The sequence below is a fragment of the Mucilaginibacter kameinonensis genome, from assembly GCF_003675385.1.
Lineage (GTDB): Bacteria > Bacteroidota > Bacteroidia > Sphingobacteriales > Sphingobacteriaceae > Mucilaginibacter > Mucilaginibacter kameinonensis.
This window is the reverse complement of the sequence record NZ_RCWZ01000001.1, coordinates 459,778-517,448: the sequence shown is the minus strand read 5'-3', so window position 1 is coordinate 517,448 and position 57,671 is coordinate 459,778. Positions and strand designations below refer to the sequence as shown.

General features: G+C 42.2%; 57 protein-coding genes and 2 tRNA genes (1 of these 59 running past the window's edge). 27 read left to right on the top strand and 32 right to left on the bottom strand.

The features are described 5' to 3' along the window. A protein-coding gene (gene nadB, locus EAH55_RS02325) for an L-aspartate oxidase (RefSeq protein WP_121808326.1) crosses the window boundary here: on the top strand, positions 1-247 show its end. It extends 1,346 nt beyond the left edge of the window; the window shows 247 of its 1,593 coding nt (coding positions 1,347-1,593); its start codon lies beyond the left edge, outside the window; it ends in the stop codon at positions 245-247. Between the two features lie 137 nt (positions 248-384). On the opposite strand, the gene EAH55_RS02320 is transcribed toward nadB, so the two are convergent. Then, a tRNA-Gly gene (locus EAH55_RS02320) sits at positions 385-457 on the bottom strand. 84 nt (positions 458-541) lie between these two features. On the opposite strand from EAH55_RS02320, the gene EAH55_RS02315 reads away from it, so the two are divergent. Continuing rightward, positions 542-1,054: a gamma carbonic anhydrase family protein gene (locus EAH55_RS02315; protein WP_121808325.1), complete on the top strand. Its 513-nt coding sequence runs from the start codon at positions 542-544 to the stop codon at positions 1,052-1,054. On the opposite strand, the gene EAH55_RS02310 is transcribed toward EAH55_RS02315, so the two are convergent. The 5 genes from EAH55_RS02310 to EAH55_RS02290 form a co-directional block, all read right to left on the bottom strand. After that, complete coding sequence (locus EAH55_RS02310) at positions 1,044-2,684, bottom strand: Ig-like domain-containing protein (RefSeq protein ID WP_121808324.1); 1,641 nt, start codon at positions 2,682-2,684, stop codon at positions 1,044-1,046. The genes EAH55_RS02315 and EAH55_RS02310 overlap by 11 nt on opposite strands. A 115-nt stretch (positions 2,685-2,799) precedes the next feature. Further along, positions 2,800-4,662: a tRNA uridine-5-carboxymethylaminomethyl(34) synthesis enzyme MnmG gene (gene mnmG / locus EAH55_RS02305; protein ID WP_121808323.1), complete on the bottom strand. Its 1,863-nt coding sequence runs from the start codon at positions 4,660-4,662 to the stop codon at positions 2,800-2,802. 220 nt (positions 4,663-4,882) lie between these two features. After that, positions 4,883-5,128: a CBU_0592 family membrane protein gene (locus EAH55_RS02300; RefSeq protein WP_091210202.1), complete on the bottom strand. Its 246-nt coding sequence runs from the start codon at positions 5,126-5,128 to the stop codon at positions 4,883-4,885. Next, positions 5,128-6,993, bottom strand: a complete 1,866-nt coding sequence (locus tag EAH55_RS02295; RefSeq protein WP_121808322.1) for an ABC-F family ATP-binding cassette domain-containing protein — start codon at positions 6,991-6,993, stop codon at positions 5,128-5,130. The genes EAH55_RS02300 and EAH55_RS02295 overlap by 1 nt, the downstream gene beginning before the upstream one ends. After that, positions 6,990-7,646 carry an oxidoreductase gene (locus tag EAH55_RS02290; protein ID WP_121808321.1) on the bottom strand — a complete coding sequence of 219 codons (657 nt, stop codon included), beginning with the start codon at positions 7,644-7,646 and terminating at the stop codon, positions 6,990-6,992. The genes EAH55_RS02295 and EAH55_RS02290 overlap by 4 nt, the downstream gene beginning before the upstream one ends. Before the next feature lie 81 nt (positions 7,647-7,727). Here EAH55_RS02290 and EAH55_RS02285 point away from each other — a divergent pair, with 81 nt between their 5' ends. The 4 genes from EAH55_RS02285 (at position 7,728) to EAH55_RS02270 (ending at position 10,937) form a co-directional block, all read left to right on the top strand. Next, positions 7,728-8,438 (top strand): pirin family protein, encoded by a 711-nt coding sequence (locus EAH55_RS02285; protein ID WP_121808320.1) that lies wholly within the window; start codon positions 7,728-7,730, stop codon positions 8,436-8,438. 97 nt (positions 8,439-8,535) lie between these two features. Further along, positions 8,536-9,315 (top strand): MlaE family ABC transporter permease, encoded by a 780-nt coding sequence (locus tag EAH55_RS02280; RefSeq protein ID WP_112576073.1) that lies wholly within the window; start codon positions 8,536-8,538, stop codon positions 9,313-9,315. Positions 9,316-9,318: 3 nt separating this feature from the next. Further along, positions 9,319-10,110, top strand: coding sequence for an ABC transporter ATP-binding protein (locus EAH55_RS02275; protein WP_114939601.1), 792 nt, complete (start codon positions 9,319-9,321; stop codon positions 10,108-10,110). Then, entirely contained in the window at positions 10,107-10,937 is an 831-nt protein-coding gene (locus EAH55_RS02270) for an MlaD family protein (RefSeq protein ID WP_121808319.1), read from the top strand. The genes EAH55_RS02275 and EAH55_RS02270 overlap by 4 nt, the downstream gene beginning before the upstream one ends. Positions 10,938-11,130: 193 nt before the next feature. On the opposite strand, the gene EAH55_RS02265 is transcribed toward EAH55_RS02270, so the two are convergent. The 6 genes from EAH55_RS02265 to EAH55_RS02240 form a co-directional block, all read right to left on the bottom strand. Further along, complete coding sequence (locus tag EAH55_RS02265; protein ID WP_121808318.1) at positions 11,131-13,110, bottom strand: glycoside hydrolase family 97 protein; 1,980 nt, start codon at positions 13,108-13,110, stop codon at positions 11,131-11,133. Positions 13,111-13,473: 363 nt separating this feature from the next. Then, the gene (locus EAH55_RS02260; protein ID WP_121808317.1) at positions 13,474-14,367 is read right to left on the bottom strand and encodes a hypothetical protein; all 894 of its coding nucleotides are present in this window, start codon (positions 14,365-14,367) and stop codon (positions 13,474-13,476) included. Between the two features lie 65 nt (positions 14,368-14,432). Then, on the bottom strand, positions 14,433-15,665 hold the full coding sequence (locus EAH55_RS02255) for a family 16 glycosylhydrolase (protein ID WP_121808316.1): 1,233 nt from the start codon (positions 15,663-15,665) through the stop codon (positions 14,433-14,435). Between the two features lie 41 nt (positions 15,666-15,706). Next, positions 15,707-17,590: a glycoside hydrolase family 30 beta sandwich domain-containing protein gene (locus EAH55_RS02250; protein ID WP_121808315.1), complete on the bottom strand. Its 1,884-nt coding sequence runs from the start codon at positions 17,588-17,590 to the stop codon at positions 15,707-15,709. Positions 17,591-18,221: 631 nt separating this feature from the next. Next, positions 18,222-20,132, bottom strand: coding sequence for a 7TM diverse intracellular signaling domain-containing protein (locus tag EAH55_RS02245; RefSeq protein WP_121808314.1), 1,911 nt, complete (start codon positions 20,130-20,132; stop codon positions 18,222-18,224). A gap of 190 nt (positions 20,133-20,322) precedes the next feature. Further along, positions 20,323-21,807 (bottom strand): glycoside hydrolase family 30 protein, encoded by a 1,485-nt coding sequence (locus tag EAH55_RS02240; RefSeq protein WP_121808313.1) that lies wholly within the window; start codon positions 21,805-21,807, stop codon positions 20,323-20,325. 103 nt (positions 21,808-21,910) lie between these two features. Between EAH55_RS02240 and modA the strand changes: the two genes are divergently transcribed. From modA to EAH55_RS02225, 3 genes are read left to right on the top strand one after another with little or no spacing between them, the layout of a single operon-like run. Continuing rightward, positions 21,911-22,807: a molybdate ABC transporter substrate-binding protein gene (gene modA, locus EAH55_RS02235; RefSeq protein WP_244228079.1), complete on the top strand. Its 897-nt coding sequence runs from the start codon at positions 21,911-21,913 to the stop codon at positions 22,805-22,807. Positions 22,808-22,822: 15 nt separating this feature from the next. Then, entirely contained in the window at positions 22,823-23,494 is a 672-nt protein-coding gene (gene modB, locus EAH55_RS02230) for a molybdate ABC transporter permease subunit (RefSeq protein WP_121808312.1), read from the top strand. Then, a complete protein-coding gene (locus EAH55_RS02225; protein WP_121808311.1) occupies positions 23,491-24,117 on the top strand; it encodes a sulfate/molybdate ABC transporter ATP-binding protein in 627 nt (208 codons plus the stop codon). Before modB ends, EAH55_RS02225 begins: the two co-directional genes overlap by 4 nt. 187 nt (positions 24,118-24,304) lie before the next feature. Here EAH55_RS02225 and EAH55_RS02220 read toward each other — a convergent pair whose 3' ends face one another. From EAH55_RS02220 to EAH55_RS02210, 3 genes are all read right to left on the bottom strand, one after another. Then, the gene (locus EAH55_RS02220) at positions 24,305-24,937 is read right to left on the bottom strand and encodes a hypothetical protein (protein WP_121808310.1); all 633 of its coding nucleotides are present in this window, start codon (positions 24,935-24,937) and stop codon (positions 24,305-24,307) included. 120 nt (positions 24,938-25,057) lie between these two features. Next, entirely contained in the window at positions 25,058-25,336 is a 279-nt protein-coding gene (locus EAH55_RS02215) for a NifU family protein (protein ID WP_112568188.1), read from the bottom strand. A gap of 31 nt (positions 25,337-25,367) precedes the next feature. Then, positions 25,368-26,456 carry an Mrp/NBP35 family ATP-binding protein gene (locus EAH55_RS02210; RefSeq protein ID WP_121808309.1) on the bottom strand — a complete coding sequence of 363 codons (1,089 nt, stop codon included), beginning with the start codon at positions 26,454-26,456 and terminating at the stop codon, positions 25,368-25,370. Positions 26,457-26,571: 115 nt separating this feature from the next. Between EAH55_RS02210 and EAH55_RS02205 the strand changes: the two genes are divergently transcribed. Further along, on the top strand, positions 26,572-28,827 hold the full coding sequence (locus tag EAH55_RS02205) for a transglycosylase domain-containing protein (RefSeq protein ID WP_121808308.1): 2,256 nt from the start codon (positions 26,572-26,574) through the stop codon (positions 28,825-28,827). A 151-nt stretch (positions 28,828-28,978) separates the two neighbouring features. Then, positions 28,979-29,608: an NAD(P)H-dependent oxidoreductase gene (locus EAH55_RS02200; RefSeq protein WP_121808307.1), complete on the top strand. Its 630-nt coding sequence runs from the start codon at positions 28,979-28,981 to the stop codon at positions 29,606-29,608. 123 nt (positions 29,609-29,731) lie between these two features. Here the strand turns inward: EAH55_RS02200 and EAH55_RS02195 are convergent, their stop codons facing one another. Next, a complete protein-coding gene (locus EAH55_RS02195; RefSeq protein ID WP_121808306.1) occupies positions 29,732-30,742 on the bottom strand; it encodes a LacI family DNA-binding transcriptional regulator in 1,011 nt (336 codons plus the stop codon). Positions 30,743-30,938: 196 nt separating this feature from the next. On the opposite strand from EAH55_RS02195, the gene EAH55_RS02190 reads away from it, so the two are divergent. Both EAH55_RS02190 and EAH55_RS02185 read left to right on the top strand, forming a co-directional pair. Then, on the top strand, positions 30,939-31,304 hold the full coding sequence (locus EAH55_RS02190; RefSeq protein ID WP_162996724.1) for a response regulator: 366 nt from the start codon (positions 30,939-30,941) through the stop codon (positions 31,302-31,304). A gap of 95 nt (positions 31,305-31,399) precedes the next feature. After that, on the top strand, positions 31,400-31,654 hold the full coding sequence (locus EAH55_RS02185) for a hypothetical protein (protein WP_244228078.1): 255 nt from the start codon (positions 31,400-31,402) through the stop codon (positions 31,652-31,654). A 175-nt stretch (positions 31,655-31,829) separates the two neighbouring features. On the opposite strand, the gene EAH55_RS02180 is transcribed toward EAH55_RS02185, so the two are convergent. The 3 genes from EAH55_RS02180 to EAH55_RS02170 all read right to left on the bottom strand — a co-directional run bounded on the left by EAH55_RS02180 (position 31,830) and on the right by EAH55_RS02170 (position 34,307). After that, complete coding sequence (locus tag EAH55_RS02180) at positions 31,830-32,561, bottom strand: heavy-metal-associated domain-containing protein (protein ID WP_121808304.1); 732 nt, start codon at positions 32,559-32,561, stop codon at positions 31,830-31,832. 101 nt (positions 32,562-32,662) lie between these two features. Continuing rightward, positions 32,663-33,223 (bottom strand): AraC family transcriptional regulator, encoded by a 561-nt coding sequence (locus EAH55_RS02175; protein ID WP_121808303.1) that lies wholly within the window; start codon positions 33,221-33,223, stop codon positions 32,663-32,665. 13 nt (positions 33,224-33,236) lie between these two features. After that, on the bottom strand, positions 33,237-34,307 hold the full coding sequence (locus tag EAH55_RS02170) for a serine hydrolase domain-containing protein (protein ID WP_121808302.1): 1,071 nt from the start codon (positions 34,305-34,307) through the stop codon (positions 33,237-33,239). Positions 34,308-34,726: 419 nt separating this feature from the next. Here EAH55_RS02170 and EAH55_RS02165 point away from each other — a divergent pair, with 419 nt between their 5' ends. Together EAH55_RS02165 and EAH55_RS02160 are read left to right on the top strand one after the other, a co-directional pair. Then, positions 34,727-35,689, top strand: a complete 963-nt coding sequence (locus EAH55_RS02165) for a heme-binding domain-containing protein (RefSeq protein ID WP_121808301.1) — start codon at positions 34,727-34,729, stop codon at positions 35,687-35,689. Positions 35,690-35,693: 4 nt separating this feature from the next. Continuing rightward, positions 35,694-36,170, top strand: coding sequence for a cytochrome P460 family protein (locus tag EAH55_RS02160; RefSeq protein WP_162996723.1), 477 nt, complete (start codon positions 35,694-35,696; stop codon positions 36,168-36,170). Positions 36,171-36,287: 117 nt separating this feature from the next. On the opposite strand, the gene EAH55_RS02155 is transcribed toward EAH55_RS02160, so the two are convergent. Then, positions 36,288-37,781, bottom strand: coding sequence for a TonB-dependent receptor (locus EAH55_RS02155; RefSeq protein ID WP_112568212.1), 1,494 nt, complete (start codon positions 37,779-37,781; stop codon positions 36,288-36,290). A gap of 340 nt (positions 37,782-38,121) precedes the next feature. On the opposite strand from EAH55_RS02155, the gene EAH55_RS02150 reads away from it, so the two are divergent. The 6 genes from EAH55_RS02150 (at position 38,122) to EAH55_RS02125 (ending at position 40,989) form a co-directional block, all read left to right on the top strand. Next, positions 38,122-38,376: a hypothetical protein gene (locus EAH55_RS02150; RefSeq protein WP_146749974.1), complete on the top strand. Its 255-nt coding sequence runs from the start codon at positions 38,122-38,124 to the stop codon at positions 38,374-38,376. 101 nt (positions 38,377-38,477) lie between these two features. Continuing rightward, complete coding sequence (locus EAH55_RS02145) at positions 38,478-38,798, top strand: ArsR/SmtB family transcription factor (RefSeq protein ID WP_121808299.1); 321 nt, start codon at positions 38,478-38,480, stop codon at positions 38,796-38,798. Between the two features lies 1 nt (position 38,799). Then, complete coding sequence (locus EAH55_RS02140) at positions 38,800-39,267, top strand: SRPBCC family protein (RefSeq protein WP_112568218.1); 468 nt, start codon at positions 38,800-38,802, stop codon at positions 39,265-39,267. Positions 39,268-39,276: 9 nt separating this feature from the next. Then, the gene (locus EAH55_RS02135; protein WP_121808298.1) at positions 39,277-39,666 is read left to right on the top strand and encodes a DoxX family protein; all 390 of its coding nucleotides are present in this window, start codon (positions 39,277-39,279) and stop codon (positions 39,664-39,666) included. Positions 39,667-39,674: 8 nt separating this feature from the next. Next, a complete protein-coding gene (locus EAH55_RS02130; RefSeq protein ID WP_208644773.1) occupies positions 39,675-40,253 on the top strand; it encodes a YdeI/OmpD-associated family protein in 579 nt (192 codons plus the stop codon). Between the two features lie 184 nt (positions 40,254-40,437). Next, positions 40,438-40,989 (top strand): DUF4256 domain-containing protein, encoded by a 552-nt coding sequence (locus EAH55_RS02125; RefSeq protein ID WP_121808296.1) that lies wholly within the window; start codon positions 40,438-40,440, stop codon positions 40,987-40,989. Between the two features lie 2 nt (positions 40,990-40,991). On the opposite strand, the gene EAH55_RS02120 is transcribed toward EAH55_RS02125, so the two are convergent. Continuing rightward, on the bottom strand, positions 40,992-41,423 hold the full coding sequence (locus EAH55_RS02120) for a hypothetical protein (RefSeq protein WP_121808295.1): 432 nt from the start codon (positions 41,421-41,423) through the stop codon (positions 40,992-40,994). 165 nt (positions 41,424-41,588) lie between these two features. Here EAH55_RS02120 and EAH55_RS30790 point away from each other — a divergent pair, with 165 nt between their 5' ends. Continuing rightward, positions 41,589-42,188, top strand: a complete 600-nt coding sequence (locus EAH55_RS30790) for a hypothetical protein (RefSeq protein ID WP_162996722.1) — start codon at positions 41,589-41,591, stop codon at positions 42,186-42,188. Positions 42,189-42,209: 21 nt separating this feature from the next. On the opposite strand, the gene EAH55_RS02110 is transcribed toward EAH55_RS30790, so the two are convergent. The 5 genes from EAH55_RS02110 to EAH55_RS02085 form a co-directional block, all read right to left on the bottom strand. Continuing rightward, the gene (locus EAH55_RS02110) at positions 42,210-42,467 is read right to left on the bottom strand and encodes a DUF7660 family protein (RefSeq protein ID WP_121808294.1); all 258 of its coding nucleotides are present in this window, start codon (positions 42,465-42,467) and stop codon (positions 42,210-42,212) included. A 40-nt stretch (positions 42,468-42,507) separates the two neighbouring features. After that, on the bottom strand, positions 42,508-42,711 hold the full coding sequence (locus tag EAH55_RS02105; RefSeq protein WP_112568232.1) for a hypothetical protein: 204 nt from the start codon (positions 42,709-42,711) through the stop codon (positions 42,508-42,510). 593 nt (positions 42,712-43,304) lie between these two features. Continuing rightward, a complete protein-coding gene (locus EAH55_RS02095) occupies positions 43,305-43,805 on the bottom strand; it encodes a GNAT family N-acetyltransferase (protein WP_208644772.1) in 501 nt (166 codons plus the stop codon). 202 nt (positions 43,806-44,007) lie between these two features. Beyond that, positions 44,008-44,487, bottom strand: coding sequence for an OmpA family protein (locus EAH55_RS02090; protein WP_121808292.1), 480 nt, complete (start codon positions 44,485-44,487; stop codon positions 44,008-44,010). Between the two features lie 50 nt (positions 44,488-44,537). Continuing rightward, positions 44,538-45,944: a Wzz/FepE/Etk N-terminal domain-containing protein gene (locus EAH55_RS02085; RefSeq protein WP_162996721.1), complete on the bottom strand. Its 1,407-nt coding sequence runs from the start codon at positions 45,942-45,944 to the stop codon at positions 44,538-44,540. A gap of 625 nt (positions 45,945-46,569) precedes the next feature. Here EAH55_RS02085 and EAH55_RS02080 point away from each other — a divergent pair. Continuing rightward, entirely contained in the window at positions 46,570-47,607 is a 1,038-nt protein-coding gene (locus EAH55_RS02080) for a hypothetical protein (protein WP_162996720.1), read from the top strand. Positions 47,608-47,701: 94 nt separating this feature from the next. Here the strand turns inward: EAH55_RS02080 and EAH55_RS02075 are convergent, their stop codons facing one another. The 6 genes from EAH55_RS02075 to EAH55_RS02050 form a co-directional block, all read right to left on the bottom strand. Further along, positions 47,702-48,205 (bottom strand): hypothetical protein, encoded by a 504-nt coding sequence (locus tag EAH55_RS02075; RefSeq protein ID WP_121808289.1) that lies wholly within the window; start codon positions 48,203-48,205, stop codon positions 47,702-47,704. 1 nt (position 48,206) lies between these two features. Continuing rightward, positions 48,207-49,382, bottom strand: a complete 1,176-nt coding sequence (locus tag EAH55_RS02070) for a chromate transporter (protein WP_121808288.1) — start codon at positions 49,380-49,382, stop codon at positions 48,207-48,209. Further along, positions 49,382-50,371: a DUF1259 domain-containing protein gene (locus EAH55_RS02065; protein WP_121808287.1), complete on the bottom strand. Its 990-nt coding sequence runs from the start codon at positions 50,369-50,371 to the stop codon at positions 49,382-49,384. The genes EAH55_RS02070 and EAH55_RS02065 overlap by 1 nt, the downstream gene beginning before the upstream one ends. A 62-nt stretch (positions 50,372-50,433) precedes the next feature. Next, positions 50,434-51,294 (bottom strand): chromate resistance protein ChrB domain-containing protein, encoded by an 861-nt coding sequence (locus tag EAH55_RS02060; protein WP_121808286.1) that lies wholly within the window; start codon positions 51,292-51,294, stop codon positions 50,434-50,436. 186 nt (positions 51,295-51,480) lie between these two features. Next, positions 51,481-51,554, bottom strand: a tRNA-Pro gene (locus EAH55_RS02055). Positions 51,555-51,662: 108 nt separating this feature from the next. Continuing rightward, a complete protein-coding gene (locus tag EAH55_RS02050; RefSeq protein ID WP_121808285.1) occupies positions 51,663-52,376 on the bottom strand; it encodes a hypothetical protein in 714 nt (237 codons plus the stop codon). A 435-nt stretch (positions 52,377-52,811) separates the two neighbouring features. Between EAH55_RS02050 and EAH55_RS02045 the strand changes: the two genes are divergently transcribed. The 4 genes from EAH55_RS02045 to ybeY all read left to right on the top strand — a co-directional run bounded on the left by EAH55_RS02045 (position 52,812) and on the right by ybeY (position 57,635). After that, positions 52,812-53,240, top strand: coding sequence for a hypothetical protein (locus tag EAH55_RS02045; RefSeq protein WP_121808284.1), 429 nt, complete (start codon positions 52,812-52,814; stop codon positions 53,238-53,240). Between the two features lie 216 nt (positions 53,241-53,456). Then, positions 53,457-56,786, top strand: a complete 3,330-nt coding sequence (locus EAH55_RS02040) for a DUF4175 family protein (RefSeq protein ID WP_121808283.1) — start codon at positions 53,457-53,459, stop codon at positions 56,784-56,786. Between the two features lies 1 nt (position 56,787). Next, positions 56,788-57,210: an ATP-binding protein gene (locus tag EAH55_RS02035; RefSeq protein WP_112568252.1), complete on the top strand. Its 423-nt coding sequence runs from the start codon at positions 56,788-56,790 to the stop codon at positions 57,208-57,210. After that, entirely contained in the window at positions 57,210-57,635 is a 426-nt protein-coding gene (gene ybeY, locus EAH55_RS02030; RefSeq protein ID WP_121808282.1) for an rRNA maturation RNase YbeY, read from the top strand. The genes EAH55_RS02035 and ybeY overlap by 1 nt, the downstream gene beginning before the upstream one ends. The last annotated feature ends 36 nt before the right edge of the window (positions 57,636-57,671 follow it).

Sequence of the window (57,671 nt, the reverse complement as noted above, 5' to 3'; positions counted from 1 at the left end):
TGTGGGTATTGTTCGGTCTGATTTCAGGCTGGATAGGGCCTTGCGCAGGTTGAAATTATTATATGAAGAGACTGAAGATTTCTATAAAAAAACAAAGCTTTCTGTAAAACTTTGCGAGCTGCGCAATCTGATACAGGTTTCATTTATTGTAGTAAAATCGGCTATGCTACGTAAGGAGAGTAGGGGGTTACACTACACTACTGATTATCCTGAACATGCTGATAAGGTACAGGATACGGTGTTTTAAAATAGTATTATACACTACGTCATTGCGAGGTACGAAGCAATCCCCAATAAGCAGAGTAGCTAAGCAAGTTCCTCTGTATAGTTTGGGATTGCTTCGTACCTCGCAATGACGATTGTTTAAGGAAAATTTTGTGAGTGAGCGAAAAACGGGATTCGAACCCGCGGCCTTCAGTTTGGGAAACTGACGCTCTACCGACTGAGCTATTTTCGCTTATTTTATATTCAAACATAACTAAAATTTCGGATTTCGGAATTTAGATTTCGGATTTTTAAATTACTATTTAATAATTAATCTATGCCTGTTATTTTGCCTGTGAAGGATAAAAGCCCTGTTTGGGGTAATGATTGTTTTATTGCCGAAAACTGTACTATAGTAGGGGATGTGGTGATGGGTGATAATTGTTCGGTATGGTTTAATGCCGTGATCCGTGGCGATGTGCACTATATTAAAATTGGTAATAATACTAATATTCAGGATGGCGCGGTGATCCATGCTACCTATTTAAAAGCGCCAACCAACATAGGTAACAGTGTTTCTATTGGGCATAACGCGCTTGTACACGGCTGCACTTTGCACGACCATACTTTGATAGGTATGGCGGCAATTGTGATGGATCACGCGGTTGTAAACGAGTTTGTGATCATTGCTGCAGGCGCTGTGGTATTGGAAAATACCGTCTGCGAATCAGGGTATTTATATGCCGGTATTCCTGCAAAAAAAATAAAGCCCCTTACTGATGAGCAAAGGGCTATGTTGAAGCAACTGCCTCAAAATTATATCATGTACTCCGGTTGGTTTAAGGAGTAAGTTTTTCTTTTGGAATAGTGACTGTTTCTTCAGCTTCCCAGTTTGGCCGAAGGGTGATGAGTTTTTCGTTTAACCAGATATTTTCGGGTTGCCGTTTTAGCCGCACATTACCGCTATCCCATTTACCGTTTTTGTTTTCATCATAAATGATCCTGACGTAGTATTTGGCTGCCAAAATACCCTTATAAACCAGCGAGGTACTTTTAGTAATGGCATCACTTTGAATAAGCTTTTTGTCTTCGCTTAAAAGCTCAACGACATATGCTTTAGCTGTATCAGGAACGGTTAGCTTTACCGTAAGCTGGCTATAGTTGTCGAGCTTATTGATCTGGAATTTTTTGGATAAGCGTTTGTTCCTATCGCCATAAATATCGGTTAGAGCGCCATCGTTAATGATCAACTCGTATTTACTTGCTTCACGCCACCTGTATTTTATGTTAAGGAGTTTATAATTTCCGGTATCTTTTTGGATGGTATAATCGCTTGTGGCAACCGAATCCTCATTTAAAGTAATTTGCGATTGATCAAAGTTTTCAATTGGGATGCTTGCGGTAACAACCAGGTTGCTGCCGGGTTTTAGTTTGCTATCGTTACCAATATTGTAACTTGCCGTTAAAGTGCGTGTAAAGCTTTCGTTTTTACGCTTTAACTGGTAAATGGTATCTATCGCTTTGCTCTTATCAAATATGGCTACCCTTAACGAATCAAAGTTCATGTTGCGCAGATAAACAGATGCGGTATCCTTGGTACGGGAAAATGATACTTGCTTCCGGCTGTCTACATCAGAAGGGTAGAGGATCTTGAGGGCCGGCTGCGTTAAACCTTTATTGAAAACCAACAGTAATTTTCCGTCGGTATCAAAACGCTTTTCTGATACCCTGAATTTTTCGGGATCCTGCTTAAACAGGTTTAACTGAATGTTTGAAGTATCGGCTTTAAGATGAATCGGTTTTTTAAGGAAAGCTATCAACTCATCATCGCGGTTGAATATTTTATCCGGGCTTGCTTCTTTTAAGGCGTAAATACGGTAGTCGTCTTCGCGTAAATTATTCAAAGCAAAATTTCCTGATGAATCCGTAAGTGCGAAAATGGATGGCTTCTTTTTTCCGAAGAGTGTATCCTGTTTCACGGGGAAAATAAATACCAGTACGTCTTTCTCTTTTTCCTGGGTGAGTGTGTTGGTGACAGAACCGCTAATGCTCAACGAGTCGATATGACTGCCTGTCGAAAAAACGTAAGTAAAATTTTTCAGGATATTACTTTCGTTCACATCTTGTATGGCCTTTCCAAAATTGATAACGTAAGTTGTGTTTTTCAGAAGGGTGTCCTTAAACTCAATTTTTAATTTTCTTTTGTTGGATGAGTACTCGGGTTGCTTCTCCATAGCCGGGCTCATGCTGATCTCCTGGTAAGCGTTGGTGAGTTTGATAAACTCATCAAATTCCAGGTCGATTTGTTTGGCATTAAAATTCCTGGTTTTATTTCCGGGAATTGCCTTCACTAATTTGGGCGGAGTCTGGTCGCGCGGCCCTCCCTGCGGTGGTTGTTGGGCCGCGCATCCAAAAATGAATAAAACGATAAAAATCAGTAACGAATTTTTGTAAAAAATGGCCGATTTTGTATTTAACATGGTTTTTAGGCGATATAAGCGATTTTTATGTTTTTATAACAAGTACTATTAAAAATTAAAAATAATCGATTTTAAAGGATATTTTATAATTGATTAATTATCAGTTATTTACGTGTTATCTTGATACGTGAACCATTAAAACAGAGATATCGGATGGTGAAACGCCGGAAATGCGTGATGCCTGTCCTAAAGTGCGTGGTTTTATCCGCATCAATTTTTCACGGGCCTCTTTTGATAATGACACCAAAGTGTGGTAATCAAAATTTGGATTGATCTCACGGTCTTCCATTTTTTTCATCTTGTCTACAATCTCCATCTCTTTGATGAAATAACTCTCATATTTGATTTTTATTTCAGCCTGCTCAATAGTTTCTTTATCATAGGCCGAGAGTAGTTCTGCCAAAGGAGTGTCTGCTTTTTTAAGATCATCAAAAGTAACCTGTGGGCGGCTCAATAAATTAAATAGCTTATTACTTTGTGTAAGCGCGCTGGTGCCTAATTCTTCTAACAGGCCATTTACCGTTGAAGGATCGATTGACTTGCTTTTGGTATAAGCTACAATGTCGTCGGAGTTTTTTACTTTTTGGTTTACCTTTTCCAAACGTTCATCACTAATCAGGCCTAACTCATGACCCATAGGAGAGAGCCTGATATCAGCATTATCCTGGCGTAATAACAAGCGGTGCTCGGCTCTTGAAGTGAACATGCGGTAAGGCTCTTCAGTACCCTTGGTTACCAGGTCATCTATTAAAACACCAATGTATGATTCAGATCTTTTCAAAATCAACTCATGTTTATCATTGATTTTTTGGTGCGCGTTGATACCTGCAATGAAGCCTTGTGATGCTGCTTCTTCATAGCCGGTAGTACCGTTGATCTGCCCGGCAAAGTACAGGTTGCTGATTTGTTTAGTCTCCAGCGTTAAGCCTAATTGTGTAGGAGGGAAGAAATCGTACTCGATAGCGTAGCCTGGCCTGAACATTTTCGCATTTTCAAATCCCGGGATTTTAGTGAGTGCTTTGTATTGTACGTCTTCAGGTAAGGAGGTAGAGAAACCATTTACATAGATCTCAACTGTATTCAATCCTTCCGGTTCAACAAAAATTTGATGGCGGTCACGCTCAGCAAAGCGGTTGATCTTGTCTTCAATTGAAGGACAATAGCGCGGACCTAAACCTTTAATTCTACCGGTAAACATTGGCGATTTTTCGAAACCTTCTTTCAAAGTTTCGTGTACATCAGTGTTAGTATAGGTAATCCAGCAGCAGCGTTGCTCTTCTATAAAAGGTACATCGGTGAACGAAAATTTACCTCTCACAGGATCGCCCCATTGCTCTTCCATCAGGCTATAGTTTAAACTGCGGCCATCTACACGGGGTGGGGTACCGGTTTTCATACGGCCGGCTTCAAAGCCTAACTCCACCAATTGCTCGGTTAAACCAGTGGCTGCTTTTTCACCTGTACGACCTCCACCAAACTTTTTTTCGCCGATATGGATCACACCATTCAGGAAGGTTCCGTTGGTTAATACTACAGCATCCGCTTCAATTTCGATGCCTATAGAAGTACGTACACCACAAACAGTATTGTTTTTTACCAGTAGTGAGGTCACAGTATCCTGCCAAAAGTCGACATTCGGAGTACGCTCTAAGGATAAACGCCACTCTTCTGCAAACCTCATGCGGTCGCTTTGAGCACGTGGGCTCCACATTGCAGGGCCTTTTGACTGGTTAAGCATCCTGAATTGGATAGATGTTTTATCAGTTATAATGCCCGAATATCCTCCCAACGCATCTATTTCACGTACTATCTGTCCTTTGGCTACACCGCCCATAGCAGGGTTGCAGCTCATCTGAGCAAGAGTACCCATATTCATGGTTATCAGTAAAACTGATGAACCTAAGTTGGCAGCAGCAGCGGCAGCTTCACAGCCCGCATGCCCGGCACCAACTACAATTACATTATATTTCCTAAACATTTTATCCTCCTTGTTCCACGTGGAACGTTGCTTTTTTAAGTCTTAAGTCGGTAGTTCGGAGCCGTAAGTCTGATTTTAATTCGACTTGAGGCTTTAAACTTTTGACTTTGAAAAACGTTCCACGTGGAACGTTTTGTTATGTTTTATATATAAGATTTCTGAATGAAGACTGTAAGCACGAGGCTTGTTGCTTCATATTTAAACTACAAAATTACCTCATCTAAGCAGATGTTCCACGTGGAACCCTGAATAATGATATTAAAGCTACAATTGCCCAAATGCTTTCTAAAACCACAAAAGGGTAGAAGCTTATCATGTACGAAGCATAGCCGCAGGTACCGGCTCCTATAAAATTCATTAAGCTGTACAGCTTGCTCTGAGCCGATAATTTACCGGCTAAATTCAATAAGAATGCAATCAAAAGGATGATTACACCCGTTGTAGCTATGATATCTGAAGTTTTCATTATCCTTCGTTTAACTCGGTTAATTCCATCCAACGAGCGCTTTTATCGTCCAGTTGCTTGTTTAAAACCTCTATTTGCTTTAATATCTCATCAAGCTTTTTAGGATCAATGCCTACTGTATCAAGTTGTGCAGTTTTATCGTTTATGCTTGCTTCAATAGTGTTTATCTCGCCTTCAATATTTTCTAATTCCTTTGCTTCTTTAAAGCTTAACTTGCTTTTTTTAGCTACTGGCGCAGTGGTTTGAGTTAAGGGGGCAGGTTTCTTAGCTTGTTGTTTAGCTTCTTCCAATTCCAAACGATATGACGAATAGTTGCCATTAAAGATTCTTACATGGCCTTTTTCTTCCATGATGAATAGCTGATCAGTTAGCTTATCCAATAAATACCTATCGTGCGATACCATCATCAATACACCGCCGTAATTGGTTAAAAACTCTTCCAGTACGTTTAGGGTGTCAATATCCAAATCATTGGTGGGCTCATCCAGTATCAGGAAGTTCGGGTTCTTCATCAGGATGCTCATTAGCTGCAAACGTTTCTTTTCGCCACCACTTAGCTTTGATATAAAACCATATTGCTTGGCAGGAGGGAAGAGGAACAAGGTAAGCAGTGCAGAAGCCGAAATAGTTTTACCATCGGCCATGGTAATGAACTCGGCAACGTTCTTTACAATATCAATAACACGTTCATCATCCTTAAAAGTAATGCCAGCCTGGTGAAAATAACCTATTACAGTTGTTTCGCCCTTAACTACAGTTCCTTTATCGGGCTGTAAAGCGCCTGTAATGATATTTAAAAGCGTTGATTTACCGCTACCGTTTTTACCAGCTAAACCTATTCTGTCGCCTTTTTTAAATATATAGCTGAAGTTATTGATGTAGGTATTACCATTGAATGACTTGTACAGGTTGTCCATCTCCATAATCTTGTTGCCCTGGCGTGCTGTTTTAACGCTCAATTCAACCTTATCACGGATACCGCCGTTCTTAGTTTTTTCTTCCAGATCATAATAGGCATCAATACGTGCTTTTGATTTAGTACCACGGGCCTGAGGCTGGCGGCGCATCCATTCCAGCTCTTTCCTTAATAGGTTTGAGTTTTTCTGAAACGCTGCTTCATCTGCTGCTTCACGTTCGGCTTTCTTTTCGAGGTAATAACCGTAGCTGCCGTTATAAGGCTGAATTTTGCCACGATCAATCTCCAATATCTCGTTACATACATTATCCAGGAAATACCTGTCGTGGGTAACCATCAAAATGGTTTTGTTTCCTTCGGTTAATAATTTCTCCAACCATTCAATAGTATCAATATCCAGGTGGTTGGTAGGCTCGTCCAGTATGTAAACTTCAGGATCTTCAATAAGCAGCTTGGCTAATGCCAAACGTTTCTTTTGTCCGCCCGATAGGGTAGTAATGTGCTGATTGAGATGATGGATATCTAAACGGCCTAAAATGGTTTTGATCTTGTACTCATATTCCCAGGCATCAACCTCACTCATCTCTTCCATTACCTTTTCAATGGCTTTGGTGTTTTCAGGATCGTTCTCCATCAACTCCTCATACCTGCGGATCAGCTGCTGCTGCACATCATCGGCATGAAAAATATAATCGCTGATGGTAACCGCGTTTTTGAAGTTTGGATCCTGCTCCAGGTAACCCATATTAAGGTCGCGGGCCTGTACTACTTTGCCCTCAGTAGGTTTTATAGTACCACCCAATATTTTTAAGAGGGTTGATTTGCCAGCACCATTAACGCCTACAAGAGCAACCTTACGGCCGCGATTAATACCTATGGTTACATTTTTAAATAACCAGTTGTCATGAAATTGATGGCCAAGGTTCTCGGCAGAAAGATAAGTACTCACGATAGTTGTTTTATGTTATCCGACTCGTATATAAATACACCAGCCGCGTTTTTTATTGATTGTTGATACATGGCCGTAGCAACCGTAGATGCCGCTATGCTTCGGTATTTTTTCCAGCTGCCAAAAAGCAGTGGGTTTACCACTTTCATTAAGCCATTGACAAGTTTTTCCATTGGCCTGCTTTCTTGCCTGTCACCCACTAAAAAGGATGGCCTGTAAATATGTACCGCAGGTACACCTACGGCGCTGATATCAGCCTCGGTTTCACCTTTGGTTTTAGTATAGAAATTAACCCCGTTTATATCGGCTCCTATTGATGAAACTAAATGATATTGCTCAATACCGTTTTGTTTAGCTAATCGCGCCATTAATAACGGATAATCATGATCAATCTTGCGATAGATAGTTAAATCGGGTGTTTTCTTTTTGGTTGATCCTAAACAACAAAACAAAGCATGGCCAGTCAGCTCTTTTTGGTATGTTTCGGGCTGTTCAAAGTCGATAACAAGCTGCGTTAATTTATGATGCTGAAGTGAAAGTTTCTTTCTGACCAGGATCAATACTTCATCATAATAGGCTTGTTCCAATAAAATTTGCAGGAGGTGACTGCCAATAAGTCCGCTTGAGCCTGCAATCACAGCTTTTTTTGCCATTACTTATTGATTTTCCGCAAAAATACGCATAATTAAATTGTGGAATAAATATTGTGTGTTTAAACATGTATTTTAAATAGCATGAAAACAATATTTTATCCCGAAGCAGAACGGGGACACAACGATATAGGATGGTTAAAAGCAAACTTTTCATTCAGCTTTGCATCCTATTACAACCCGGAGAAAATGAATTTCGGCGCATTGCGCGTATTAAATGATGATATTATTGCTGCCGGTCGTGGTTTTGGCAGCCATCCCCATGATAACATGGAGATTATCACCATACCGTTAAAAGGAGGGCTGGAGCATAAAGATAGTATGGGTAATACCGGTGTAGTTAACGCCGGCGAAGTACAGGTGATGTCGGCCGGGACAGGTGTTTATCATTCCGAATATAATGCTTCGCATAAAGAAGCGGCCAATACCCTGCAAATTTGGCTGTTTCCTAAAGAAAGAAATATTCAGCCCCGTTATGATCAGATGAGTTTTAAAGACAGGTTTAAATTGAATGAGCTAACCACCCTGATCTCTCCCGAAAAAAGTAACAACACACTCTGGATAAACCAAGATGCTACATTTTCAATGGGAGAGTTTGAGGCCGGGCAAACCATTAACTATGACATTAAAACTGAAGGCAACGGTGCTTATGTGTTTGTATTGGATGGAGAGGCTAAAATAAACAACCAGGTTTTAAACAAAAAAGATGCGCTGGGCGTTTATGATACAAGTTCACTTACAATTATAACCGAAGAGCCCTCCAGTTTCCTGATCATTGACGTACCAATGTCGTAATCAGTATTTACCTAAGTCCAGAAAGTGAATATTACTGAAAGTTCAAAAACAATTGAGCCTTGCTTTGTTGTAGTTAACAATTATTTAAGATTCACTGATGGAGGCACAGCAGGAACTAAGCGGATGGAGAAAATGGCTTGAAGGCATAGGCGACTATGTAGTATTCTTCACGCGGTTTTTTCGCAACATATTTGCCGGCGGCTTTGAATGGTCGGAGTTTGTAAGGCAATGCTATGAAATAGGCTACAGATCCATGATGCTGGTAGGCATCACCTCCTTCATCATGGGCCTGGTGCTTATTTTGCAACTCAGGCCGTCACTCATTACACTTGGTGCCGAAAGTATGTTACCCAAAACACTTTCGGTAGCGCTTGTGCGAGAAATAGGGCCGGTTATTACCGCCATTATCTGCGCTGGCAAAATAGCATCAAGTATTGGTGCTGAGCTGGGCAGTATGAAGGTTACCGAACAGATTGACGCCATGGAAGTATCTGGCGCTAACCCAGTGCAATACCTGGTGGTTACACGGATATTGGCTACCAGTTTCATGATCCCATTATTAGCCATCATAGGCGATGCTATCGGCCTGTTTGGTGGTTTTCTGGCGTTAAATTTTACCGATAGTATTAGCTTCTCCCTTTACTTCAATAAATGTATAGCCTCGCTTGATTTTACTGATCTGCTGCCCGCTGTAGCTAAAACTGTGCTTTTTGGCTTTGCGGTAGGCTTTGTGGGGTGTTACAAAGGCTATCACTCCGATAAAGGTACCGAAAGCGTAGGTGTTGCGGCTAATTCGGCCGTAGTGACTGCCTCGTTATGGATCTTCATTATTGACGCGATAGCTGTCCAGATCACCAGTTTGTTATTTTATAAATAGGAGATGAAAAAAGCAGACGAACATACCGAGCCTAAGAAAAAGGAACCTGAACAAAAGCAGGAGGTGGTGATCCATGCTAAAGGCATCAAAAAATCCTTTGGTAAAAAGAAGGTGCTTAAGAATATCACTTTCGACCTGAAGAAAGGCGAGAACATTGTGGTGCTGGGTAAATCGGGCCAGGGAAAATCTGTGACCATTCAGTGCGTGGTTGGTATGCTGCAACCCGATGGCGGCGAGCTGGAAGTTTTTGGTGAGAATATAACTGCCATGAACGATGACGAGCTGAAGCAGTTAAGAATGAAGATAGGCTTCCTTTTTCAGGGAGGGGCGCTGTATGATTCTATGACAGTCCGTGATAACCTGGAGTTTCCGCTTACGAGGGTGTTAAAACTCAAAGACCAAAAAGAGATTAATAAAAAGGTGGAAGGTGTATTAGATGCCGTTGGTTTGTTAGACGCGATAGATAAAATGCCTTCTGATCTGTCGGGAGGGATGCGAAAAAGGGTAGGTCTTGCCCGTACGCTGATAGTTAACCCCGAGATTATGCTGTACGATGAGCCTACTACAGGGCTTGATCCCATTACATCCCGCGAAATTAGTGAGCTTATTAATCGCCTGCAGCGCAAATATGAAATATCATCTGTCATTATTACCCACGATATGGAATGTGCCCGCATTACGGCCGACCGGATCCTGGTAATGGATGATGGCGAATATATAGCCGAGGGCTCCTATAAAGAGCTCGAAAAATCGGATAACGAAATGGTTAGATCTTTTTTTAACGAACCTTCATGAAAACTACGTCATCTCAAAAAATAAAAATAGGCCTGTTTACCTTTTTGGGGTTAGCGGTGCTGTTGGTAGCTATATTTTTAATAGGCAATCAAAAAAGTCTGTTCAATTCAACCTTTCATGTTTATGGTCGGTTTAAAAATGTAAGCGGCTTACAGGTAGGCAATAATGTGCGGTTTGCGGGTATCAATGTGGGTGTGGTACAGTCAATTAATATTGTGACCGATAGTTCGGTACGGGTTGACCTTACACTGAATAAAAGCGTTAAAAAGTTTATCAAGAAGGATTCGAAGCTAAGTATAGGCAGCGATGGTTTAATGGGGGATAAGCTGGTTGTAATAGCACCGGGGGGCATTGTTAGCCACGAGGAGATTGAAGACGGCGGAAAGTTAGGGTCGATAAACCCGGTTGATGTAGACAGGATCATCAATAAACTTACCCGTGTGGCAGATAACGCCGAATCGCTGACCGAAAACCTGACCGGCATAGTTGCCAAGATCAATAATGGGCAGGGAAGTATAGGCCGCCTTTTGAACAGCGACAAAATGGCCCGCGACCTGGAAGGCACCGTTAAGCAAGCCCAGACTACCATAAAAACAGTTCACAGTACAACCAACACCCTTAATGAGGACCTTACCGCTGCGCAGCATAACTTTTTGCTGAGAGGTTTCTTCAACAAGAAAAAGAAAATGGAGCAAAAGCGTCAGGACAGCATCCGCAAAGCAAAGGAGCAGATTCAGGAGGATAAAGAAAAGGCAGCCAAAGAAGCCCAAAAACAAAAGGAAAGAGCTGCTAAAGAAGCTGCTGATAAGCAGAAGGATAATAATTGATTAAACACTAATGTCATTTCGACGAACAAGCGCGGATATTGTGAGGTGGCCGTGAGGAGAAATCTTATACTACATGCGCGATCGCTTCGCATGGCGTATAAGATTTCTCTTTCGCCCCGGCGCTAATACCTATCCCTGCTCTATCGAAATGACAGGTTTTTTAATTTAATATACTGTAAATCAGATTATTAAATTAATTAACTTTCTCCAATCTCGCTGCCCAACCTCCTCCGGAAGCCAGTTTAATATTCAGTTTATCTTTTGAGGTTAAATTAACTACAGTTCGCTTATAATCAGTACCATTCCTGTCGGCATTGATGCCATCTTCAAAAATTACGGCTTTGTAAGTGCCTTCGCCTAAAAAGTAGAGATCGATAGCTAATTCACGTGCATCCCAATTAGTCATTGCGCCAATGTGCCACGTGGAACCTTTTCGACGAGCGATGGAAACGTATTCGCCTACTTTTCCGTTCAGGGCAACAGTTTCATCAAAAGTTGTGGGTACAGCAGCTATAAAATCGGTGCTTTCCTGTTCTTTTTGATAGGCCGTTGGGTTATCGGCCATCATTTGTAACGGGGCTTCAAAAATGGTATACATGGCTAACTGATGACAGCGTGTTCCCTGGCTCATGGGGTTACCATTTACAGGGCGAAAGTTGGCTTTACTGGCATTGCGCATAGCTCCGGGAGTATAGTCCATCGGACCGGAAAGCATCCGGATAAACGGGATACTTACGTCGTAAACGGGATGATCTTTAACACCCCATTTTACGTTTTCCAATCCTTTAACTCCCTCAAAATTAAGGATATTAGGAAAAGTACGCTGGATACCGCTGGGTTTATACATACCGTGATAATCTACAATTAATTGATTATCAGCTGCTTTTTGAGCTATTTCATAAAGCGATGATACCATTTTTTGATCATCACGATCGATAAAATCTATCTTGAAACCTTTAATGCCCATTTTTGAAAATTTGGCCATTGCAGCATCCGTTTGCCGGGTGAGGGCGTACCAGCTTGTCCACAAAATAAGGCCCACGTTTTTCTGTTTAGCGTAGTCAATTAATTCCTGCAGATTAATATCCGGTGAGATTTGGTTCAGATCAACAATGTTCGACCAGCCTTCATCCAATACCACATACTCTACTTTATTGGCCGATGCAAAATCGATGTAATATTTATAGGTTGGGTTGTTGATGCCCGCTTTAAAATCAACATGGGTGATATTCCAATCGTTCCACCAGTCCCAGGCTACTTTACCTGGTTTTATCCATGACAGATCTTTAACGCGTGATGGTTCTGATAGTTTTTGTACTATGTCGCTGTTAGCCAGTTGTTTATCATCTGTGCTGATGATCAGTACCCGCCACGGAAAACTGCGTGTACCTTTGGTTTTGGCTATATAATCTGCGCGACCGTTAACTACATAATTCATATTGGCATACCCGCCGGTAGTTTCAACTGTAGGATATTTTGCGAAAGCTCCCCGCAAACTTTGCTCATTTCCGGTTAAATACATCCCGGGATAATCCTGTAGATCTGCTTCCAGGATGGCTGCTTTTTTATCGTTACCGGTACTTACCAAAACCGGTAAAAACGCCAGGCTGTCTTTTGTTACTTCCGAAAGTTTAAGCTTGCTATACAATGCTTCGAACGAAGTTGTCCATTTATCTTTATTGCGGTAATCATTTACAAAGGGGAGATACGCTTTATCATCATCCTTGAAGTTGAAATTGGCTTCTTCATTCATAATGGTGATATTGCCTTTTTTCTGTGTATTGAAGCGATAAGCCACACCATCATTATAAGCCCTGAATATCAGTGAATAATCTCCTTTTAAATTGATAATGAGCTGATTGTATTGATCGTGTACTTTATCTTTTTTATAGATAGGGGTATTGAAATACTGATCAACCGATGTGGTTTTTATATTTTTTACCCTGGGTGATTTTCCCAAAACTTCGCCGCTCTGAAGCGTCATAGATACATCCGACGGCGTAATGATCTCCGTGTCGTCGTGTTTCACCGACCAGGTTATTTTATCGCCGGTTGCTACGCTCAAATCTATCTTGCCATCCGGCGATTTAATGTGATAGTTTTTTATCGTTTGGGCCGCTAAAATCGATACGGAAAAGCAAAGGAAAAGCGTGCATAGAAGTTTCATCTTCATCAGGAGTGGTATTAAGGGTTTAAATGATGGTTTACAGCAATCTAAACTAAGTAATAATCAATTCAATGAGTGATGATTTTATGACGATTTGTGGTGAGATATATACTAAAAAGATGTCATTGCGAGGAGGAACGACGAAGCAATCGCATGCTATACAGGGCGGTTATGCTTAGGTGCGGTTGCCACGTTTCGCTCGGAATGACATGTTTTTTTAAAAAACGCATGCCGACGCTCGGCTCCAGCCGAGTGTCAGTTATTGCCCGGCCTCCCGGCCGGTGTATGCCGTATAAAGGCCAGAGGCCTTGAGATAGTTACCACTCGGCAGGAGCCGAGCGGTGGCGAAACTGAAGTCGAAGAAGAACACTACAGTGAAACTATCAACCCTCCAAACACCCTGAACCCGTTCCTGAATGCGCCATTCATCTGGGTTTTATCAACCTCGCCGCTGTTGAGGTAAAGCTCGTCGGTGCCATTACCGGTTTGCCAGTGCAGGTACCCGCCGCCGGCTTGTATAGCAATAAGTTTGCTAATGGAGTAAGTTAATGCGCCATTCATATTTAAGCCATAGCCGTTTGCATGGTGGCGGTAACTAACAGGATGCTGAAATGTAGTGATCAGGTTCCAGTTGCCCTGGGCATTATAACTTACCTGGTTATAAGTGATATCGGTATTAAATTTTAGTTTTTCAATTAGTTTAAACGAAGTGATGGCCTTAATAAATGCACCTTCCCATTTGGTTTGGTAACTACTATTTAAACCTGGAAAGCGGTTAGCATCATCATATAAATATAACGATTGCCTGTTATCGCTGTAGCCGGTGTAAAGAATAAGAATAAGCCAATCGTTATTAATTAATTGATATCCAATACCTAACGACCAGCCTTGTGTATGGCCTTTGCCAGCATTAAAAGTTTCGTTATAAGTATTGCCGGTGCGGTTATCACCGCTGTAATCCGAATCATTTGCTGTACCCAATGTGATAAATTGCCGGGCATAATCAGCATAAATGCTAAACTTTTGATATACTTTCCATTGCAGGGATGCGGCAATACTTTGTCCACTAAGTTTTGTCCATTTTAATTCCGAAAAAACATTAGGGTTTTGCCCGTTGCTGTTACCTGCTATCGACCAATGGAAGCTTTCGCGCTGATAGCCATCGGTAATATTAAACAGCAATTTGTTATTACCAGATTGAGCATACAGAGCACGAGCGCTTATCATCAGCCATAAAAGACAAAAGCCGGTAAGTTTTTTCATTGGCAGGTTTATAAAACAGAAGCCTGCTCTTAATTACAAGAGCAGGCTAAATATATCATTTAAAATTATTGATTTACACCAAAAGCCTCCCAGCCCGATGCTGTTGCACGGGTACAGGTCATGGCTTGTGTGCCGTTTTCGCTTGAAATGAATTTGCCGTTATTACCCCTGAAGGTAACTTTACCATCGGTAGTTGGTACCCAGTCAAATTTTTCCCAGTCGCCTACGGTAGTGCGGTTACAGGTGATGGCTTGTGTTCCATTTTCACTTGATACATATTTACCCATAGCCTGTAGCGCTACTTTGCCTCCGCCGGCATCAACTACAGTAAATTGTTCCCAGGCCGATGCTGTAGGGCGGTTACAATTCATGGCTTGTGTGCCGTTTTCGCTGCTAACGTATTGGTTGTTAAACCCTTTTAGGGTAATAGTTTGCCCGATAGGAGGGTTGGTGCTGCTGCCAGAAAGGTCATAAACCCGCACATAGTCAACCACCATATTACAAGGCAACGCGCCATCGTTAATGGTATTACCAGGCAAATCGCCACCAATAGCCAGGTTAAGGATGATAAAGAATGGATTATGGAATGCGCCGGTATTGTTAATGTTGTTGGCAATGTTACCGGTTACATACAAGGTATTATCCACATACCAGCGAATAGAATTAGCATCCCATTCAACCGCGTACGTATGGAAACCGGTTGGCGTGGTAGTTGTGCTGCCACCATATTGTACGTGGCCGCCATTATTGTACCAGTGCATGGTGCCTAAAATAGTATTGGAGGTGTTTACCTGCTCCATAATATCTATTTCGCCGCACTGTGGCCAGCCTACTGTGCCAATGTTGGCGCCCAGCATCCAGAATGCAGGCCAGGTGCCCTGAACCCCCGGAAGCTTGATGCTTGCCTCAATACGGCCTGATGTTGGTTGGTATTTACCGGCAGTAGTCAGTTTGGCCGATGTATACGGCTGACCACCAACTGTTTGCTTACGTGCAGTAATGGTAAGGAATCCCCCTGATACAGTGGCATTTGCTGATTGATAATATTCTTTTTCATTGTTAACCCCGGGGTTGCCGTTATCAATGTTCCAGTTAGCTGTGTTAACGCTGGTTCCGTTAAATTCATCGCTCCAGAGCAGCGTACCGGCCCTTGGTGTGGTGCTTGAGCTGCCTGTTGTTTCATCGGCGGTTTTAATGGCAGGCGCTGGCCTGTTCAAATCCTTGCTGCAGGATGAAATTAAGAGCATTAATGCCGACGCGGTAGCGGCACTCTTCGCAAAGTTTAAAAGTTGTTTCATAATGATGGTATTGGTGAATAATTAATTGGTTTCGTAAGTAATTATTGGTTTACGCCAAAGGCTTCCCAGCCCGATGCGGTTGCGCGGGTGCACGTCATGGCCTGTGTGCCATTCTCGCTGGAGATGAATTTGCCGTTATTGCCCCTGAGCGTAACCTTACCATCAGTTGTCGGGATCCAGTCAAATTTTTCCCAGTCGCCATAGGTTGTACGGTTACAGGTAATTGCCTGGGTGCCGTTTTCGGAGGAAACATATTTACCCATCGACTGCAGCGCAATTTTGCCGGCGCCGGCATCAACAACAAGAAATTGCTCCCATGCCGATGCCGTAGGGCGATTGCAATTCATGGCCTGTGTGCCATTTTCGCTGCTTACATATTGATTATTAAAGCCTTTTAGGGTGATAGTAGAGCCAATAGGCGCGCCAGAGCTTGAACCGCTTGATTGTGTGCCTGTCCATTTAAAGGTTGCTACAGCACCCGCGGCTAAAGTGTAAGTGAAAGATTCGGCACCCCATTTTACTTTAAAGCTGGTGCTTGACGAGCCATTGTTAAGGGCAATAAGCACTTTGCTACCATCCGAATTTTTGAAAGCCACGTTTTGGATACTGCCAGATAAGTTTGAAGCGATACGCACGGCACCCGGACGTACAAATTTTGAGGCATGACCGATAATGTAATAACCAACGTTGCGGGTAATAGATGTACCGCTAACGGTGATGCCGCCTAAACAGGTGCTGCAGCCCCCTGCTGTATGCGGGTTATTGTTTGGATCGGCAGCCAGGTTCCACTCGAGTACGTTACGGCTCCAGTTACGGGTTGCGCCTATGATCAGCGTGTTAACGTGCCATGACAGATCTCCGCCAAAATTACTTGGCGCTCCAACCCATTGCTCGGTAAAGTAAACGTTTTTGTTAGGATAGGCATTATGCACATCGGTTAAAGAACTGATATTACCTGCGTACAGGTGAAATGCCGAGCCATCAACGTAAGGATTAGCGCCACCATCGGCCAGTACGGTTTCGGGATAGTCTATCCTGTCGGTATTATGGTCATAGGCAATGATCTTAGTCTGGAAACCGGCTGCCCGGATTTGCGGACCGAGGTTGTTTTTGATAAAATTAGCCTGCTCATTAGGCTGCATCACCATGCTTGGATTGTTGTATGGGTTAAGCGGCTCATTCTGAGGTGTAATAGCATCTATGGTAATACCCTGAGCCTGCATAGCCTGCAGGTATTTTACAAAATAGCGGGCGTATGCATCATAATAGCCGGCCGCGGTATTTAAGCTACCGCCGGTATATCCGTTGTTGCCGGTGGTATTCACCTTCATCCAGGTAGGGGCTGTCCACGGGGTAGCTATGATTTTGATAGATGGATTAATGGCGATGATCTTTTTCAGGATGGGCAGCAGGTCCTGGTTTTCGGCACTGATGCTGAAATTGTTCATGTTAAAGTCGCCGGCGGTTTGGTTGTAAGTAAAATCATTGGCGCTGAGGTCGGAAGCACCGATACTGATACGGATATAGCTGATACCAATTTGTCCGTTAGCTGTACCAAAAAGCTCATTAAGTACATTGGTTTGATTGGCTCCAAGACCATTAAGCAGCCCGGCGCTGCCACCAGTTAAGGTAAATCCAAAGCCATCAATGCCCTGGTAGGTTTGGGTTTCGTCTACCGTAATGGTGGTTGCGTTGGTACCGGCATCGGCAGCAAAGTTAAAGCTGGTTTGAGCCTGTAAAAGATTTGACTGATCGGCTGTTGTAAGCCAGGCATTTACAACTTCGTTGGCTGCGCGGGCCACGGTTCCGCTTGTTTTTTGATCAGGCGCTTCAGGGGCGTTTACATTCTTTTTACAGGAGTAAAAAGTAGCGGCAGAAAGCAGGGTGAGGACTGCAAGCCGCATTAATTTGTAATTGATTTTCATTTAGTTATTATTTAGTTGATTGATTTGATATTCAAAAAACATCACATAAGCCGCTATACAACAGCTAAATACATATAATGATATTTAACTTTCGCTTAAGAATATCAAAGCATTGTTTTGGGGCGAATGCACCCATACAATACTGTTTTCCATAAAGCAGAGCTATGTATAGCTTAAAATTGGTTGTAGCAAATCTACAGGAATTTAAACGGATCAATCAAGTAAAATGTTCATAAATAATTGATTTATAGTATATTATATAAATTTTAATACGCTTACATCGCATGGTTTAAAACCGCAAAAAGTACTTTAAATGCGCTGCGCAACGTTTTTGTTGCAATGAAAATTTTTTTGTGATACGCTTATTTCACAATTGCTTTTAAAGAAAAAATGACTAAGTATAGCTTTTAGCTATAAATAAATAGGAGGAGAGGGGGTGGGAGTAAAAAATAGATGCTATCGAAGAAACTTAAAAAAGGCTTTTTTTACTGGCGCAAGTATGAAGGGCCGGCAATATGGGTAAAGGCTACTTGGGCCTTTGTCGAGGCACAAGTAGCCTATGCGCAACCCTCGCCACATACTTGCGCCAGTCAAAACTTAAAAAAGACTTCATTGCGAGGTGGAGTGGAAGTTAAGGATTCGTGCTGTTATCAATCACCAATTTGCTCCATCCTTTATCACCGGCATTTTTGATCTCTTTTTTGCGTTGCTCCATTACTTTTTTAATACGCGAGCTATATGCCCAACAGGTACTTTGGCGAATAGAAAGGATTTCGGAGAGTTTATGTGATGAGATCTTACCCTTGGTTGAGTACATCAGGAAGATCATATAAAAAGCCTTATTGATAGGAATGCGGGTATTTTGCAGAATAGTGTAGGCTATCACCGACTCTTCATAACCACATTTTGAACATCTGCGACTATAGGGGAGATGTCCGCTGCCATAGTGGGTATTGCTGCATTTACGGCAGGCATAACCATGTTCCCATTTCAGATCTGACAGGAATTTGAAACAGGTTTCCCTGTCCGGATAAATGCGGCTGAATTCTTCAAAATCAACTTCGGTAAGCATCACCCTGTCGTGGGTTACTTTTTCAATATCGTTGTGCAATATGATATTATCTTTTTCCAGCAGCACATTCATGCGCGATATTTCTTCGGCTTGTTGCTGCAGCAATTCATTAACCGATTTCAGTTCTTCGTTTTGCTCGGCTATCATTGATGATTTTTCAACAAGTTCCCGGGTACGTTCCTGAACCTGGGCTTCAAGGCTGCGGTTAAGCGTATCTTTCAGCTCCTCATTTTGCTTCATCTGCGCTATGATATTTTGCTGGGCAACGTCCTTTTCCTTTTTAAGGATCCGTACCTTATCGCCGATAGCAAAAGAGATGAACAGCATCTCCATAATAAAACAAACACTCAAACTGTAATAATCAAACTCCGTAACAGGTAACCACCAGATATTTAGCGCTATGCAGGTTTTAATGATAAAGCCCGTAAGCAGGAAAGTATAACCGATAACAAAAAAACGTGCCGGCTTATAGCCTTTGATCAATACATAACAACCGGCATAAAAGGAGATGCATAGCGGTAAAAATTCGATGATCTTGTAATTGAACCAGGCCATATTAATGGTTATACAGGCCAGGAAATAAAGACATCGGAAAACGATAACCCCTTTTATCACCTTGTTTAAGCGCGGGGCATTCACTTTTAAATTAAGCAATTTTTGCGCGAAAAGAATGGCGAAAATACTGGCCGAAAATAAGGCTATGCCGTAAGCATAGTTGTTCCATGCGGGATAGTTAGGCCAGATGTATTGATAGGCTATCCCATCGGCACACATTTCGTAAAGGCCGATGCTCAGGTTATAGATAATGTAGTACAGGTATTGTACCTGGCGCATGGCTATGAACATCATGAAATTGTACAGGCCGAAAACCAGGATCATGCCGTAAAAAACACCGAAAAAGAAATATTCGTCAAGGGCGTAGCCAATAAACCGGCTTACTGTGCGTAACACCATGATCACATTAACCGAGTGCCCCGAACGGATGCGGATGTAATAAACATCATCGGGCCCATGGTTGCTGTTTATGTTTACACTAAAGTTTTTGTGTTTGTAGAAACGGGCGGAAAAAGGATGACTACTGCCTAATGAAGTTGCCCGGTAAGTATCATTGACCGGCGAGTAAACGGTAATGCTATCAATGGTTTGATCAAAAAACTCCAGGATCCAATTGTTATTGGTGGCAACGGCCTTACCAATTTTTATGCGGTACCAATAGGCCGAGTTATTATGCTGGGTAACGGGGGTAGGTTGCGGATTTGCCTGAAATTTACCCGCGAGATAAGCGGCGTGGATACCATCCAGACCAAGCTTTCCGGTTGTATCCTCAAAATAAATGATTTGCTTATATTCAAAAATGTGCTGGTTTACATTGTCATTTATTTGAACGGTAGTTTGGGCCTTTATGCTTGTTGAAAAGCATAAGCAAAACACAACAATACCGATAAATGATCTCAGTAGCAGTTTAAACATAGGCTCAGCAAAATGGATGTTTTTCGCACCTGTAATGTTGGATTCATTACAGGCGCGAATGAAATGGTTGTTTGGTTAGCGTCAGGCCGGATACAATTATAATATTTTTATTTTTCTATTCCTATTAAAAGTACGATATACAGTTATTTAAATTGTTAATTTTTAGCTATTTGTTGTTAATATACGGTTTTTACCACACATAAGTGGCTACCGAACCGTTGGCTAAAGTGCTTGAGGCTGTTTTTCCATCTATCTTAAAATTAAAGGTTTGCTGACTTCCGCTTGAGTTTAGCACGATTAAAACCGTGCTGCCATCGGTATTTTTGAAAGCCACGTTTGGTAGGCCCGTTACATTGTCAGAAGAGATCCGGACAGCTCCCGGCCTAACAAATTTTGAGGCATGTGCAATAATATAATACGACACATTTTTTGTTACTGCCGAAGAGGAAGTAACGGTTAATGCTCCGCGGCAGGTTGTACAGCCTCCATCCGTGTGCGGACCGTATTCTGTATCGGTAGCAAGGTTCCACTCCAGTACATTGCGGCACCAGTTACGTGTTGCGCCAATAATAAGGTTGCTTACATGCCATGATAAATCGCCACCAAAGCCGCCGTTCGATGGAGTATATTGTTCGGTAAAATAAAGGTTTTTGTTAGGGAAGGCATCGTGCAGCGGGCCAAGTGCGTTAATATCACCATTATATAAGTGGAAGGCTGATCCATCAACAAAAGGGTTAGCTGTGCCATCGCTGAAAATATCTACGGGATAACGTGTATTATCGGCATTGTGATCATAAACAATAATCTTGGTGGTGATACCTGCTGTTTTAAACTGAGGGCCAAGGTTGTTTTTGATAAAGTTAGCCTGCTCGTTTGATGGCATATACATGGCCGGGTTGTTATTTGCGTTCAGCGGCTCGTTTTGCGGGGTGATGGCATCAATGGTAATGCCTTCGGCTTTCATGGCCTGGATGTATTTTACAAAATAGCGGGCATAAGCATCATAGTAGGCAGTATTCAAACTACCGCCTTTAAAGCCATTATTTCCAAGCGTATTAACTTTCATCCAGGTAGGGGCCGTCCAGGGGCTGCCTAATATTTTAATGTTTGGGTTAATAGCAAGGATCTTTTTCAAAACGGGGATCAGATCGGCTTTTTCGGCATCGATAGAAAAGCTTTTCAGGTCGACATCCGTTTGACCTGGCGTTACTTCATCATAAGTATAATCGGTAGCACTCATATCAGATGCGCCTATGCTGATGCGGAGATAACTCACACCAATGTGGGTATCGTCGGTCTGGAAAAGATCCTTCAGCACCTCGTCCTGTTTTTGGGCGGTAAGTTTATTAAGTACCATGGCGCTGCCGCCGGTGAGGCAATAACCAAAACCATCAATAGTTTGGTAGGTAGTGGCTGCATTGATATTAATAGTTGAGCCGCTGCCCGCTGTTGTGCTAAAATTGATAGCTGCATTTTGTTTAGCGAAAGCAGTAGTTTGATCGGCAGTAGTAAGCCACATGACAACATCACTTTTAACCGGCGTTACTACCGGAGGAGTAACAGGTGGAGCAATAGGCGCTGGTGTTACGGTTGATTTTTTGCCGCAGGCTTCGCCACTAAAAACACCGACAGTAATAAATGAGGCTAACAGAACTCTTGTAAAATTATTTTTCATTCAGGGATACATTTAAAGCCGGGTTGACCGCAGTTTAGCGACTTTATTTTTGTTAAAAATTGGTTTATTTGATAGCTTAACATTACTAATATATGAACCGCTTATGGCTATAACAAGCGTATATTTGTGGTGCTATGGTATCAAATGGGCGTTTTTAAGAAATCATGATACGCTTCAATACCAAACGAAACTATTGCCTGCAAGGCAAAAAACTATAAAAGCTATGCAAAGCGAACAATACAATACCAATTCAAAAAAAGTTATATTTTTTTTATTTGCCCTGCTGTTTACGGCAGGTTTAAGTGCAAACGCGCAGAATATCCGGGTTGCGGCAGCAGCCAACCTGCAGCCGGTAATGGAGGTTTTGCAAAAAGACTTTAAGCAAAAAACGGGTATTAGCATTGACGCTGTAATAGGCTCGTCGGGTAAGTTGGTAGCACAGATTAGTAACGGAGCGCCGTTTGATGTGTTTTTATCTGCCGATATGAGTTTTCCGGAGACTTTATTTAAAAATGGTTTCGCTAAAGAAAAACCGGTAGTGTATGCCTCCGGCAGTCTGATTATTTGCAGTACGCAAAACATCGGTTTTGAAAACTGGGAGCGCTTATTACTTTCGGCCAGGGTAAAGAAGATAGCGGTAGCTAATCCTGCTATCGCTCCTTATGGTAAAGCCGCCGAGCAGTCCCTTCAGGATAAAGGCATTTTAGATGATGCCAAACCTAAAATAGTTTATGGCGAAAGCATCTCGCAGGTAAATACTTATATCACCACAGGAGTGGCCGATGTTGGTTTTACCACACAATCGCTGGTGAAGGAACTCGGAAATAAAACGACATTATATTATAAGGTTATCGATCCCAAAACCTATGAGCCGATACAACAAGGTATCGTGATCCTGAAACATGGGGCTGATAATCCTTCGGCAGATAAATTTTATCGCTACATTTTAAGTCCGGCCGCGAAAAGTATTTTCAAAGCTTATGGTTACCGGGTGCAATAATTTGTATTTTTATTGATGGACCTATCGCCCATATGGCTTACGTTAAAATTAGCAGGTATTACCACGTTGCTGCTGTTGCTTGTCGGTTTGCCGTTTGCCTGGTGGCTTTCGCGGGGCAGATCATTTATTAAGCTCATCATCGAAGCAATTATTACCATGCCTTTGGTGCTGCCGCCATCGGTACTGGGTTTTTATTTGCTGCTGGCTTTTAGTCCGCAGCATGGTTTGGGGAAATGGCTGCACGATACTTTTGATGTACAACTGGTTTTTTCTTTTCCCGGGTTGATTCTTGCCTCAGTGATTTACAGCATGCCTTTTATGGTGGGGCCGGTAAAATCGGCATTACAGCAATTACCGGCGTCCCTGGCCGAAGCGTCATACACGCTGGGCAAAACCGAATGGCAAACTTTCCGGTATGTGTTATTACCCAATATCAAACCATCATTATTAACGGCGGCAGTTTTAACCTTTGCTCATACTTTAGGCGAGTTTGGTGTGGTGCTGATGATAGGAGGGAACATTCCCGGTGTTACAAGGGTGGCATCTATTGCTGTGTATGACTCGGTAGAAAAGATGGATTATGCCTCGGCAAATAATTACTCGCTCATTTTATTTTCGATTACGTTTATCTTGGTGATGGCTGTTTTTATATTTAATAAATACCAGGCGAAAGGCCCTTTAGCATGATCAAGGTAGATATCGAAATAAAACTAAAGACCTACCACGACAGGCAATTGCTTAAAATAAAAAAGCAGTTTACCACGGGCAGTATCACCAAGATTTTAGGGCCGTCCGGTTCGGGAAAAACTACGTTGCTGAAGATGATAGCCGGGCTGGCTTCTCCCAAAAACGGAACAATCGTAGTTGATGGCATTACCTGGTTTGATGCTGAACGGAAAATTAACCTGTCACCTCAAAAAAGACACACCGGGTTTGTATTTCAAAGTTATGCCTTGTTCCCGAACATGACTGTACAACAGCACCTGGAATATGGCACAACTGATGCGGACTGGATAAAGCGATTAGTAAAACTTGGGCAACTGGATAAATTTATTGATCATAAACCCGACCATCTCTCCGGAGGCCAACAACAGCGCCTGGCCATTTTAAGGGCTTTAGCCATTAAACCCAAACTGCTTTTAATGGATGAGCCGTTTTCGGCACTGGACAGTAAGATGAAAACTAAGTTAATAGCTGAACTTAAGCCTTTAATTAAGCAATTGGGTATTACCACCATTATTGTAAGCCATAATTTGCAGGAGCTGGAATTGTTTGAAGGGGAGGTAATGGATTTTGAGGGGTTATCATAAACCTCCTTTGGAGTAAATTGGTTACTGTTTTGTTCTGCCTGGAGATTAGGGAAAACCAAAAAATGTCATTGGGAGGAGGAACGACGAAGCAATCTCGTAGTTATACAGGGCGGCCATGCTTCCGTGCGATTGCCGCGCTACGCTCGCAATGACATGATTTATAGCTTAACACCAACAAAAACCTTAATTATTTGCTATTACTCTTATCCCCGTCAGATATTGACTTGATTAGGCTGCCCCATGCAAGCGGGTTTAGCAATGGGTTAGGGGTAAGCGAGTGCGAATTCAGGATAGTGGTATGCATACTTTGTGCATTGGCCGATTGTATCTCCTGGGCATCGCGGGGTAAAGTATTATACAGAGCTGATAATGTTGCCTTACTGATATTTTTACGGGCTATTTCCAAATCATCATCGGCAAGTTTTATAGCCAAAAAGTCTTTCTTAAACTCATCGGTAGTTGCCCACGGAAACACGTGGAAAGTAGGCAGGTTAATGATCTGCGCCTTAAGGGATACCTGGGTGGTATAGCTTTCATTCGGCAGGTTTGCCGGGATAACAACCGTAACTGGCGCGTAGCCAACACAGGTAAAACGAAGGGTATCGCGTTCGTGTACCACAAATGAGAAGTATCCCTTGTAGTTTGATACGTTAATAATGTTGTGTGCTGTAGTATTGGTAATGGTTACGTAAGGGATAGTGATCTTGACACTATCGGCATTATGTGTGATGCCTGTAAACTGCACAACAGGGCGGTCTTTGCTTTGCGCAAAAGCTCCCATTGATACAAACAGAAATAACAGGCCAACTAAATACTTCATAAAACCATTAACTACTTACCTCAACATATATTACGCTGACAGGGTTAAAATAGTTTTTAAACTTCATCAAAAGTAAGTCATATCCCCAAATTGAACCGGGGATTTAACATTACTTAACAATTACCTTAAATTTTCCGGAAGCACGGCATTAGGGTCGTCAATGTCCGTTAGGTTAATGGCCTCAATGGCGGTAACTTCGGGCACGGCTTTTTTAATGGCCTGCTCAATACCGGCCTTAAGGGTCATGATGCTCATTGGGCATGATCCGCATGAACCCAATAGTTTTAGTTTAACAACACCTTCAGGAGTTATCTCCTCAACAGAAACATTCCCCCCATCAGCCTCCAAATACGGACGGATAGTATCTAAAGCTGCTTCAACCTGATTTAATAAACTCATTTTTATTAATTTATAACGTTATGTAAAGTTATTAATTATTTACAATATTTTCTGCACTTAGTGCTTTAGCGTTTGATATGGCAACCTGCTGGGCAACCCGTTCGGCCATTTCAACAAAGGCGGCTGTCATTGGGCCATTGTCTTCAAGCACTGTTGGTTTACCGGCATCGCCCGAATCACTGATTCCTTTAATCAATGGGATTTCGCCAAGAAAAGGGACTTCCAATATCTCGGCCAGTTTGTGGCCACCGCCTTTTCCAAATATATAATATTTATTCTCCGGCAGTTCGGCAGGGGTAAAGTACGACATGTTTTCAACCACTCCTAATATAGGCACATTGATAGCCGGCATCATAAACATGCCAATACCTTTTTTAGCATCGGCAAGGGCTACGTTTTGCGGCGTGGTAACAATTACTGCTCCTGTTACCGGGAAGCTTTGCGTTACCGTAATATGGATATCGCCAGTACCCGGCGGCAGGTCGATCACTAAATAGTCAAGGTCGCCCCAGTCGGCATCATTAAACAATTGTTTTACCGCGGTTGATACCATCGGTCCGCGCCATGGCACAGGTTGATTAGGATCTGTAAAGAAACCTATCGACAGCAATTTGATGCCATATTTTTCAATAGGCTCAATGCGTGTTTTGCCTTCAACCTGGCTGGCCATTGGGCGCGCACCCTCTAAACCAAACATAATAGGTACCGATGGGCCATATATATCAGCATCAATCAAACCAACTTTGGCACCTGATTTTGCCAGTCCTAAAGCCAGGTTTGCAGCTACGGTTGATTTACCAACGCCACCTTTGCCCGACGCTACAGCAATTATATTTTTTACACCCGGAACGCCGGTGTTTTTTTGAGTTGTTACCTGCGAGGTCATGTTGATATTAATAACGGCCTCTTTGCTCACAAAATGGAGGATGGCATTGCGACATGCATTCTCTATCATGGCCTTTAACGGGCATGCCGGTGTGGTAAGCACAACCGAGAAGCTTACGTTGTTGCCATCGATACGGATGTCCTGGATCATGTTAAGGGTTACGAGGTCTTTTTTCAGATCCGGCTCCTCAACATTGCCCAGTGCCTGTAATACTTGTTCTTTAGTAATTGTCATAATATGAGGCAAATTTATGAAAACAGGTCGTTGATTAAGTTTATTGGGAAACAATTTGCATAAACAACCGTTTGCAGGGGATAAGATTTAGTTTAGTTTTGGATAAAATTAACAAATGAAGCGCCTTAATCCTAAATATATACGCATAGCCGCATACATTCTCGTTCCCTTAATTCTTATTCTGCTTATCGGCGGATATGTTGCCTACTCAAAACGCGGAGCACTGCTCGAAAAAGCCATTGACAAAGCTAAATTAAAAGCCAAAAGAGATTATAATTTAGATGTAAAAATAGGATCGGCCCAATTTACCGGACTAAGTACAGTTTCATTTTCGGATATCAGCATCGTACCCGACGGGCGCGATAGTTTGCTGAACATCAAAAACTTTGTGGTGAGCGTAAGGATTATGCCGCTGGTGTTGGGCGAGGTAAAGCTATCGGATGTGGTATTACAGGACGGTTTCATTCATCTCATTGACAAAAACGGGGTTAAAAACTTCGATTTCCTGTTTAAAAAGAAAAAGGATTCGACGGCTACTGATACCAAAGCCGATTTAAGCAATATAGCCCATAACCTAATCAACGAAGTGCTTTATAAGATTCCGGATAACTTAGCGCTCAATAATTTCATGATCAGCTTTAAGAGCGACAGCGCGCAGCTTAAGCTTTTAGCACAAACAGCCCTGATCAAAGACGGACAGCTAAGCTCAACTATAAAAGTAAACGACGGGGAAGCTACCTGGCATTTTGCGGGTAAAATGCATCCGTCGGATAAAGACATCGACGTAATGCTTTATGCCGATAATCGCCAAAAAGTGGAGCTGCCTTTCATCGAAAAGAAATTTAACCTGAAGCTTAACTTCGATACGCTGCAAACCAAACTAACCAAGGAGGATCACAGCAGCGGCGAAACATCTATTTCGGGCTCATGGTCGGTAAAAAACTTGTTGATCCATCATCCGGGCATTTCGTCTACCGATATCGTGTTCCCGGAGGCGGCTATTGACGCCGATGTTAAAGTAGGAACCAATTATGTATCCATCGATAGTACCTCCACCATCCATGTAAAAAAATTAACAGCCCATCCATTTATTAAATACACGCTTAACCCGGTAAAAATTTATGAACTGAAGCTGAACACCGGATGGCTTAACGCCGCCGATATGTTTGATTCGTTCCCTACCGGGATGTTTGACGCGCTTGATGGCATCCAGGTTGCCGGTAAGCTGAACTATCACATGAACTTTTTCATGGATACTTCAAAACCTGATGATCTGATATTTGATTCGGGGATGGATAAAGACAACTTCCGGATCCTGAAATTTGGTCGCACCGATTTAACCAAATTGAACAGCCCATTCATTTATACGCCATATGAAAAAGGCAAGCCAATGGCGCCGCATTTGATTGGCCCCGAAAATCCGGAATTTACTCCGCTACAGCAAATTTCGCCTAATTTGAGAAACGCGGTGATGACAGCGGAGGATCCTTCATTTTACACCAATCATGGCTTTGTGATGGAGGCTATCCGTAAATCGATAGCTACCGACTTTAAAACAAAAAAATATAAACGCGGTGGCAGCGGCATATCGCAGCAGCTGGTTAAAAACGCTTTCCTGAGCCGTGAAAAAACCATGGCCCGCAAAATAGAGGAGATCCTGATTGTTTGGCTTATCGAAAACAACCGCATCATGACCAAAGACAGGATGCTGGAGGTTTACTTTAACATTATTGAATGGGGAAAGAATATTTATGGTATTGCCGAAGCTTCGCATTATTACTTCGGCAAGGCTCCGTCCGAACTTAGCTTGGGCGAAAGTATTTACCTGGCCAGCATTGTTCCATATCCTAAAGGCGGATTATACGCGTTTCAGCCGGATGGCAGTTTGCGACCGGGACTGCATGGCTATTTTAACCTGATAGGAAAGCTGATGGCTATAAAAGGTTATACCGCCCGCGACACCAACGCCTATGGTTTTTACGAAGTGCGTTTAAGAGAAAGTCTGCGCCGCCAGATTGCGCCTGTTGATACCGCTACTGCCGATAGCCTCATGAAACAAGGCGGAGCAGACGATGACAGCATTTTACCTGTTGTTGAAGAGCCAGTAAAAAAACCGAACTTTTTCCAGCGCCTTTTTGGTAAAAAAGATACTACCGAACAAAAGGCTGAAGAAAAACAGAAGCAAAAGGAACAAACAATTAAAGAGCAGATCAAAGCTCAAATAGAAGCGCTTAAAGCCGAATACAAGCTGAAGATTGACGCCGTAGATACCACCGGCGGTCGAACCCGGAAAGAAGTGCGGCAGGAGAAAAGGCGGTTGAGGAATGAAGAGGACGAGAAGGAAAAGGAGCTGAAGGATAAGATGCCGTGAGGTTCCGATATGTCATATATTCAAACGGGCATTCTGTAAATCAGAATGCCCGTTTTGTATTTAATAAACCCGAAGACATAATCAATTTACAATTACATGGCTGAACTTATATGTTTAAACATCTATATTTGTTTCAACAATTGAGATAATCATGTCATTAGTAGAAAAATTACAATGGAGATCGGCTGTTAAGAAATTCGATCCCAGCAAAAAAATAAGTGCAGAACAATTAGATGCTTTAAAAACAGCTATCCAGTTAGCACCATCATCATTAGGTTTGCAATCATATAAAGTGATTGTTGTACAGGATGCCGAAACCAAACAAAAACTACGTGCGGTAGGGTATGACCAGGCACAAATCACCGATTCATCGGCCCTGTTTGTATTTGCTTCATTAACAAACCTTGACGAAGATTTCGGCAAAAAATTCATCGATCTTGTGGCTTCAACCCGCAGCATTGCCCGCGAAAGCCTTGCAGGTTACGAGCAAATGGTATTAGGCACGCTGGCCAGCCGCACAGATGCGCAAAAAGTTGAATGGTCGCACAAGCAGGCTTATATCGCTTTAGGCGTTTTATTGGCCGAAGCTGCAGAGCTTGGTGTTGATGCCGCTCCGATGGAAGGTTTTGACGCTGCAAAATTTGACGAGATCCTTGGCCTTAAAGAAAAAGGGTTAACCACCACAGTAATTGCAGCGGTAGGTTTCCGTGCGGAAGATGACGCATACAGCAAAATGATAAAAGTACGCCGCCCACAAAGCGAGCTTTTTATTGAAGCGTAAGTTTTTAGTTCATAGATGATGGTTCATAGTTCATAGCCATCTTGTAAAACAGGCGATAGAATTATTTCTATCGCCTGTTTTTTTATGTATCCTACTTTCTTACTATGAACCATCAACCATGAACTATGAACCCGAAGATGATTTCCTGATAAATAGCTTCGATTTTAATACATGCTCTTTTTTGGATGCATTGCCGTTATTTTCGAGCACATCGAACAATAACGTTGCCGCTTTTACACCCATTTCATAGGCTGGTTGTGTAATGGTTGAAAGGGGAGGACACAATAGGGGCGCTACCCTCAGGCTCGAGAAACTAATTACCTTCAGATCATTGGGTATTGAAATGCCGAGATCATTGCAAACATAATAGGTAGCGAAAGCCAAACGCTCTACCGAGCTGAAAATTCCATCGGGTTTAATTTCCTGAAGGGCCTTTTTAAGGATTTTATAATTCACTTTTTCGTCGTTACTGCAGTCGATAACGAGGTTATCATCAAACGCGATCTTGTGTTTAGCCAGGGCATCCAAATAGCCCTGCATCCTCACTTTACCAATCGAAATACTTTTATTAACCACCAGGTAGGCTATTTTTTTGCAGCCGGTTTTAATCAGGTGTTCGGTAGCCGAAAAACTACTGTCATAGTCATTGGTGGTTACTTTGGCAGCCTCAATATCCTCATAAACACGGTCGAAGAAAACAACAGGAACGTGTTTTTTTTCCAGTTGACCTAAATAATTATGATCATTAGCCTCTCCGGATACCGACATGATAATACCATCGGCCTTGCCATTGTTAAGATAGTTTACAAACGAAACCTCTTTTTCAAAAACATCGTCGGTACGGTAAAGTAAAATATAAAAGCCTTTTTTGCGGGCAACCTCTTCAATTCCGTTTATGGCCTGCGAAAAAAAGTCGTTGGCAATTTCAGGAACAATAACGGCCAGGGTTTTGGTTTTTTTATCGCGGAGGTTACTGGCGTAGTGGTTGGGTAAATAATTATGCTGCTTGGCGTAGGCCAGGATGCGCTCTTTGGTATCTTTATTAATATCAGTATTTCCGTTAAAGGCCCTCGATACGGTTGATGTGGATATGTTGAGCTCTTTTGCCAGTTTCTTGATATTAATATTATCCATTTTTACCTGCTAAATCTATTTACTACATGCCAAATGTAATAAAACAGATCAATTGTGTTTAATAATCAAGGCGATAAATGTTAAAATCTCATTAGAAAAGCAGACACTGTTTGATATAGGGTTTTGCCGCTTAACTGTAAGTTAATCAATGGCATGTGCTTTGCATTGCTATTATGAGCTTAAGAAGGATACGGATATGGCGAAACGAATTTTGATAGTTGATGATAACGAGTTGATGATAGAGGTAATGACCTACATTTTGCTCGGCAAAGGCTACCAGGTAGCCTCATCAACCCGTGTCCAGGAAATTTTTAAGATCATTAAAACTTGTCATCCAGACCTGGTGATCCTGGATATTGTTAATGCGGGTATGGACGGGCGGGAGCTTTGCCGGCTTATTAAATTGAACTCGGCCACCAAAAATCTGCGCGTAATTGTTTGCTCAGAAAGTGAAGAAACGGATGCAATGATACCACAAAAAGGAGGTCCGGACGACGTTTTGCACAAACCATTTGGCATGAACAGCCTGATCCGCAAGGTTGAATTACAGCTGGCTGCGTAATTGGGTTTGTAAAATAATTCACTGTAATAAAGGAAGTTAAGAGATTAATTGAAGCCATAAACCAACTGTTGTTGTTTTTATAACATGGGATATGTATGTTTACCGGAGAGAAGATAAAGATGGGATTGCCACTAAGAATAACTTTTAACGATACCGATTACGTGTATCAAATCAACACCTCGCCAATTACCCCGGCCACCAGCGAACTTGAAATTTTACTGAACGGAGAGAAGATCATTCTGCAAAAAGATGCCCGCCGTGTTTGGGTGCAAGCTGGCGAAGGCCCCGTGATTGAACCCGATTTTGCACAGGCTTTGGGTCGCTCTGTGGCTTTGCGGTTCAGGATGTAAAAAAAAGTGTCATTTCGACGAACCGGGCAAGGATTTGCTTGGGAGTGAGGAGAAATCTTATACGCCCGGTCTGCAAACTTTAAATTGCGAGTTTATATAACGTATAAGATTTCTCTTTCGCATCGATGCTCAGCCCTCCTCCGCTCTATCGAAATGACATTCTGTTAGAGGCCTTTTACATCAATCCCAACGTCACAACCCCCATTAAAATCATCAGGCCATCTTCAATAATGGTTACGGTGCTCATGGGCAGGTTAAACACAGCGCCAAGGCAGGCGCAACGGATCTGCCTTTTATTGAAAACGCTTTGCAGTACACCAATAAGACTTATAGTCATTACTATAACCATGATAGTGTTGACTGCTACCGGCGCTATATTCAATGCAAAGGCAAGGCCCAGGCCCAATTCAACAAAAACATAAATGTAACCCCATACTCGCCAGCGTTTGGCTACTACATCGTACATGCTGTAACTGTCGGCAAAGCCACCAATATCCAGCAGTTTGAAAAATGAAAACACCAGGAAAAAGCCGCTCATGAATACGCGCATCATGGTCATGATATTAAATGCGCTGCTATATCCCGTAATTAATGATGCCGCCAGCAGATATCCGAATATAAGCAGGATGGGTTTATAAGTTTGAAGCCATGTGCGGTTTTCGGTATCATCAACCATGCTCATAGTATGATGGTGCTGCTCCGCTTCGCTAAGCTGGTATTTGGGATATGCGGCAAGGGCCTGCTGAAGATCGGCTGTTGATACGTGCTTTTTCATGGTGATATCGGCGGTACCTTCGGCCAATGAGATATCAACCTTTTCAATATTGGGAACCTGCTGTAGCAGGCCTTGTACCTTGGCAAGACATCCGGTGCAGGTCATTCCGGTAATGTTATATGTATGTGTCATGATAATTTGTAATTGTTGATACAAAATTACCATGAGGTTGTGCCCAAGCTGTTACAGTATTATAGTTATGATTTATGACATTTACAGTTGAGGCCTAAAATTCATATATCCTCCAGATTCCTTCGTTTACTGCCCTGTAAAGCCTTAAAAGCAGAAGGCGTCATCCCCGTTACCTGTTTAAACTGGCTGGACAGGTAGGCAACGCTGCTATAGCCTAACTGAAAGGCTATCTCCGAGAGATTGAGTTCACTGTAAATCAGCAGCTCTTTTACTTTTTCAATCCGTTGGGCGATGTGGTATTTTTCGATAGTTGTACCTTCTACCGCCGAAAACAGATTACTGAGGTAGCCGTAATCATAATTAAGCTTCGATGTAAGTAGCGCCGAAAGTTTTAAGGGCGATTGGGCATCTGTATAATGAACCTGCCCAATGATAAGCGTTTTGATCTGTTCAATGAGGCGGCTCTTTTGATCGTCAATCAATTCAAATCCGAGTTCGTTTAGCGATTTTTCTAATTGTTTAAGCTGTGATGGGGAAGGGGCTTCCTGAACTTCCACTTCGCCAAGATCAACAGCGAACGGCTGCAACCCTACTTTTTCAAGTTCGGTTTTTACCATCATTTTGCAGCGACTGCAAACCATGTTTTTAATATACAGCTTCATGGCAGCAAAACTACTACTTTACGGCTTCATCCACCAGTTGCTTTAATTCCTTGTAACGTTGTTGCCGTCCGTCGTTTTTAAGATAGAAAGTCATCATAAAGGCGGCGTATTTTTTATCCTTATCTATCCACGGGAAACTCCCGAACAATCCCGGACTGCTTACTGTGTGCTCATCAAATACCCACTCGCCATATCCGTATCCCAATCCTCCGGCTTCGGCAGGGGAGTAGGCTATCTTTACGTCGGGCGTGATCCTGTTTATCTGCATCTGGGCTATGCTGTTCTCGCTTAGGATGCGTTTACTGTTAAAAACGCCCCGGTTCATGACCATGGTTAAAAAATTCAGGTAATCTTCGGGGGTGCTGTAAGCCCCGCCAGCGGGTAAGGCGACTTTGCCATTGCCAAAATCAGTATGAAGCATATTCAGCGGACGTGCAATGCGCTCGGCAAAAAGGGTTTCGAAACTTTTGCCGCTGATCTTCTCAATGAGGGCACCGGCAATCTGCAAACCGGCGTTGCTGTAATGAAAAACTTTTCCGGGTGTGCCTTCAATTGGTAAGGCCGCGATATCGGCAATAGCATCGTCCATCGAGTTATCCTGGCGCATATCCTGTAGGCTTTCCTTTAAGGGCGGGGTTTTGATCCCGGTTTGATGCGATAAACACTGGCCTATGGTGATACTGCCTTTTCCATGTTGGGAGAGCACAGGGAGGTATTTGCCAACGGTATCGGTAAGTTTTAGCTTACCTTCATCAACAAAGGTCATAACCAATGCAGCACTTAGCCATTTGCTGCAACTGGCAATAGTTGCCCGTGAGGTAGAGGTGTAATCATCCAGATCGGCCTTTTTACCTTGTTTGCGGGCAACCATCCGACTTACAAATTTTTGCCTCATGTTCATATCATTTGCGGCGTGGTTATAAACGATCTTACCATCCTTATAAACAACAAGTACCACCCGGCCGCCCATTTCTGAAGCGTGGTCGTTCAGCCAGGTGTCGACTTTGCCAAAATTGTATTGCGCATCCGCTTTAATAGCGCAAATGGAAATGAGTAATAAGAGTAGGATTGATCTTGTTTTCATTTGTGGGGTGATTTATGCGCAGGTTTGACTATCAAGCTAATTTAAAGTTTATTCGGACATGATAAATAGCTTGTTGATGGTGAAAACATTGCGCACATCGACTCTCCCTGGCGTCGCTGCGCTCGCCACCCTCTCTACGCCAGCGTAGAGAGAGGATTTTAGCTTATTTTTTCTTACCCTCTTTGCCTGGAGGGCAGGCCGGGTGAGTCAACTACGAGGCTTGTCATTTTCCCTTGCTGTCTTTTCATGGGGCCATTGCCCTCCCGATGGGAGGAATAAAAAACGCGCACAAAAACACGCTGTTTTGTAGTCTCAACTTCCTTTTTTACCCGTTTAACGATTGTTTTTCCTCTCCGAACTAATTGTAATACCCATTATTGGGGATTGTACTTTTCTTTGTATCACAAAACCGAAAGGCTATGAGAACTAACAGAAAACCTTTATATCAACGAAAAGCATTCATCATTATCATGATTTTATTCCTGGGCTTTGTGGGCATCCAGTTTGTACGCCCTGATGTTCCCAATCCACCCGTAACCGGCGATCTGGAAGTCCCTGCCGATGTGAAGGCCATTGTTCAGCGCGCTTGTTATGATTGCCATTCTAACAACACCAATTTACGCTGGTACGATAAGATAGTCCCGGTTTATTGGGGAGTAGCATCACATATCAAGGATGGCAGGGCTGATCTTAATTTTTCGGAATGGAATAAACTCGCTCCCGCCGATCAGAAAGCAAAACTTTGGGAATCTATCAATCAAATTATTTCAGGAGCTATGCCTTTGCCAAGCTATACGGCAGTCCATACCGAAGCCAAGGTATCTCCAGCCGATCTGGGGGTGCTTAAAAACTATCTTGCAAGTATGGTTCATAACAAACCTGCCGATACCGCTGCTATCAACGCGGCAGATAAGCAATATCAGCATTGGGAGAAAAATGAAACAGCGATCGCCAAATTGCCAACAGCTGCCAACGGTATTGCTTATATCCCCGATTATAAAAACTGGCAGCCCATCAGCACCACCGAGCGTTTTGACAATAATACCTTACGCGTAATTTTTGGTAATGACATAGCTGTAAAAGCCATCAAAGAAAACAACATCCACCCATGGCCAAACGGAGCCATTTTTGCTAAAGTTGCCTGGGCACAATTACAGGATAAAGACGGAACAACCCATACCGGCGAGTTTAAACAGGTTGAGTACATGATAAAGGATGATAAAAAATACGCGTCGACCTATGGCTGGGGATGGGCGAGGTTTAAAACTCCAAAAATGGTTCCGTACGGAGGCGCGAATGTATTATTTACAAATGAGTGTATGAATTGCCATAAGCCAATGGCCGCCGAAGATTTTGTATTCACCCTACCCATTAAACACTAAACCCATGAAAGCATTTTATAGTTTACTTGCAGCATGCGCACTAATGTTGGCAGCCTGCTCAGATAATAAACCGGTTGAATTATACAACACCAAAGCAGCGCTGCCTTCGTCGCCAAAATATAACCTCGACGGACTTAAAGTAATTACCTCATTTGTTAATAAAACAAAGGGAACGGCTTCAACGCTTTATGGTAATGATCTGGCATTAAAAGCCGCCATCGAAGGGAATAAGATAATTGCTGCAAAAGAGGTTTTTACTTTGGTAACCTGGAAACAGCAGGATGATGACCACTGGTTTGGCGCAAAGATCCCATCAGATGTTGAATCGGTGGAAGTGATCAAAACCGCTTCGTCGGGCAATAATGTCGCTGTTAATTATGAGCAGTTAGAAGGTAGAAACCTCGACTTAAAAACAGATACATCAGGCCAGGCCGAAAGGATTAAATACATCCTTGGTCAAAAACCTTCAGTTTTGCCGTAGCAATTAAACTTGCTTAAATAAATGGAAACAAAACAGGGATGGTGAATTAATTCATCATCCCTGTTTTGTTTATGGGGTATTTGCTCAATTAGTTTTAAGCCTTGAGGTTTTAGTTTTTTAGGCGATATCAATCTCTGTACGATCTCCATCCGCAGGAGGCACATCAAGTGCTTTTGCCGGCTCCAATCCGGAAGCATAACCAAACAGGCGCCGTTCTTTGATAATAGAGGCAACTTCTGCAGGTACAAATTCTTCCCAGCCGGTGGCGCCCAGTTTTATCAACTCCAGCACATTGTCGGTTTCAACGTTAAGGTTATTTTCGTTGTAATGCCTGATATCTTCTATTTTATTATTGGCTATCAGGTAGCGGTACAAGTCTATCAGGTGCGGCGGCAGATAAAAACGTAAACAGTTCCAGATTACGCCATCGCGCAGGGTAGGGTATATGAATAATTTTACCTTACGGCTGAATAGCGTAGCGAACGATTCCAAGATACCGCCCGGCAGGTCTTTATAATGCTCTTCAGAGAAGATGTACTCCAGGTTAGGGAAACCAAGTACTACACCCATTTTAAGTTTGGTGATCTTTGACAGATAGGCTACCAGCTTATAATACTCGTGGAAGTTGGAGATCATTACCGTTTGCCCCAGTGAACCGAGGATGTCTACCCGGTCAAGGAAGTCCTTTTCATCAATATCGGCATTGATATCGGCGTTGCGTTCTTTAAGGGCCTGTAGTGTAAGCTCGGTAACTACCACAACATTTTCCTTGTCAACATCCGATTCCTGCAGGAACTGTTTAACACCGGTATTTAACATATCCATGTGCACATTAATAACCGGGCGGAAGCGGCCGCGCACCATTACGATGTGCTTTTTGTACAAAACTTCTGAAGGCTGCAGGTTTTTACCATCCGGCCCGAACAGCGCGGCATCCGAAAAGCCATATTTTACCAGGTGAAGGCTCATCAAGCGGTTATCAACCTTGGTAAAGTTTGGCCCCTCAAAGCGGATCATGTCAATCTGGATCCTGTCGCGCGAGAGGTTATCCATTAGCGACAGCAGGAATACCGGCGGGATCTCATTGTAATAAAAGCAGGCATACATCAGGTTTACACCCAAAATACCTACGGCCTGCTGCTGCAGGTTATTATCGTTATCCAGCAATTTAACGTGAATGATCACATCGTTGTACTGCCCGTTAGGTTCCAGCTGAAAGCGTACACCCATCCAGCCATGACCTTCGTTGGTTTTGTTGTAGTTGAGGGCCGATACCGTATCCGCGAAAGCGAAAAATGTTGATGTATCGCCGCGCTGAGCACCAAGACGCTCAATGATAAGACCGTATTCGTGGCTAAGCATAGCCATTAATCGCGGTTCGCTCACATAACGGCGGCTTTGCTGTACCCCATAAATGGCATCTGAAAAAAGCATGTCATAAGCCGACATGGTTTTGGCTATGGTGCCGGATGATGCCCCGGCTTTAAAAAAGTTTGCTGCTACGTCCTGTCCTGCTCCAATTTCGGCAAATGAGCCATAAATTTCGGGGTTAAGATTAATGGCCAGTGCTTTTTGCTTGGTCCCAATATCTTTATTGTGAATGGCATTCATACCCATAAATTATTATAGTTTACTGTTACCAGTAGTATAACCTAAGAAGAGCTAAAATTACACTTTTTTAAGCGAAGGCGTGTTAAGAATGTATTACAAAATAAGTAATGTCCCATTTTATTACTTTCAGAAAATAAATTAATGTGTTTTTGACAGGTTATCGCGGCGTGCCGGAGGGTTTGTGGATCAATAAGATATCTTCATGCAGCAGCGCTGAACAGGCGGGTTTGCCCTAATCAAAAACTGAACAATCTGAACAGCCCTCTTTTAGCACTCATATGTTTAAATTTATATGAATGCAAAAGTTTTAAATCACAGGTTATTTAAATCCCTTTCAGAAATGGATCTAAAAAACGGACAAATCGACGTTTCGTTCATGCCTATCTCCAGCAGGTGTGGTACAGCCGTATTTGAGAATAAGGTAACGAAGCAAGTGTATCATTGTAAATTTGTTGAGATAGGTTCAACATACCGCATAACGGCAGTAATGACAAACGGAAAATCATGGTTTGGGCCGGAAAGCCACTTGATGGCTGCCAGAATGCTTACTTCTCCGTTGGTGGATGTACCGAAATTAAAGGTTATCACCAATTAAACTACCCTTTCCCTAAAGTATTAAGTCGTCTGTGAAAAAATGTTAAAAACATTTGCGTAGTTAAATGGCTACATTTATATTTGTAGTCAAATAGCTACACGATGAATTTAAGACGAGACGTATTCCAGGCTATAGCCGATCCAACCCGGAGGGCTATCCTTTTGCTCGTGGCCACTCAAGCCATGACTGCCGGCGTAATTGCATCCAATTTTGATACAGCCCGGCCTACTGTTTCCAAGCACCTGCAAATACTTACCGAGTGCGAATTGCTTAAACAGGAGCAAAACGGCAGGGAGATCTATTATCATATCAATGCTGAAAGAATGAAAGACGTAGCCGACTTTATTGAGCCCTTCCGCGCTATGTGGGAAGAGCGGTTCAACAAATTAGAAGATATCATGAAAAACTATAAAGGCAATTAACATGGAGAAGAAAACCAAAATTGATGCCGAAAACGGCAAGCAGGATTTAACCATAACCAGGGTATTTGAGTTACCGGTTGAATTGCTTTTTAAAGCCTATACCGAGGCCGAAATTGTTGAGCAATGGATGGGAACCAAGGTGCTGAAGCTGGAAAATAAAAAGCACGGAAGCTGGCAGTTTGAAACCAAAGACCCGCATGGTAACGTGGTTTTTAAAGCCAACGGAACTGTTCATGAGTTTATCCCGGATCAAAAAATTACCCGCACGTTTGAAATGGACAACGCGCCATTTGATGTACAGTTGGAGTTCCTGGAGTTTGAAAAACTTACCAACGATACCAGCAGGCTTAATATGCATGTGGTGTACAGAACGCCGGAGCTCAGGGATCAGATGCTGAAACTGCCATTTGAATATGGCATAAACATGGCACATAACCGCCTGCAGGAAGTATTAAACAAATTAAAATAGTAGCCTGTTATGAAAAGAAATAAAATTATTTACTGGATTGCTACCCTTTGGCTTGCTTTAGGGATGATATCAACCGGGGCGGTACAGTTAATGAAAATGAAATCGGGGGCGGGAGGGGCTGATAGCGTTGCCCATTTGAGTTATCCCGCTTATTTTCTGACGATATTGGGTATCTGGAAAGTTCTGGGCGTTATAGCGGTGCTCATTCCTAAATTTCCGGTGGTAAAAGAATGGGCTTACGCAGGTTTCTTCTTTGCTATGTCGGGAGCGATTTTTTCGCATCTTGCGGCGGGCAATGCGGTGAATGAGATATTTCCTGCTTTGCTTTTACTGGTACTAACAGTAATTTCGTGGTATTTCAGACCGGCAGACAGAAAGATGAGCCCGGTTAACCAATAATAAACAACATGAACCCTAAGGTTGATTTTTATTTTAACGAAGCCGAGAAGTGGCGGGAAGAAATAGTGCAATTGAGATTGATTGCCCTTGATTGCGGATTGACCGAAGAATTGAAATGGGGCTGCCCATGTTATACCTACCGGGAAAGCAACATTGTTTTAATACACGTATTTAAAGAATACTGCGCGTTTTTATTTTTCAAGGGCGCGTTGTTGAGCGATACACATCAGATCCTGATCCAGCAATCGGAAAATGTGCAGGCAGCCCGGCAGATCAGGTTTACCAACGTTGAGGAGGTAACCGAACAAAGGAGTATCCTGAAAGCCTACATTTACGAAGCCATTGAGGTGGAAAAAGCCGGTTTAAAGGTAACCCTGAAAAAGACGGAAGATTTTGCCGTGGCCGACGAGTTTCAAAGCAAATTAGATTCGATTCCGGCACTGAAAACTGCATTTGAAGCCCTGACGCCAGGCCGCCAAAAAGCCTACCTGCTGCATTTTTCGCAACCCAAACAATCATCAACCCGGGAAGCCAGGGTTGAAAAATGGATGCCGCAGATATTAAATGGTAAGGGGTTGAATGATTAATTATATAACCCGAAAAGGCGGGGCTGCGCGATTCCCCTCTTGAGAGGGGTGTAGGGGTGTGTTATCCTGGAGGTCATGAACGCCGAAGAAACACACACCTGCCATCACACTATCTTTCGCGCCCCTCTCAAGAGGGGAATCGAAAAAAAAGACCAAAATCTAACAAACCACAATCAACAATAACATGAAACTATCACCAGAGCAACAGCAGGAACTTATTGGGGTATTGAAAACCCGCTTTGAAAAAAACATGAACCGCCATACCGGCATGGAATGGGCCAAAGTACAGACAAAGCTGGACGCCAGTGCTGAAAAGCTATGGTCTCTTAATGAGATGGAAATAACCGGCGGCGAACCGGATGTTGTTGCTTATGATGAAAATACCGGCGAATATGTTTTTTATGATTGTGTTGCCGAAAGCCCCAAAGGCAGGCGGAGTGTTTGTTACGATCATGAAGCGTTGGAAGCCCGTAAAGAATATAAACCCGCAAACAGCGCCGTTGAAATGGCGAAGGATATGGGTATTGAGCTTTTAAATGAAGAGCAGTACCGCGAACTGCATAAGCTGGGAACGTTTGATACCAAAACATCAAGCTGGATAAAAACACCTGGGAATATCAGGAAACTCGGCGGCGCTATTTTTGCCGATTATCGTTACGAAACCATTTTTATTTACCACAACGGTGCCGAGTCGTACTATGCTGCCAGGGGTTTCAGGGGAGCGTTAAGGGTTTAAAATCAAAAACTCCCGAAATTAAAATCAGATGGCCGGGTGGGGGTAAATAAAGTAACGCGTCGTGATTTGGCGGATGGATTAAACAGGCTTTCTCCCAGTGTTTTTATTTCCTGCTCTGTAAGAATGCCAGTTTTACCTTCCCATTGTGAACAGCGCTTTTCCTGAAAATCAACGCGAAAGCTGCCTAAGTAATATTTTTCAAAGTCCTGACCTACGTTAATGATAAATTCATCCGTTTTAAACCGGTCGCTCAGTTCTTCTTGTTCCAGTGCTGCTTTATAGCTATCATCTTTTAATTCTATATAAAAGAATAATTTCTCAATATTGCCTGATTTGAGATTGGGTGGTATTTTGGATTGCAGCAAAAATGGACTTATAAAAATTTCCTTTTCTCCGGCTTCTGTTTGAAGGTTGATCGTATACGAATTGAGCATTTATCGGTTGTTATGTAATCAGAGTTTCTGAGTAGGGTGCAAAAAGCAGAGTATTCAGAATGATTGCGTAAATCATTCTGAATGACCAAGCTACATAAAATCAGGAATATTGCAATAAGATGAAAACGTTTCGCCACATCATCTGTAGTTAGTTTATTTACTAACATGGTGGCAGAAAATACTACACTAATTGTAAGCGCATTTTCAGGACTTGCCGGGGCGTTGATTTCACAAACGCTTACCGGCCTGTTTGCCTATTTGGGCGATAAGAGGAAAGCAGATATCGACCTGAAAAAACGCTATCGGAGCAAACAGGTAGAAATAGCCGAAAGCTATTATTACGTCACCGGCGAAACGATGTCTATCCTCAAAAAAAGCGTTCAGCTATGGAAGGGGCGGAGCATTCCCCGGAGCGAAGCCAGCTACCGTTCAATGACCGAAAGTTTGAAGGAGGCCGATGCTCAGCTCAAAAAAATGAACATCGACAACTGGAAACATAACCTGATCGGTTTGTACTTTAACGTATCACTATCCTATGATGAACTGATTGCCGCCAATAATAAATCGCATGAGTTGTATCTCAACGTGCTGGACCTTGCCGATAAAATAAAAAACTCGAATGATGAAGAAACCCGGGAAAGATATATCGGCCAGTACAGCGTTGGCATTTTTGATTTGTGCAGCCAGTATGATACGGTTTACAATATTCTTGCCGGTGATATGGAAAAAGTTAAAGTGGAATTAATGAAGAGTTTTGAATTATAAAGAGCGGGCTGGCAAGCGAGTTTATTCATAAATAGTTGCGCCTTTTAACATATCGGCAAACACCCTCCATGAAGCCGTGTTGGCATTAATGCTCAGATCAAGATTATCGTAGTAACCTTGAATATCTTCGGCATAAGAAGCCAGGGCGTCAAGGAAACTTGCTAAATCTATATTTTCCCAGGAATTTCCCTTTGTCTCAAGATCTTTCTTCAATCCAAGTACAAACTTTATAAATGAATCACGATCATTGACATCTGCCGGTGTTATATTTTTGCTCATGAGAAGGCTTTGTCAAAGATACTATTTGTGACTAAAGCAATTATTTATTTGACTGTAGTTTTCCGTTGATATTATCGCTTACATGAACTACAGACATGCTGCATTTGGTCAGCGCCTCTCGCACCCTTTCCAGTTCGGCTTTCATGCCATCTAAATGGAAATTATATTCTGTTTCCAACTGCTGAATAGCCTCTAAAATGCGTCGTTCGCCTGCTAATAAAATGTCGTATTCTGTTGGCTTCATATTGGTAATGTTTGTAATCGCTACAATCAACCAACATTTGACATTCACATATAGGTTGCTGTAACAGGATATAATTGCGCATGCCGCTTTCTGGGATGTGATTAAGGTGCGGCATGTTTAACAAATGAAAAGTTTTGAATTTCAATATCAAAACAGAATCGACGATTAGCGTGAATGTGTCGATGAATGTGGATAACCGGAACTTGAATGTTTTATTGTGTTTAAGAGACACAATAAATGTAACCCTGTAACAGAATTATCGTAATAGGCTTGAAATCAGAAAAGAAGGCGGGAAATGTTCATGTATTTGGAGGAGAAAATTGAGTTATTAAAGAAACAAGTTTTGATTAATGCAGATATATTCCCGGCTATTGAGGCCGACATGGAAGCTTTAACCGACAAGATTAGGCAAGTTACACGTAAAGAGCTAAGCCCAATCTCCTTGTGCAAGTTGTACGGGTTTAAAGAAACAAAGTTTAAGCCATCATTACATACACTTAATGTGCTGTCAAACTTCTGCGGATACAAAAGCTGGAAGAAGTTTTGCGAATTAACATAACCGTAGGAAATGGATACCGGTGTAAGTTCTTCTCTTAGTCGACTCTTTTTCCCAGAATTTTTAACCCTCTTTCCTGATTGTCCAGGATAGCTATATTGGGGAGGTTTCCCCATTCTTCGAACCCAAAGTTTTTGAATAGCCGCAAACTGGGCTCATTATGCGCGAAAATAAAACCGACCAGGGTTTTTATTTGAAGCGATGGGGCTGCAGCAATGCTATGCTCCAGTAATTTTTTTCCAAGTCCCTGGCCCCGATAGCTGGCATCAATGTAAATGCTGATCTCGACGGTTGCATTGTAGGCCGGTCGCCCGTAAAAGGATTGAAAGCTGATCCAGCCAACAACATTCTGGTCGCTATTCTCCGCTATCCACAATGGTCTGATATGACCATGCTCATAAAACCACTTTTTTCTGCTTTCAACAGAAACGGGTTCGGTATCAGCCGTTGACATCCGTGATGCAACGGTTGAGTTATATATTTCAACTATTTTGCTTAAGTCGGCTTCCGTAGCATCTCTAAACTTTATCGGCTCCATAACATGTCATTTAAAACGTCTTTATCCAAAGTTAGGAGGATAATATATGTGAAAAAATGCCGATTTGTTATCTGTTAATGCGCGGGTTGCATTAATGGGGGAGGGAATTTAAAAATGAACTGACCCTGTAACCGATTAAAAACAAAAACGGCTGATCATAATTCCAGATCAGCCGTTTTGCATTACTACGAAAACACGATGTTTAATTTGTAAAATGGATTTCGACACGCCTGTTTTTCTGACGGCCGGCAATTGTTTTATTTGACGCTACAGGATGGGTATAACCATATTCGGTAGCTGCAATACGTGCTGAATCGGCGCCGTTTTGTACAAGATATGTTTTGACAGCTTCGGCCCGTGCTTTTGATAGCATCCAGTTGTAAACGTATGCGCCCCTGTTATCGGCATAGCCTCCCAGCTTGAGTGAGGCATTGTTGTCTTTCATCAGTTTAGCAACATTTTTCAAGTTGTTGTGGGCGTTATCCGGGATGGTTGATTTGTTAAACCCAAACTCGATGTTTTTGATTTTCATGTTGGCCAATGCTTTCGGCGATAGTTTTTTGGGAGAATCGTCTTTTTTTGTGCCTGGTTTATCCGGATTCCCTGCCATTGCGGCGAAGTTTAGCAAACAAAACAATACGGCTAAAGCCGTTGTGATTGGTTTTAAATAATTCGTTTTCATGGTTTTAATGTTTATATTTTTAATTGATATTCTTCATTTTAAGATTGTTTTTAATGAGCGGTCTCTCTTTTAGATATCAAATGTTCATTGAATGCCAGCAACAAAGAGGGCAATATCAAACCTGCCAACAGTGCTAAAAGATATATTAACAGTGATCTCGGAACCGTCGATTCCCGTGTGTCCGACTGTTCAATTACAGTAAGGCTTAAATCAGCCGCCTGTGTACCTGATCCATGTATCAGCCTGGTATATTGTTGCTGCTTGTTTTTGATAACTGCGTTTACGTGGGCCAGGGAGTCATTTAATTGCTCGGATAAAAAGGCGCCTACAGATCTTGTCCATTTAGGCTGGCTGCTGTCCCTAATCCGTTTGTCCCTGAACGTTATGGCATTTAAAAGTTTTTTCTGTAATGATCCGATCTCTAAATTGAAAGCGGACGCGTTCGCATCGGAATCCCGTAGCTGTCGCTGCTTTGCAAGTTGCGCGTTGTTAAAATCCGTTATTAGTTTTTCGATATGACTGTCGCCAACATCATAGCCGTCGGGGATTAAAACAAAAGTGTAGAGGGGTTTGGTGAGATAAGGTTTAATGGCGTCAAATGCATCTAAAGCAACCTGCTCTTTTTCGGGTGTAACTGTTGGTATCGTTTTTCTTATGTGGTTCAGCACGTTCTGCTGCTGCCGGTATTTGTTTGCAATTGCCTTATAATATGTTATGCTATCGTTTAACTCAGGGATTAATGATTTGTCAATATCTGTTTTGCCGGTTAAGCTTGTTTTCGCGTATCGGTTGTTTATAATTTCTATCAGCTTATTTAAAAAGGCCTGGCCCTTTTGAGCATTATTTACATTTATACTCAGTTCAAAACTATTACTGCTTAAAACTTTTGCATTCAAATTTTTACTAAACAGTTCAGTCAAATTAGCAAAGGGTGTGATTTTAAGCGTTAGCGGAGGTTGTGTTGGTTTGAAAGCGGGACCTTTTATTATGGTATAGTTTAAAGAGCCGTATTTAACAGAATGGTATAATGGTACATCTGTAAGGACATTGTTTTGATCGATCCTGCAGACGCTGCCATTGATTAAATTAATAGTGATTTCAGCGGGAGAATTATAGGTACTCCCTTTGCCAAGCACAAACTTAATGGGTAACGAATCTCCATAGAGTTCCGTTGTTGTAAAAGTGCCTTTGCGATAGTAACTTACCTGAAGCTTTAGCGCTTTAACGGCATTTTTTATCGCAGTTTCAGACCGTAGTTCGTTGATTGCGGTAATAGGTAATTGCCAGTTGTTGGATGTGGCCACTTCTACCCGTACTTTGTATTTGGGTGACGAAAAAAGCAAATAAACAGAAGCCGCTAATACAAATACTGCTACAGAAGCAATAATGAGATATTTGTTGCGGAATAAAAGACCTGAAATATTCCTTCCCGGACCTTTGTTGTGATCCTCGTTCATAGAATATATTGATTTCGTTAATTGTAAATATCTGTAATTTAGAATGTTATATATTTTGAACAGATGCGTTAATGGTTTGTTTCTTATATAGATGCAGGTATCGTCGATTTTCATAGTGCTTCACATTTTGTTATAGCTAAGCTTCTCAATTCCACCTCAAAAATTGTAAAGCGCTATACACAACATTTAATGGTCAGCTTATCGATGATTTTAGTTCGCTGGTTGTTTTTAACCGATTGATTATCGTGGCCATAGGTGTTTAATGTTATGACGAATTACAGCGTATCAAAGAGGGGAATAGCTATGAAATATCTTAAGCTTAAAAATGGAGAAACGCATATCTAATCGGCAACACACTTGGTAAATGTGCTCTTTCAGCCGCTAAAGCGATGCTTTTTACTTGGCTACACCTAAGGTTTTAATGGTCTTGGGTATTGATGTACCTGGTAATGAGGTTTTAACAGGTGGCTATTTTGGCTTGGAACCAATTGGTCATTTGCCGTACCTTTGGCGACGGAGAGCGGGCTTGTTTTGCAAAAATGTGTCCCACTTTATTGAATTGCCAAGCTTAAAGCAAGCATTGGATTTGTACTAACCTAAACCCGATACACGAATGCAACCTGCTGTGAATAAAGCATTATACGGAACCTTTAATATAGATATGCTGCCCGCAGAAACTATTGATGTTTCTGATAAAATCAATGATTATGTAAGTGGCGATGTTATACGAATACCGAAAGATTTGGTCTTTCATAAGGTTTTTGGATCGGTTAATGGCAATGATAAAAAATATCTGCAAATATCTATTGGTGATCGGGTTTACAACATTCTCGAAGATCGATATACAGAAGATATAACCATTTCGTTCGCGCAAGCGGAAAGTACAATAAAGATCATATATTATTTTTTTACCAGTCCGCATTCAAACTGGCGCGCCATCCTCGCAGGGCAGCTATTTCAATTAAAGGGTTATGGGATCTTATCCGAAGCGGAGTTATATATTCATGTAACCGATACAAACAACTATACAGCAGAAATAAAGGAGATCATAAGCAAAATTACTCCTTCGGCAATAGTAAGCGTTTCTACAATCAATCAATTTGAATATCCTGCATTTAAATTAATGCACGATTTAGCAAAGCAGGATCCAAAGAGCACTTTTTTATACTTTCATAGTAAAGGAATGACACATAACCTGCATTCCCGCTCACTTGAAGAGATCCTTTTGTTTACAAAAACGTTTGAAAACTGGAGGAAAAACATACAGTTATTAAATAAAGAAGATAAGCAAAAGGCGGGACTATTCCCGTCGGAAGAAGGGTGGATTTGGTTTAACTTCTGGTATGCAAAAGGGGCGTATCTGGCTAAATGTGAAGAGCCGGAAATAACAGATTACCGATATTATTATGAAGCCTGGCTCGGCCGCGCTAATCCCGAAAAAACAGTACCTCCAACTGATTGCCTTAGTCTTTATAAAATTAAAAATGCATCTAAGTATTACTTCTCGCCTGCCGAAGCTAACATATATAAGGTAAACCTTATGGAAAAATTCTTCTCAAAGGATAAAGAGTTTAAAATTGTACGAACACCAGCTATGATACGTACCCAGCTAACGATAGATTCATTTTTTAAACAGTTTAAAAAGTTGGTTAAAAAAGGCTAATAAGATTTAAGCGGGAAGCGTAACTTTGCAGAGTAATTCACTCCAATCTATAACCTCTGTCGTCGCCTTTAAGCTAAAAATAGAGTTCAGGCGTTTAGAAACTTATCCCTATCTGCGCACCAGTGCTGAACGAGGAAGGCTGGTTATTACCGAATCTAACGGGAAATGGTACAGCAACGAATAGACTGGCATCCTTACCCTTTTTGATTACTTGGTTGAAAATCGGAGTGATGCCAAAGCGGCCATTTGTTTCAAAGGCCATGCGTCCGATGAAAGTGAACCCGTGCTTAAATCGAAACATCGCACCGGGATGAAATAGCACTGTACTAACTTTAGATATGTTCTTCTCGGTACGTATGAGTGGCGCTACCTCAAAGCTAACGCCGAAGCGATCACTTTTTAAAAGGTTTAGCCCGAACGGAAAACCTATGCTATAGACATTTCCAAAGTTGCTTGTGTAGCCATCTTTTGTCCAGGTAGCAATCGGATTAACGATGCTAAAATAGCCTGTTACTTTCGGATAACCGGAGGTTTGTTGAGCTAAGATCGATTTGGTAAGGGCAAGTGATAGAAGAATTGTGATAAGATATTTAAACATATTAGAGGGCTTTGATCAGGACACCGATAATTGCAGCTATCCCAATGATGTAGGGTTCCTGTAACTTTTTGATATAGATGAGCGCTAATACCGCAGATATGCCGATCAGCGCAGTTGGAACGTCAATGATTGACCGCAAGCCGATAATGATCACTGAACCCACTAAGGCCCCTATCACAGCAGCGGTTATCCCCTCCACAAAGGCTTTAACACTTCTATCTTTAGCGATCTTCTTGAATGAGGGTGCAAGAGCAACCGTAAATAAATAACATGGCAGAAAAGTTGCTAAGGCGGCAACGCATGCACCCGGAAAGCCGGCCACGAGGTAACCGATGAAGCCTACTGTAATTACCACCGGCCCCGGCGTGATCATGGCCACTGCTACAGCGTCAACAAACTGGTGCTCATTGAGCCAGCCAAACTCTTTTACCACACCACCATGTAAAAACGGTACGATAGCTAAACCGCTACCAAAAACAAATGCCCCGGCTTTAGCAAAGAACCACGCTATCTCCTGCAAAGTCTTGCTATCGTATTTCCAGAAACCGGTACTTATCAATATTCCTGCGGGTAGTACAGCGGGTTTCTTAATCCATTGTGGTGGCGCCTTGATCATCATATATAAAATACCACAAGCCAGGAATAAGATGATCTCTTCCCGCTCTGTAGTAACTGTGATCACAATCGCTGCCAGATAAAATAGCCATAGCAGCCATTTTGTTTTCATTGCTGCAGGTTCAAACTTACTGATAGATTTGATGGTCAGCTTGTAAGCGCTCATAGCAATGATGCCAATAACAGCGGCACCTACGCCATAGAAAACAGCCTGCATCCAGGCCAAGCCTCCGTACAACTGGTAGGCCATGCCTAAAAGCACGACCATAACGAAAGATGGCAGTACAAAGGCCAAGCCTGTTAATGTTGCACCAAGTAGACCGTAATGAACAAAACCGATATAAATACCCAATTGTGCAGCTAAAGGCCCTGGTGCTAATTGAGCCAAAGCCAATCCCTCCTTGTATTCCTCTTCGGTTAACCAGCTCTTATTTTCAACAAGGTCACGATGCATATAGCCGACTAAAGCCACGGGCCCACCAAAACCCCAGGAACCCAGTTTTAAGTAATAGGTGGTTATATCCCATAGCGAATATGCCGGTTTGATCGCTTGTTCTTTCATTACATCTTCATGTTACTCATACCATCACTTTTTTTACCCAGTACATTTAAAGCGGCACGAAAACCCTTCGCTAACGTACTGGCATCGCCACGGCCATAATAATGAAGGAAAATCATATGTGGATCGTCGCCCAGCATGTGGTTATGTACAGCCACGACTTCGAGGTTATGCGCCCGTAGCGTTTTGATGACCGAGTTGACCTCCGTTTGCAGCATAGCAATATCGCCCGCGATATGCGCATCATCCTGTTTTCCTGCAAATGAAGCCCAGCTATTCAAGCCTATATTGGTCGTCATTTCCACACCCATTGCCATAATCTTTAAGTCGGCACGGCCAACGGTGTATTTGTAAGTAGGGCCGTTTACTGTACCTGTGTACTTAACAATAGCATCTAATGCCGGTAAATCGAAATTCTCTTTACCTGTAATGGCAGGCGGCGCCGATGGTGCTGGTTGATTTGCAGGGAAAAGTTTGCTGTCTCTGATCGTATCTGCATACTTTTTAGCCAGTTCTGCGATTGTGCCCATTCCGTGGATATGCATGTAGTAAATGCGCGGCTCTTCGTAAAAGAAGTGGTTGTGGATAGCCGCTATTTCTAAACCGTTGGCATGGGCAGCGGAGATAAGCGGGTTAACCTCTTCCATTTGCAACACGGTATCGCTCATCACCATAGCTGATTTCCCATCAAGCGTTTTCTTAAAGGATACCCAGCCGCCAAAGCCAAAAGGAATTGGTATAGGTTCGCCTTTGATCTTCATCTTCAGGTCATTGCGTGGTAATGGTATCGTGTAAACTGATTCAGCTTCTTTGTAGCTGCCTTTCTTACCTAATGCGGCATCTATACCGGCTATTTCGTCGACTGTTAAAGCAGGAGTTTTATCCGTTATTATGGTCGCTGCTATTACCTTATTAAACGGTAAAAGTAAAGCCGAACTTAAAACCGCTGTGGCCTGTAAGGCTTGTCTTCGGGTGATCGTGTTTGTTTTCATGGTGGTGGATTATATTGATAATGCAATACTACCCACTTGACATGCCCTAAACTTGCACGTAATTATCTATTTGTATCCTTTTTACCTTTGAGGATACTTTTCTTATAGCCGGATGGGGTTTGATCCGTCTGCTTTTTGAAGATGCGGTTGAAATGGCTCTGGTCTGAAAAGCCGGTGAGGTAAGCGATTTCGGTTAGGGAGTAATTTGTTGATCCCATCAGATGGATTGCTTTGTCAACCCGCAGCTTGCGGATGTAATCGCCAAATGATAGGTTATCAAAATATTTGGAGAACTCGCGGGAGAGATAGGTCGGGTTGATCTCCAATTCATCTGACACCTGCTGCAAGCTTAGGGTCATGTTGGTATCGAGTTGATCCTGAATCATCTCTTTGAGTTCTCTGGCCCATTCAGGAGCTTTCTTTGAAGCGCTTTGTTTGATATACTTATGAAACACCTCCAACAACATTTGTTCTACCGGCCCTGCCTGCGTGTGTTTTAGTTGGTGTAAATATTTTGCCCAACTGTACAGCCCATCATAAATGGTTATCCCAAGCTCTAACAACTCCTGATCGTCCTTGATGTTATGAGCTAAACCGGAAAATATAGCTTCCAGCCCGGCAGCTTGCGGTGCAAAGTCGTGACGGTCTGTGTCCGCTCCCCTGACGATAGCAGCAATTCTGTTCAGTGCGGTATCTTTCAGCTGATGTTTTTTAATGAAGTAATCGAAGGTGCATCGATCTTCGTAATGAGTGTATTCCACATTGGGCAAATCAAATGGAGTTGCTCCTAACTCATCTGCTTTCAGCAAGACCTGCTCGAACGGTACAAATATGATTTCAGCTTCAGCAACAATAAAGCGCCGTATCAACCAGGGACAGGCTATGCGATCAATTTTTGGACGTTCACGGGTGATCCATTTCATTTGATAATGATGATTCAAAGGACAAATGTAATCAAGAAGAACAATAAAGCTATGGCAGATTTGTTTATCTGCAAGTCGCTGCGAGTTGAGCAAAGGTCTGTATACCTAACCGTATACCAGATGCTTTAAAATACAAAAAAAGCACATCCAATTGACTTATAAGTCGCTCAAATATGCTCTTTAGTGTCGGGATGGCGGGATTCGAACCCACGACCTCCAGCACCCCATGCTGGCGCGATACCGGGCTACGCTACATCCCGATTAAGTATAGCCGGATTGCAAATATAATTGTTGCGGGTATAATTCAAAATGCAACTATCAAAAAGGAGGCTTTTGATTTTTTACCGGATACCAAGGTGCTTTAAACCCTACTTTTTTGCCAGCAACTCGCTATAGGTAAGCGCGAATTTTCCGGATAGTTTTAATGGGATTCCAAGCTCGTTGTATTGTACATGGCCTATTGCTTTTATCTCTCTTGGCCGGCTGCCATCTAAAGGGTTAATGAGGTAAGTCATTGAAAAATCGGCCCCGGTATTAAATGAGTTTTCAATAGCATCTATTACTGCCTGGCGGTACCGGGGATCAATAACCGTAACGGCTTCGTCAAACGCGGGCTTGTCATCTTCTGAAAAACCGCGGATCCGCAAGCCATACGCTGAAAGTGTAACCTCCCGACTACTGTAATCCAACGACCAGTCCCAGGGGTTATGATCATAAATTACAGTTAGTTCAAGGCAGTCCAGTATTTCTGATAGCTGATCATTAAGCCTGTCAGATTTCATGTACGAAAGTTCTAACTCCTCGCCCAATGCCAGTAACTCTTTTTTAAGGATAGCTATTTCTTCGGCATTTGTTTTATATAAGGCCTTGGCTGAAGTGTCTGCAGTAGATTGATTCTGTTCCTCGTTTTCGGCAGGTATATCGGTAACAAGCTGTAGCTTATATGTTTTCTTTCGCCGGGTTAAAAAAAGGTTAATATATAAAAGGCAAATAATAATACCATAAAACATAATGTTTTGCCAAACGCTACCCACACTAAAATAGTTCAATATAGAAGGATCAAGGTGATTAGGTGTAGTCATGGTAGGGGGTGTCGGCTAAGTGAATGCAAGATAATAATTAACTATACGCTTAACAACCCGTTAAATCACCTATTTTACGTTAATTTAATATATTGAAATTAATTGGTGGTTAATGATTATGGAGGGAGGGTAAATGAGTCAGTTACGTTATTTATTATGCGTCTTTACTTCTTTTTGTCAGAGATAGGGTTCAGGTTAGCATTCCTTATCTATAAAAGAAAAAAATCAGTTGATGCAGAGATAATTTTTAATAAAAAAATCAGTTTTATAATTTACCAATAAGCCTGTTAAAGCGTTGTATTGCTTTTAAATTATTATTGTTTTATAACTATTAAAAATAGCATCGCTATTTATACATAAAGTAAATTGCCTGCAAGTAGGGGCTATTGTTATTTTATTGCTTGCTATGTATATTGTTGGCGCACTTGATAAATTATGAACAGGTCATTTACATATAGCTTAAAGGTTTGGCTGATGCTGGTTATTGTGGCACCTCTGCTGCAATTGGTTCTATCGTGGTTTATTATTCAGAATCCTCAAATAAGCCTTGTTGATGAGATCAGGAAAGATTACATCATTTTTGCCGATATGATTTTGCTGGTCACTATTCCCTTTGCCTTTATATTTTGGATGGCCGTTTATTATTTATCAAAAAAAAGAGATCCACTTTATATCAAGACGGGTTTAACCACAGCAATTCTCATCATTACTGTACTCTCCTTTTTTGAACTACTTTTCGAAAGAAAAGTCTCGGCCATATCTTCTGTTGCGGTAATTATATTCCCATATTCAATTACAGGTATAGCTGGCATCTGGCTGCATAAGCTCGAACCAGAAATGGTTGAGGAAGAAGAAAGAGCTTAGAACAAAAAAGCGGAATTATCCTTAAATTGGTATGTTATCCCGGTTTGTAGCCGTATCTATCCTGGTAATGCGGGCCAATCATTTTTTATTGTCATAAAACAGTTAACATTTTATTATTATTGCTTTAATTTTTTAACTTAAACCAACACGTATATATTTAATACATTGCTTTTGCGTTTAACCAGGGAGTGTATTTGACTTTTTTTTACCTGTACCATGGCCTCGACAGAAAACTATGAAATTTTGCTTGGCAAAATCAATACTTTCACCCGGAAGTATTATTTCAATAATTTTCTGCGTGGGTTAATATTTTTAGGCGCTGGTCTTTTCACCGCTTACGTGGTTGTAACCCTGAGCGAGTATTTTGGCAATTTCAGCATTCTGCTGCGCACCATACTTTTCTACTTTTTTATCCTGCTTAATACCGTATTGGTTTGCTGGTTGGTTTTACCCTCATTACTGGCCTGGCTTAAACTGGGCAAAACATTAACGCATGACGAAGCTGCCGAAATTATAGGCAGGCATTTTAACGATGTTCATGATAAATTGCTCAACACCCTGCAGCTAAAAAAACTGGCTGCCGAAGATGAAAACCATCGCGCTCTCATCGAAGCCAGTATCGATCAAAAGATAGAAGCACTTAAACCGGTGAGTTTTCCGTCGGCTATCAACCTTAAGGAAAATACTAAGTATTTAAAATGGGCCCTTGGTCCGTTGGGGGTAATCATTATTATAGCCCTGGCGGCGCCATCGGTACTAACCGAAAGTACTAAAAGGCTCATCAGGCATAATGAGTATTTTGTGCCTGTTGCCCCGTTTAAGTTTATTGTGTTGAACAAAACGCTATCTGTTGTTCAGGGTAATGATTTAAAGGTTGATATTAAACTGGAAGGTGATAAGCTGCCGGCTGATATATATGTTGAAACCGGAGAGAATACCTTTAAGCTGGATAAGGATAACATCAGTCGTTTTCATTACCAGTTTAGCAACCTGCAGCAAAATACCCGGTTTAAATTATCGGGTAACGGATTTAGTTCGGTGGTTTACGAGATCAAGGTGAATCAAAAGCCGGCATTGCTCCATTTTGATGTTGAGCTGAATTATCCAGCCTATCTGCATAAAAAAAATGAGAAGCTGTTAAATGCCGGCGATTTAACTATTCCGGCCGGTACAACCGTGAATTGGCAGCTGCACACGCAATATGCCAGCGCGCTCATGTTTGATATGAATGGCCAAAGCCACCCCGCGGTACAAAATGGCGCTGATTTGTTTGAGCACCGTGAGCGGGTGCTTAAGAACGCTGTTTATAAACTTTTACCGGTTAATGCGCAGGTAAGCCAAAGTGATTCGGCTTCGTATCGTATTAATGTTATTACTGATGAGGCTCCATCTATCATGGTTGATGAAAAGCCGGATTCGGTAAGTATGAAAGCCTTCTATTTTAATGGCAAGATCCAGGATGATCATGGATTTTCGTCGCTAACGTTTCATTATACTATTGAAGCTGCCGGTAACAGCAAAGCAAAAGAGTTTACCAAAAAGGTTAATGCTGATTTGGCCCAGACACAAACAGATTTCTTTTATTACTGGAACCTGAAAGAAATGGGCATCAATCCGGGCGACCATGTAAGCTACTTTTTTGAGGTTGCCGATAACGACGAAGTGACCGGACACAAAACAGCCCGTACAGCAAAACATACACTAAATGTCCCTGACAACAAGGAGATTAACCAACAGTTAAACGCAGGGTCAAAAGCTATAAAAGAAAAAATGCAATCGGCCATTAAATTAGCCGGCCAGGTTGAACGTGATGCGCAAAAGCTGAACCAGAACCTGTTGAATAAAAATACGCTCTCCTTTGATGAGAAAAAGCAGGTGGAAGATCTGATGCAAAAACGTAAAGACCTGGAAGATTTAGTAAAAGATATCCAGGCCGATAATAAAAAGAATTTATACAACCGCCAGGAAAACCAGCAGCAAACGGATGAGATCATGGCTAAGCAAAAACAGATAGAAGACCTGTTTAACAACGTGCTTGATCAAAAAACAAAAGAATTGCTTCAAAACCTGCAGCAAATGCTTAATGAGCAGCAAAAAGATGCCACCCGAGATGAATTGTCTAAAATGCAGATGGATAATAAATCATTAAAAAAAGAGCTGGACAGGGTGTTGGAATTGTATAAGAAACTGGAGTTTGAGCAAAAGCTGAATCAAAACCTCGATCAGTTGAATAAACTGGCAGATCAACAGCAAAAGCTATCCGAACAAACCAAACAGTCCGGAGCCGATCAAAAGAATTTGCAGCAGCAACAGGATAAGCTGAAACAGGATTTTCAGGACGTGAAGAAAGGCTTTGACGAATTACAGAAAGCCAACGATCAGGCCGAACGTAAATCCGACTATCAGAACCCCGAAAACGAAACAAAAGATATTGAGCAGCAGATGGATCAAAGCGCGGGCGATCTGCAAAAAAAGGATAACTCAAAGGCTTCAAAATCGCAGCAGCAGGCAGCAAAACAAATGAAAGAGCTTGCCGCCAAAATGCAGAAGGATAGCGATGAAGGCGAATCAAAAGAGAATGCCGTTGATGCGCAGCAGCTAAGGGAGCTGTTAAAAAGCCTTGTTAACAGCTCCTTTAACCAGGAAAAGCTGATGCAAACGCTCAAAAACACTAACCCTACAGATCCGTCGTACGTTACTTTATCGCAAAGTCAGAAGGATATTAAAGACAACCTGAAAACAGCCGAAGATAGTTTATACGCCATCAGCAGGAGGGTTCCGCAAATCCAGTCGACTGTAAACAAGGAGATAGCCAGTATTAACGAGCATATTGATCAAGCCCTTGAGCAGTTGGGTGACAGGCGGACGCTTGAAGCAAACCGCAATCAGCAATACGCCATGACCTCAATGAATAACCTGGCCCTTATGCTAAGCGAAGCGCTTGAGCAAATGCAAAAAATGATGAACAAGGGCGGTAAAGGAGGCAAAGGGAAACAACAGTCGATATCGCAGCTGGCCAAGATGCAGCAGCAGCTTAGCCAGAACATGCAAAAGGCACGTGAGCAAATGCAGCAACAGGGCAATCAGGGTAAAGGCCAGCAGGGCAGTAGTGGCAACATGAGCGAGCAGTTTGCTAAAATGGCACGTCAGCAGCAGATGATACGGCAGGCTTTGCAACAAATTGACAGGGACGAAAATAAAGATGGTACCGGCGGATTGGGCAATTTGGATAAAATTTCGAAAGAAATGGAACAAACGGAACGTGATCTCGTAAACAGGAGGATTACAGATGACGCGCTAAAAAGGCAGCAGCAGATACAAACCCGATTATTAGAGGCCGAAAAGGCCGAGCAGCAACGAGATCAGGATCAGCAACGGGAGAGCAATGCGGGCAAGGATTTGCCACCGGGTTATATAAAAGCACTGCAGGGGTACCAGCAACAAAAAGCGAAACAAACGGAGCAGATCAGAACAGTATCTCCGGCACTTAATTTGTATTATAAACAAAAAATAAAATCTTACTTTGATCAACTTAACGCCAAATAATATGGAAGAGGCAAATGTTCAAACCAGCGAGCTATACACGTTGCAGCTACCGTCAAAACCGGAGAGCATAGCGTTGCTTGAGCAGCTGATAGAAGAAATTGCTGATAAATATCATGTTGAGGAAGATACCTTCGCCAATATGATGACCTGCCTTAATGAAGCGGTTATTAACGCTATCATACACGGTAACAAACAGGATGAGACTAAAAAGGTGATTGTTAATGCGGAAGTAGAACCGAAACGTATTATCTGGACAGTTACCGATGAAGGCCCCGGTTTCGACTATAATAACCTTGCCGATCCTACTGCCCCCGAAAACCTGGAGAACCTTACCGGCCGTGGTGTGTTTATCATTAAACACCTTGCCGATCAATGCATCTTCAACGCCTCGGGTAATGAAATTGAACTTCACTTTAAGATCTGATGCCCGCTATTAATTTTTTTGAGGAAGACACTACTTTCAAGCCGAAACAGAAAGCACAATTAAGACAGTGGATAAGGGACACGGTAATTGCCGAAGGCTTTAAACTGAAAGAGCTTAACTACATTTTTTGCTCAGACGCGTACCTGTTGCAAATAAACCAGCAATATCTTGATCATGATACTTTTACCGATATCGTAACTTTTGACAATTCGGAAGTTGAGGGCGATATTGTTGGTGATATTTTTATCTCGATTGACCGCATCCGCGAGAATGGATCCAAATTTAAAACCGGCGAAACCAACGAACTGCACCGTGTTATTATTCATGGGGCCCTGCACCTTTTAGGTTATACCGATAAAAGTGTTGTTACAAAGCAAAAAATGACACAAAAAGAAGATGAGTACTTAGCTAAAAGAAATTTTTAGCTTTACTTTTATGCTGGATTATTAACAATCAATTGT

Bases quoted from the DNA above. Each gene is read 5' to 3' on its own strand.
- modB (WP_121808312.1), top strand. From the start codon at position 22,823: ATGGACCTATCGCCCATATGGCTTACGTTAAAATTAGCAGGTATTACC.
- EAH55_RS02200 (WP_121808307.1), top strand. From the start codon at position 28,979: ATGTCATTAGTAGAAAAATTACAATGGAGATCGGCTGTTAAGAAATTC.
- EAH55_RS02150 (WP_146749974.1), top strand. From the start codon at position 38,122: ATGGATCTAAAAAACGGACAAATCGACGTTTCGTTCATGCCTATCTCC.
- EAH55_RS02210 (WP_121808309.1), bottom strand. From the start codon at position 26,456: ATGACAATTACTAAAGAACAAGTATTACAGGCACTGGGCAATGTTGAG.
- EAH55_RS02300 (WP_091210202.1), bottom strand. From the start codon at position 5,128: ATGAAAACTTCAGATATCATAGCTACAACGGGTGTAATCATCCTTTTG.
- EAH55_RS02245 (WP_121808314.1), bottom strand. From the start codon at position 20,132: ATGTTTAAACTGCTACTGAGATCATTTATCGGTATTGTTGTGTTTTGC.
- modA (WP_244228079.1), top strand. From the start codon at position 21,911: ATGGCTATAACAAGCGTATATTTGTGGTGCTATGGTATCAAATGGGCG.
- EAH55_RS02215 (WP_112568188.1), bottom strand. From the start codon at position 25,336: ATGAGTTTATTAAATCAGGTTGAAGCAGCTTTAGATACTATCCGTCCG.
- ybeY (WP_121808282.1), top strand. From the start codon at position 57,210: ATGCCCGCTATTAATTTTTTTGAGGAAGACACTACTTTCAAGCCGAAA.
- EAH55_RS02045 (WP_121808284.1), top strand. From the start codon at position 52,812: ATGAACAGGTCATTTACATATAGCTTAAAGGTTTGGCTGATGCTGGTT.
- EAH55_RS02180 (WP_121808304.1), bottom strand. From the start codon at position 32,561: ATGACACATACATATAACATTACCGGAATGACCTGCACCGGATGTCTT.
- EAH55_RS02170 (WP_121808302.1), bottom strand. From the start codon at position 34,307: ATGAAAACAAGATCAATCCTACTCTTATTACTCATTTCCATTTGCGCT.
- EAH55_RS02095 (WP_208644772.1), bottom strand. From the start codon at position 43,805: ATGGAGCCGATAAAGTTTAGAGATGCTACGGAAGCCGACTTAAGCAAA.
- EAH55_RS02065 (WP_121808287.1), bottom strand. From the start codon at position 50,371: ATGAAAACAAACACGATCACCCGAAGACAAGCCTTACAGGCCACAGCG.
- EAH55_RS02145 (WP_121808299.1), top strand. From the start codon at position 38,478: ATGAATTTAAGACGAGACGTATTCCAGGCTATAGCCGATCCAACCCGG.
- EAH55_RS02050 (WP_121808285.1), bottom strand. From the start codon at position 52,376: ATGACTACACCTAATCACCTTGATCCTTCTATATTGAACTATTTTAGT.
- EAH55_RS02075 (WP_121808289.1), bottom strand. From the start codon at position 48,205: ATGTTTAAATATCTTATCACAATTCTTCTATCACTTGCCCTTACCAAA.
- EAH55_RS02130 (WP_208644773.1), top strand. From the start codon at position 39,675: ATGAACCCTAAGGTTGATTTTTATTTTAACGAAGCCGAGAAGTGGCGG.
- EAH55_RS02270 (WP_121808319.1), top strand. From the start codon at position 10,107: ATGAAAACTACGTCATCTCAAAAAATAAAAATAGGCCTGTTTACCTTT.
- mnmG (WP_121808323.1), bottom strand. From the start codon at position 4,662: ATGTTTAGGAAATATAATGTAATTGTAGTTGGTGCCGGGCATGCGGGC.
- EAH55_RS02035 (WP_112568252.1), top strand. From the start codon at position 56,788: ATGGAAGAGGCAAATGTTCAAACCAGCGAGCTATACACGTTGCAGCTA.
- EAH55_RS02125 (WP_121808296.1), top strand. From the start codon at position 40,438: ATGAAACTATCACCAGAGCAACAGCAGGAACTTATTGGGGTATTGAAA.
- EAH55_RS02260 (WP_121808317.1), bottom strand. From the start codon at position 14,367: ATGAAAAAACTTACCGGCTTTTGTCTTTTATGGCTGATGATAAGCGCT.
- EAH55_RS02250 (WP_121808315.1), bottom strand. From the start codon at position 17,590: ATGAAAATCAATTACAAATTAATGCGGCTTGCAGTCCTCACCCTGCTT.
- EAH55_RS02140 (WP_112568218.1), top strand. From the start codon at position 38,800: ATGGAGAAGAAAACCAAAATTGATGCCGAAAACGGCAAGCAGGATTTA.
- EAH55_RS02265 (WP_121808318.1), bottom strand. From the start codon at position 13,110: ATGAAGATGAAACTTCTATGCACGCTTTTCCTTTGCTTTTCCGTATCG.
- EAH55_RS02195 (WP_121808306.1), bottom strand. From the start codon at position 30,742: ATGGATAATATTAATATCAAGAAACTGGCAAAAGAGCTCAACATATCC.
- EAH55_RS02290 (WP_121808321.1), bottom strand. From the start codon at position 7,646: ATGGCAAAAAAAGCTGTGATTGCAGGCTCAAGCGGACTTATTGGCAGT.
- EAH55_RS02185 (WP_244228078.1), top strand. From the start codon at position 31,400: ATGTTTACCGGAGAGAAGATAAAGATGGGATTGCCACTAAGAATAACT.
- EAH55_RS02225 (WP_121808311.1), top strand. From the start codon at position 23,491: ATGATCAAGGTAGATATCGAAATAAAACTAAAGACCTACCACGACAGG.
- EAH55_RS02255 (WP_121808316.1), bottom strand. From the start codon at position 15,665: ATGAAACAACTTTTAAACTTTGCGAAGAGTGCCGCTACCGCGTCGGCA.
- EAH55_RS02085 (WP_162996721.1), bottom strand. From the start codon at position 45,944: ATGAACGAGGATCACAACAAAGGTCCGGGAAGGAATATTTCAGGTCTT.
- EAH55_RS02155 (WP_112568212.1), bottom strand. From the start codon at position 37,781: ATGAATGCCATTCACAATAAAGATATTGGGACCAAGCAAAAAGCACTG.
- EAH55_RS02135 (WP_121808298.1), top strand. From the start codon at position 39,277: ATGAAAAGAAATAAAATTATTTACTGGATTGCTACCCTTTGGCTTGCT.
- EAH55_RS02240 (WP_121808313.1), bottom strand. From the start codon at position 21,807: ATGAAAAATAATTTTACAAGAGTTCTGTTAGCCTCATTTATTACTGTC.
- EAH55_RS02310 (WP_121808324.1), bottom strand. From the start codon at position 2,684: ATGTTAAATACAAAATCGGCCATTTTTTACAAAAATTCGTTACTGATT.
- EAH55_RS02285 (WP_121808320.1), top strand. From the start codon at position 7,728: ATGAAAACAATATTTTATCCCGAAGCAGAACGGGGACACAACGATATA.
- EAH55_RS02315 (WP_121808325.1), top strand. From the start codon at position 542: ATGCCTGTTATTTTGCCTGTGAAGGATAAAAGCCCTGTTTGGGGTAAT.
- EAH55_RS02120 (WP_121808295.1), bottom strand. From the start codon at position 41,423: ATGCTCAATTCGTATACGATCAACCTTCAAACAGAAGCCGGAGAAAAG.
- EAH55_RS02220 (WP_121808310.1), bottom strand. From the start codon at position 24,937: ATGAAGTATTTAGTTGGCCTGTTATTTCTGTTTGTATCAATGGGAGCT.
- EAH55_RS02060 (WP_121808286.1), bottom strand. From the start codon at position 51,294: ATGAAATGGATCACCCGTGAACGTCCAAAAATTGATCGCATAGCCTGT.
- EAH55_RS02205 (WP_121808308.1), top strand. From the start codon at position 26,572: ATGAAGCGCCTTAATCCTAAATATATACGCATAGCCGCATACATTCTC.
- EAH55_RS02090 (WP_121808292.1), bottom strand. From the start codon at position 44,487: ATGAAAACGAATTATTTAAAACCAATCACAACGGCTTTAGCCGTATTG.
- EAH55_RS02040 (WP_121808283.1), top strand. From the start codon at position 53,457: ATGGCCTCGACAGAAAACTATGAAATTTTGCTTGGCAAAATCAATACT.
- EAH55_RS02165 (WP_121808301.1), top strand. From the start codon at position 34,727: ATGAGAACTAACAGAAAACCTTTATATCAACGAAAAGCATTCATCATT.
- EAH55_RS02190 (WP_162996724.1), top strand. From the start codon at position 30,939: ATGGCGAAACGAATTTTGATAGTTGATGATAACGAGTTGATGATAGAG.
- EAH55_RS02160 (WP_162996723.1), top strand. From the start codon at position 35,694: ATGAAAGCATTTTATAGTTTACTTGCAGCATGCGCACTAATGTTGGCA.
- EAH55_RS02070 (WP_121808288.1), bottom strand. From the start codon at position 49,382: ATGAAAGAACAAGCGATCAAACCGGCATATTCGCTATGGGATATAACC.
- EAH55_RS02280 (WP_112576073.1), top strand. From the start codon at position 8,536: ATGGAGGCACAGCAGGAACTAAGCGGATGGAGAAAATGGCTTGAAGGC.
- EAH55_RS02275 (WP_114939601.1), top strand. From the start codon at position 9,319: ATGAAAAAAGCAGACGAACATACCGAGCCTAAGAAAAAGGAACCTGAA.
- EAH55_RS02105 (WP_112568232.1), bottom strand. From the start codon at position 42,711: ATGAAGCCAACAGAATACGACATTTTATTAGCAGGCGAACGACGCATT.
- EAH55_RS30790 (WP_162996722.1), top strand. From the start codon at position 41,589: ATGGTGGCAGAAAATACTACACTAATTGTAAGCGCATTTTCAGGACTT.
- EAH55_RS02175 (WP_121808303.1), bottom strand. From the start codon at position 33,223: ATGAAGCTGTATATTAAAAACATGGTTTGCAGTCGCTGCAAAATGATG.
- EAH55_RS02110 (WP_121808294.1), bottom strand. From the start codon at position 42,467: ATGAGCAAAAATATAACACCGGCAGATGTCAATGATCGTGATTCATTT.